The organism is Sphingopyxis yananensis, assembly GCF_020687785.1.
Classification (GTDB): Bacteria; Pseudomonadota; Alphaproteobacteria; order Sphingomonadales; family Sphingomonadaceae; genus Sphingopyxis; species Sphingopyxis yananensis.
Genome location: NZ_JAJEWI010000010.1, coordinates 576,717 through 630,954, shown reverse-complemented (window position 1 = coordinate 630,954; position 54,238 = coordinate 576,717). Strand labels below are relative to the sequence as shown.

Annotated in this window: 44 protein-coding genes, 2 tRNA genes, 1 pseudogene and 2 riboswitches (1 of these 49 running past the window's edge); of the genes and pseudogenes, 24 read left to right on the top strand and 23 right to left on the bottom strand. The window is 56.0% G+C overall.

Going from position 1 to position 54,238, the window contains the following annotated elements; translation table 11 throughout:
- Positions 1 to 86: 86 nt before the first annotated feature.
- The 6 genes from LKO31_RS14400 to LKO31_RS14375 form a co-directional block, all read right to left on the bottom strand.
- Positions 87 to 401 (bottom strand): antirestriction protein ArdA, encoded by a 315-nt coding sequence (locus LKO31_RS14400; RefSeq protein WP_227691230.1) that lies wholly within the window; start codon positions 399 to 401, stop codon positions 87 to 89.
- A gap of 192 nt (positions 402 to 593) precedes the next feature.
- Entirely contained in the window at positions 594 to 2,789 is a 2,196-nt protein-coding gene (locus LKO31_RS14395) for an ATP-binding protein (protein ID WP_227691229.1), read from the bottom strand.
- Positions 2,786 to 4,111: an SIR2 family protein gene (locus LKO31_RS14390; protein WP_227691228.1), complete on the bottom strand. Its 1,326-nt coding sequence runs from the start codon at positions 4,109 to 4,111 to the stop codon at positions 2,786 to 2,788. The genes LKO31_RS14395 and LKO31_RS14390 overlap by 4 nt, the downstream gene beginning before the upstream one ends.
- Positions 4,112 to 4,149: 38 nt before the next feature.
- Positions 4,150 to 6,156 carry an AAA family ATPase gene (locus LKO31_RS14385; RefSeq protein WP_227691227.1) on the bottom strand — a complete coding sequence of 669 codons (2,007 nt, stop codon included), beginning with the start codon at positions 6,154 to 6,156 and terminating at the stop codon, positions 4,150 to 4,152.
- Between the two features lie 741 nt (positions 6,157 to 6,897).
- Positions 6,898 to 7,221, bottom strand: coding sequence for a hypothetical protein (locus LKO31_RS14380; RefSeq protein WP_227691270.1), 324 nt, complete (start codon positions 7,219 to 7,221; stop codon positions 6,898 to 6,900).
- A gap of 521 nt (positions 7,222 to 7,742) precedes the next feature.
- Complete coding sequence (locus LKO31_RS14375) at positions 7,743 to 8,015, bottom strand: response regulator transcription factor (protein ID WP_227691226.1); 273 nt, start codon at positions 8,013 to 8,015, stop codon at positions 7,743 to 7,745.
- 474 nt (positions 8,016 to 8,489) lie between these two features.
- Between LKO31_RS14375 and LKO31_RS14370 the strand changes: the two genes are divergently transcribed.
- From LKO31_RS14370 to LKO31_RS14350, 5 genes are all read left to right on the top strand, one after another.
- Complete coding sequence (locus LKO31_RS14370; protein WP_227691225.1) at positions 8,490 to 9,008, top strand: hypothetical protein; 519 nt, start codon at positions 8,490 to 8,492, stop codon at positions 9,006 to 9,008.
- 164 nt (positions 9,009 to 9,172) lie between these two features.
- Complete coding sequence (locus LKO31_RS14365; protein WP_227691224.1) at positions 9,173 to 9,829, top strand: fimbrial biogenesis chaperone; 657 nt, start codon at positions 9,173 to 9,175, stop codon at positions 9,827 to 9,829.
- Positions 9,830 to 9,832: 3 nt separating this feature from the next.
- Positions 9,833 to 12,337 carry a hypothetical protein gene (locus LKO31_RS14360; protein WP_227691223.1) on the top strand — a complete coding sequence of 835 codons (2,505 nt, stop codon included), beginning with the start codon at positions 9,833 to 9,835 and terminating at the stop codon, positions 12,335 to 12,337.
- The gene (locus LKO31_RS14355; protein WP_227691222.1) at positions 12,312 to 13,223 is read left to right on the top strand and encodes a hypothetical protein; all 912 of its coding nucleotides are present in this window, start codon (positions 12,312 to 12,314) and stop codon (positions 13,221 to 13,223) included. The genes LKO31_RS14360 and LKO31_RS14355 overlap by 26 nt, the downstream gene beginning before the upstream one ends.
- Before the next feature lie 15 nt (positions 13,224 to 13,238).
- Positions 13,239 to 13,610 carry a hypothetical protein gene (locus LKO31_RS14350; RefSeq protein ID WP_227691221.1) on the top strand — a complete coding sequence of 124 codons (372 nt, stop codon included), beginning with the start codon at positions 13,239 to 13,241 and terminating at the stop codon, positions 13,608 to 13,610.
- A 48-nt stretch (positions 13,611 to 13,658) separates the two neighbouring features.
- Here LKO31_RS14350 and LKO31_RS14345 read toward each other — a convergent pair whose 3' ends face one another.
- From LKO31_RS14345 to LKO31_RS14330, 4 genes and pseudogenes are all read right to left on the bottom strand, one after another.
- The gene (locus LKO31_RS14345) at positions 13,659 to 15,095 is read right to left on the bottom strand and encodes an alkaline phosphatase D family protein (protein WP_227691220.1); all 1,437 of its coding nucleotides are present in this window, start codon (positions 15,093 to 15,095) and stop codon (positions 13,659 to 13,661) included.
- A 26-nt stretch (positions 15,096 to 15,121) separates the two neighbouring features.
- A pseudogene (locus LKO31_RS14340) lies at positions 15,122 to 17,377 on the bottom strand (TonB-dependent receptor); the annotation flags it as partial.
- A gap of 18 nt (positions 17,378 to 17,395) precedes the next feature.
- A complete protein-coding gene (locus tag LKO31_RS14335; RefSeq protein ID WP_227691218.1) occupies positions 17,396 to 17,653 on the bottom strand; it encodes a TonB-dependent receptor plug domain-containing protein in 258 nt (85 codons plus the stop codon).
- Between the two features lie 793 nt (positions 17,654 to 18,446).
- On the bottom strand, positions 18,447 to 19,319 hold the full coding sequence (locus LKO31_RS14330; protein WP_227691217.1) for a LysR family transcriptional regulator: 873 nt from the start codon (positions 19,317 to 19,319) through the stop codon (positions 18,447 to 18,449).
- 132 nt (positions 19,320 to 19,451) lie between these two features.
- Here LKO31_RS14330 and LKO31_RS14325 point away from each other — a divergent pair, with 132 nt between their 5' ends.
- From LKO31_RS14325 to LKO31_RS14315, 3 genes are all read left to right on the top strand, one after another.
- A complete protein-coding gene (locus tag LKO31_RS14325) occupies positions 19,452 to 20,534 on the top strand; it encodes a Rieske 2Fe-2S domain-containing protein (RefSeq protein WP_227691216.1) in 1,083 nt (360 codons plus the stop codon).
- Positions 20,531 to 21,241, top strand: coding sequence for a glutathione S-transferase family protein (locus LKO31_RS14320; RefSeq protein WP_227691215.1), 711 nt, complete (start codon positions 20,531 to 20,533; stop codon positions 21,239 to 21,241). The genes LKO31_RS14325 and LKO31_RS14320 overlap by 4 nt, the downstream gene beginning before the upstream one ends.
- Before the next feature lie 252 nt (positions 21,242 to 21,493).
- Positions 21,494 to 21,925 (top strand): YbaY family lipoprotein, encoded by a 432-nt coding sequence (locus LKO31_RS14315; RefSeq protein WP_227691214.1) that lies wholly within the window; start codon positions 21,494 to 21,496, stop codon positions 21,923 to 21,925.
- 485 nt (positions 21,926 to 22,410) lie between these two features.
- On the opposite strand, the gene LKO31_RS14310 is transcribed toward LKO31_RS14315, so the two are convergent.
- The 3 genes from LKO31_RS14310 to LKO31_RS14300 form a co-directional block, all read right to left on the bottom strand.
- Positions 22,411 to 23,550: an FUSC family protein gene (locus LKO31_RS14310; RefSeq protein ID WP_227691213.1), complete on the bottom strand. Its 1,140-nt coding sequence runs from the start codon at positions 23,548 to 23,550 to the stop codon at positions 22,411 to 22,413.
- The gene (locus tag LKO31_RS14305; protein WP_227691212.1) at positions 23,547 to 24,020 is read right to left on the bottom strand and encodes a MarR family winged helix-turn-helix transcriptional regulator; all 474 of its coding nucleotides are present in this window, start codon (positions 24,018 to 24,020) and stop codon (positions 23,547 to 23,549) included. The genes LKO31_RS14310 and LKO31_RS14305 overlap by 4 nt, the downstream gene beginning before the upstream one ends.
- Positions 24,021 to 24,688: 668 nt before the next feature.
- Positions 24,689 to 24,779: transfer RNA gene (locus LKO31_RS14300), tRNA-Ser, on the bottom strand.
- A 267-nt stretch (positions 24,780 to 25,046) separates the two neighbouring features.
- Between LKO31_RS14300 and LKO31_RS14295 the strand changes: the two genes are divergently transcribed.
- Together LKO31_RS14295 and LKO31_RS14290 are read left to right on the top strand one after the other, a co-directional pair.
- The gene (locus tag LKO31_RS14295) at positions 25,047 to 25,373 is read left to right on the top strand and encodes a DUF1905 domain-containing protein (protein WP_227691211.1); all 327 of its coding nucleotides are present in this window, start codon (positions 25,047 to 25,049) and stop codon (positions 25,371 to 25,373) included.
- Between the two features lie 222 nt (positions 25,374 to 25,595).
- Positions 25,596 to 25,670: transfer RNA gene (locus tag LKO31_RS14290), tRNA-Thr, on the top strand.
- Positions 25,671 to 25,862: 192 nt separating this feature from the next.
- Here LKO31_RS14290 and LKO31_RS14285 read toward each other — a convergent pair.
- Both LKO31_RS14285 and cydD read right to left on the bottom strand, forming a co-directional pair.
- Positions 25,863 to 27,509 carry an amino acid ABC transporter ATP-binding/permease protein gene (locus LKO31_RS14285; protein ID WP_227691210.1) on the bottom strand — a complete coding sequence of 549 codons (1,647 nt, stop codon included), beginning with the start codon at positions 27,507 to 27,509 and terminating at the stop codon, positions 25,863 to 25,865.
- An 11-nt stretch (positions 27,510 to 27,520) separates the two neighbouring features.
- Positions 27,521 to 29,119 carry a thiol reductant ABC exporter subunit CydD gene (gene cydD, locus LKO31_RS14280; protein WP_227691209.1) on the bottom strand — a complete coding sequence of 533 codons (1,599 nt, stop codon included), beginning with the start codon at positions 29,117 to 29,119 and terminating at the stop codon, positions 27,521 to 27,523.
- A gap of 89 nt (positions 29,120 to 29,208) precedes the next feature.
- Between cydD and LKO31_RS14275 the strand changes: the two genes are divergently transcribed.
- The 3 genes from LKO31_RS14275 to cydX are packed head-to-tail and all read left to right on the top strand — an operon-like array spanning position 29,209 to position 32,097.
- On the top strand, positions 29,209 to 30,813 hold the full coding sequence (locus tag LKO31_RS14275) for a cytochrome ubiquinol oxidase subunit I (protein ID WP_227691208.1): 1,605 nt from the start codon (positions 29,209 to 29,211) through the stop codon (positions 30,811 to 30,813).
- A gap of 11 nt (positions 30,814 to 30,824) precedes the next feature.
- A complete protein-coding gene (cydB, locus tag LKO31_RS14270; protein WP_227691207.1) occupies positions 30,825 to 31,973 on the top strand; it encodes a cytochrome d ubiquinol oxidase subunit II in 1,149 nt (382 codons plus the stop codon).
- 13 nt (positions 31,974 to 31,986) lie between these two features.
- A complete protein-coding gene (gene cydX, locus LKO31_RS14265; RefSeq protein ID WP_227691206.1) occupies positions 31,987 to 32,097 on the top strand; it encodes a cytochrome bd-I oxidase subunit CydX in 111 nt (36 codons plus the stop codon).
- A gap of 57 nt (positions 32,098 to 32,154) precedes the next feature.
- Here the strand turns inward: cydX and LKO31_RS14260 are convergent, their stop codons facing one another.
- The 6 genes from LKO31_RS14260 to LKO31_RS14235 form a co-directional block, all read right to left on the bottom strand.
- Positions 32,155 to 33,258, bottom strand: coding sequence for an NAD(P)-dependent alcohol dehydrogenase (locus tag LKO31_RS14260; RefSeq protein WP_227691205.1), 1,104 nt, complete (start codon positions 33,256 to 33,258; stop codon positions 32,155 to 32,157).
- 196 nt (positions 33,259 to 33,454) lie between these two features.
- Positions 33,455 to 34,246: a sulfite exporter TauE/SafE family protein gene (locus tag LKO31_RS14255; RefSeq protein ID WP_227691204.1), complete on the bottom strand. Its 792-nt coding sequence runs from the start codon at positions 34,244 to 34,246 to the stop codon at positions 33,455 to 33,457.
- Positions 34,243 to 35,817, bottom strand: a complete 1,575-nt coding sequence (locus tag LKO31_RS14250) for a bifunctional protein tyrosine phosphatase family protein/NAD(P)/FAD-dependent oxidoreductase (RefSeq protein ID WP_227691203.1) — start codon at positions 35,815 to 35,817, stop codon at positions 34,243 to 34,245. The genes LKO31_RS14255 and LKO31_RS14250 overlap by 4 nt, the downstream gene beginning before the upstream one ends.
- 7 nt (positions 35,818 to 35,824) lie before the next feature.
- Positions 35,825 to 36,250, bottom strand: a complete 426-nt coding sequence (locus LKO31_RS14245) for a YeeE/YedE family protein (RefSeq protein ID WP_227691202.1) — start codon at positions 36,248 to 36,250, stop codon at positions 35,825 to 35,827.
- Position 36,251: 1 nt separating this feature from the next.
- Positions 36,252 to 36,689 carry a YeeE/YedE family protein gene (locus tag LKO31_RS14240; protein ID WP_227691201.1) on the bottom strand — a complete coding sequence of 146 codons (438 nt, stop codon included), beginning with the start codon at positions 36,687 to 36,689 and terminating at the stop codon, positions 36,252 to 36,254.
- Positions 36,689 to 37,603, bottom strand: coding sequence for an MBL fold metallo-hydrolase (locus LKO31_RS14235; protein ID WP_227691200.1), 915 nt, complete (start codon positions 37,601 to 37,603; stop codon positions 36,689 to 36,691). Before LKO31_RS14235 ends, LKO31_RS14240 begins: the two co-directional genes overlap by 1 nt.
- 88 nt (positions 37,604 to 37,691) lie before the next feature.
- On the opposite strand from LKO31_RS14235, the gene LKO31_RS14230 reads away from it, so the two are divergent.
- Positions 37,692 to 38,312 carry a peroxiredoxin gene (locus LKO31_RS14230; RefSeq protein ID WP_227691199.1) on the top strand — a complete coding sequence of 207 codons (621 nt, stop codon included), beginning with the start codon at positions 37,692 to 37,694 and terminating at the stop codon, positions 38,310 to 38,312.
- Positions 38,309 to 38,716, top strand: coding sequence for an ArsR/SmtB family transcription factor (locus tag LKO31_RS14225; protein ID WP_227691198.1), 408 nt, complete (start codon positions 38,309 to 38,311; stop codon positions 38,714 to 38,716). The genes LKO31_RS14230 and LKO31_RS14225 overlap by 4 nt, the downstream gene beginning before the upstream one ends.
- 32 nt (positions 38,717 to 38,748) lie before the next feature.
- On the opposite strand, the gene LKO31_RS14220 is transcribed toward LKO31_RS14225, so the two are convergent.
- Positions 38,749 to 39,588 carry a TlpA disulfide reductase family protein gene (locus tag LKO31_RS14220; protein ID WP_227691197.1) on the bottom strand — a complete coding sequence of 280 codons (840 nt, stop codon included), beginning with the start codon at positions 39,586 to 39,588 and terminating at the stop codon, positions 38,749 to 38,751.
- A gap of 167 nt (positions 39,589 to 39,755) precedes the next feature.
- Positions 39,756 to 39,972, top strand: a riboswitch (cobalamin riboswitch).
- Between the two features lie 236 nt (positions 39,973 to 40,208).
- Here LKO31_RS14220 and LKO31_RS14215 point away from each other — a divergent pair.
- From LKO31_RS14215 to cobO, 8 genes are all read left to right on the top strand, one after another.
- Positions 40,209 to 42,134 carry a TonB-dependent receptor plug domain-containing protein gene (locus tag LKO31_RS14215; protein ID WP_227691196.1) on the top strand — a complete coding sequence of 642 codons (1,926 nt, stop codon included), beginning with the start codon at positions 40,209 to 40,211 and terminating at the stop codon, positions 42,132 to 42,134.
- A 76-nt stretch (positions 42,135 to 42,210) separates the two neighbouring features.
- Positions 42,211 to 42,780: a DUF7676 family protein gene (locus LKO31_RS14210; RefSeq protein WP_227691195.1), complete on the top strand. Its 570-nt coding sequence runs from the start codon at positions 42,211 to 42,213 to the stop codon at positions 42,778 to 42,780.
- Positions 42,781 to 42,863: 83 nt separating this feature from the next.
- On the top strand, positions 42,864 to 43,742 hold the full coding sequence (locus LKO31_RS14205) for an ABC transporter substrate-binding protein (protein ID WP_227691194.1): 879 nt from the start codon (positions 42,864 to 42,866) through the stop codon (positions 43,740 to 43,742).
- On the top strand, positions 43,739 to 44,770 hold the full coding sequence (locus tag LKO31_RS14200; RefSeq protein WP_227691193.1) for a FecCD family ABC transporter permease: 1,032 nt from the start codon (positions 43,739 to 43,741) through the stop codon (positions 44,768 to 44,770). Before LKO31_RS14205 ends, LKO31_RS14200 begins: the two co-directional genes overlap by 4 nt.
- Complete coding sequence (locus LKO31_RS14195; protein ID WP_227691192.1) at positions 44,767 to 45,540, top strand: ABC transporter ATP-binding protein; 774 nt, start codon at positions 44,767 to 44,769, stop codon at positions 45,538 to 45,540. The genes LKO31_RS14200 and LKO31_RS14195 overlap by 4 nt, the downstream gene beginning before the upstream one ends.
- A 46-nt stretch (positions 45,541 to 45,586) precedes the next feature.
- Entirely contained in the window at positions 45,587 to 46,639 is a 1,053-nt protein-coding gene (gene cobW / locus LKO31_RS14190) for a cobalamin biosynthesis protein CobW (protein WP_227691191.1), read from the top strand.
- Complete coding sequence (gene cobN / locus LKO31_RS14185; protein WP_227691190.1) at positions 46,639 to 50,403, top strand: cobaltochelatase subunit CobN; 3,765 nt, start codon at positions 46,639 to 46,641, stop codon at positions 50,401 to 50,403. Before cobW ends, cobN begins: the two co-directional genes overlap by 1 nt.
- Complete coding sequence (cobO, locus tag LKO31_RS14180) at positions 50,400 to 51,008, top strand: cob(I)yrinic acid a,c-diamide adenosyltransferase (RefSeq protein WP_227691189.1); 609 nt, start codon at positions 50,400 to 50,402, stop codon at positions 51,006 to 51,008. Before cobN ends, cobO begins: the two co-directional genes overlap by 4 nt.
- Before the next feature lie 123 nt (positions 51,009 to 51,131).
- Here cobO and LKO31_RS14175 read toward each other — a convergent pair whose 3' ends face one another.
- The gene (locus tag LKO31_RS14175; protein ID WP_320443504.1) at positions 51,132 to 52,073 is read right to left on the bottom strand and encodes an ABC transporter substrate-binding protein; all 942 of its coding nucleotides are present in this window, start codon (positions 52,071 to 52,073) and stop codon (positions 51,132 to 51,134) included.
- A 176-nt stretch (positions 52,074 to 52,249) separates the two neighbouring features.
- Positions 52,250 to 52,436, top strand: a riboswitch (cobalamin riboswitch).
- 148 nt (positions 52,437 to 52,584) lie between these two features.
- Here LKO31_RS14175 and LKO31_RS14170 point away from each other — a divergent pair.
- Positions 52,585 to 54,238 carry the 5' portion of a TonB-dependent receptor plug domain-containing protein gene (locus tag LKO31_RS14170; protein ID WP_227691188.1) on the top strand. The gene runs 335 nt beyond the window's last position, so 1,654 of the gene's 1,989 nt are visible here — the first part of the coding sequence; it begins with the start codon at positions 52,585 to 52,587; the stop codon falls past the right edge of the window.

Sequence of the window (54,238 nt, the reverse complement as noted above, 5' to 3'; positions counted from 1 at the left end):
CTCTTACACCGCTGATCGCTGAAATCTCGTTATCGTCAGGCATCGACCACCCCCTTCAAAGGGGCGCAATCAAGCCGGCAAAGCAGCTAGTCGCAAGGCGGCCTACAGGCCCCGCTTACCGCGCCTAGTGCGCCATGCTCTGCGATGAAAGCGCCCAAGCGCGCCAAGGTGTCGATGCCGGCATATTCGCTGATCGTTACGCCCTCGAAGCCCTCATAATCATGGATGGCATATTCCTCCGCGTGCTCGATGGGGGACCGTCCGAGCATGGCCGCAATCTCCTCCCTGATTTCGTCCGCGTTCTGATCCGCGTCGATCCAAGCCCCATACAGATAGCCGTTGTTGTAGGCGGCAAGGCAAGCAACATAGATGCGGGGATTGCTGCCGGATAAGTTGGTCATGTCTCTGATCCTCGGGTCTGAAGGTCAGCGAAGCGGAACGCCGCGCCTGACCTTCTGGCCGTCGCCGAGACCGGGTGTGCAAACGGAAGGAGGCTTCGCGGGGAACCGGCTGCACGGAGCGCGCCACGCGCGAAGGAAGCTGGGCGGAAGCCTTTTGAAGTGCGCGGAGGGCAGAGCCCTAAGTCTCAATCCTCAGAAAGGAATGTCGTCATCCAGATCGGGAGAACTGGAATTGTCCATGGGAACCGTACCCTCGCTAGATGCCGTTGACGGTTCCATGCTTTGAGCGTCACCTGCGATAGGGGCTGTCCAGTGCCGGGCGATCCGATGCCAATCAACTTCGCGCTTGTTGGCACCTGTCCAAACATCCCAAAAATCAGGGTCAGCGGATTGAGGCTGATGCTCCTTTGCCAACTCGTCGATCTCGACCAGTACGGGAATAGGCGTCGCCCATCCCAGCAGGATCGCCTGTTTTGATGGCAAGCTGGGCAGATCGCGCAGTAACCCTCCCACATTGTCTGGTACAAGACGCGCGACAAGGTTTTGGTCGGAATCGTTGACGATACGATGGAGAATGAAGGTGTTGCACTGAGCTAAAACGGTCGGCGAAAGCTCTGATGGTCGCTGCGACGACAGCACCAGACCTAAGCCGAATTTGCGCCCCTCGCGGGCAATGCGCTCGAAAATTTCTCGGCATAGCTGGTTGGGACTGGACGCCGGGCCTTCGTCGTCCTTACCGCGTCGAATGAAGGTGTGCGCTTCTTCCAGCACGAGGACTGTGGGCAGTGATAGTCCCTCTGCATGGAGCCGCCGATAGCGTTGCAGAGATTCAAAAATCACCCGCGCCAGCACGGCCACAACGACGTGAACGACTTCGGAGGGGACCAAGGAAAGGTCGACGACAGCTAGCGGGCCATTGCGTGCGCCGTCATCGCCGATGTAACTTTTTAGCCATTCCTCGAAGCTTGTTGGCGGTGCTTTTCCAATGACGCTTCCAAGCCGTTGATCCGCGAGCATGCTGCGAATACGAAGGCCAAGCGTGCTAATGAACGCCGCGAAATTTCCGCCTTGCTCGGCAGCCAGATGATCCAGATGTTCGGCAAGCAGTGTGACATCGAAGGGAACTGGAGCGTCTTCATTGATTGCGGCGGCCGCGCCGACAATATCCGGTAGGGCATCTGTGACAACAGTGATGGCGTCACGGGCCGATTCAAGATCGCCGACTAAGAAGTCGTTAAAATAGGTCGGTCCCGACCGCCGGGAGTCAACAATCTCAGTGATTGTTACAGAAAGCGTTTGCAGCAGCGTCGTCGCTGGGTCATCGACTGATGCTGCAAAATGAGCGGAATCCTCGCCGATGCCGCCCAGCAAGCGCGCGCAATCAAACCGGGGGCCGACCGCTCCGGCGAAGGCAGTGCTTCCCATATTGAGCATGGCGGTTATGCGGCCACTTGAAACAAGCAGATGCCGCTTAATGGTGGCTTCTCGCGGTACATCTTCATGATGGCCACTCTTCAGTTCTCGTATCCCGCGCAACAGAAGCGGACGTTGCGCACCCGGCTGGGCATGGGCAACGGCAGTCCATTCATGGCCGCTCCAAAGCCATGCCGGAACATCCAGCTCTCTTTCAGTTCCAACGACTGGTGGGACTCGGAACAGACGGAGTTGATCTCCGCGATCCGCAAAGGCTTTGGCATATTCGCCATTGGGATCTAGAACGATGAAGCGCGCGTTCGGATGACCTTTTCGGCCTGCGTCACTCATCGCTTTTGCTCCCGCGTCGAGCGACCAGCGGATCAGCCCAGCAACCGTACAGGACTTGCCACTGCCCGTGTTGCCGAGCACGGCGAGATGTCTGCCGAATAGCTTGTCGGGATCGACCTTGATCTCGGCGCTCGATGCAAGGGCGGAAGTCCCGATACGGACACGCCGATCCGACTCCTTCGCACCAACGATAGCCTCGACCTGTTCAGGCGTCGGCATAAGCACCTGATCGCCCACTGACGGAAACGCGGCGACGCCGCGCGACAGTTCATACACTGTCTGCTTCGATGCTCGGTCCCGCCGAGACGTGAGTGTGCCGACAGGCGAGACGCACATCTTTCGCAGTGGAAACGGGAGGTCGATCAGACCGAAATCTTTCAAGCCCGACCGTTTGGGATAGGGCGACCGTTCTATCCCGATCCATGATATGTAGGCGACCGTCGCGCCGGCCTCGTTAGGAATAAGGACATAGCCATTGAGCCGAGGAAATGCGGCGGGTGTTCCTGTGTTCAGCGCCGTTGCCTGCGGTGCATCCAATTCGAGCAGGATGCGGATTTCATCAGGCGAAACAGACTCAACCGCTCCGATAACCAAGCCAGCAATGGACTCTATAGGCGTGGTCATGCTGTTGTTCCGCCGCCTAACAATTCGTCGAACTCATCGGTGGCCGTAGCAGCAGCGTCTGGTGCGGGCGGATGCTCAGGCGGGCGGTGCTTCAAGAGTTCGGTCATGCGCCCGGTGATGTAATCAAGCGTTGGTTTCGGGAGGTAATTCTCAATCAACGTTGTAAGATCGCCGAAATGGGGGCCGATCAACAGCGATACCTGCGCCTCGCGAGTCCGTGAAAGAAAGCCTTTCAAGCGGTCATCCGCCGAGTAGGCGAACACCACGAGATGGGTTGACGGGATCGTCAGCATGTCGAGCAACACGCGGTTGATGTGATCGTCCCCAAAGCCATAGCCGTAAGTGACGACAACCGCGTTGGGCCTGCACGTTGCGGCGGCAAAATCACGAAATAGCTCGGCGTACGGATACTGTGTCGTTTCGACATCCTTCGCCGGGTTCGGATAGATCATCACCGTATCGACCGGATTTTTGGGCAGATCGGTGTGATTGGTGGGGGCACCAAAGGGTATTCCCTTCCGCAAAATCTTCCGATCTGTCGTGCTGAATAGCCAGTCGAGAGAACCATGAAGTTTTGTCAGGCGGATGACGCCTTCCATGAAGCGCGGTTCCCCGCGAATGCCCGGCGGGTTGTAATGCACATCAACCTCGACGCGGGCTGACCGGAAAACAGGCGTGAGCGCTCCAACAAAACGGTCGATAATACGAAGCCCGGCGAGGTCGCAACCGTGCTCAATCAACCTGTCGTAGTTCGTTGTGAAGACATGAAGCCTCTCGCGCGAAGCCGCGCGACTGGCGAAGCTGAGTAGGAACGACTGAACTGCCCCTTCTGCAATGACTCGCTTTGCCGGATCTCCGCTGATCAGGCCGGCTTCAGTTTTGAGAAGTGATTCAAGGAAATCACGGAGTTGTACATCCATCGCGGATTTAAGGGTGGCGGCTTTAGCCGTATCGATGACCTTCAACCCTTCATAAACCGAAAGGCCTGCCCGGAACTGATCCTCGATATTGGCCGCTCCACGCCCCATGCGTGCCGCCTCATTCGCAGCGAAGTCGTCGATCTGCTTGTCGAACTCGCTCCCGAATACAACCTTCCCCATGCCTGTAGCATTGGCTCCGGCCATATATCCCACGGCGGTCGTAAAGCCGCTACCTATCAAAAGATTCAAGTGTTCGGCTTGAAAAACAGCGGATAGCCAAGGCTCGATCCGCTTTCGCGCTGACGCGATGAACTTATCTAGCGTATCGTCATCCGCAGGTAGAGCGCTCCATGACTCGGAATGGCTCCCTACGCGATAAGCATGCTTATCATCAAGATTCATATTTCCCCCGAATACACCCTACACACCCTGAGGCTCGATCACCTTGAAAGGTGTTTTTCAAGGGCAGCATTAGTTGCCTTGAATAGGCGCTCGAACCGGCCTTCACTTGCGGCGGGCAAAACCAATGACGGGTCGCTGGCCATTTTTTGTAGGAAAAGCCGCGTTGGCCGTGTTTTGTGAAACGCAATAGTAAGTGCATCAAATGCCGCCTCGAAGCGGCGCGCTATGCGGGGAATGCGGGAATTCAATTCCAACGTTTTGCCCCTCAGTTCCTTGGCGTAGGCTTCGCGCACAAGTGCTTCGTAAACAGCCGGGTCCAATATATCTTCAATGTCGGCTTCGGTGGGTGGCGCTTCGAATGCTTCGCTTACGAAAACGACGTTATCCGACCGGATAAGCTTGCCTTTCACCAAATCATCGCGCGTTGCCTTGGCGTCTTTTTCGTCATCGAATAGGACAAGCACTTTCAGTTGTTCAGACGTTAACAGCGCTACCATGTAGTGGACTTTTTGCGCGCCGCCGGCTGGCGTTATGGTCAACCGGTCATCGAGGCCAACTTTGCCTTGCTCATTCAGATATGCCGAAACTGCAGAAAGAATCCAAAAGTCGGTGACGCCTTCAACCACCAGGTTGTTTGCCCCGATGAACAGGCTTTGGGCAACATCGTATCCAAGCGCGGCTTGCAACGGAAACAGGGTGCGGGCGTCACCGTTCGGGTCGTTGGAAACAGTCGTGCCTTCTTCTTCGGCAATATTGACCGTTCGCACCCAATCCAATTGGTGCGTTGGAACCATGAACGGTGAATGTGTAGTATAGACGATTTGGTTGGTGAAATCTTCTTCAAGGTGTCGAAGCAAATCACCTTGCGACCGCGCGTGGAGATAGAGACCCGGTTCGTCCAATAGTAAAATCGCGCCATCGGCTTCACCGTCTTCTGTATCCGCCGCGAATACGACATAGAACGCGAAAAACCATTGGAAGCCACGGCTTCTTTCATCAAGGTTCACTTCAACGTCATACGTGCTGTTAGGATCGGAAATCAGCGTGTCGAAATGGTGCGCGTCGAGGTTAAAGCGTACCTTCAGTTCGCGGTCCTTCCACCGCTTGCGAATAGCGGTCGTGACGACGGCACCAGCGCGGTTAGCCAATTGTCCACGTGTTTCTTGGTCATCGCTTTGCGACAGTTCGTTGAGCTTTTCAGGGCTAAGCCCGGCAACCTTACAAAGCTTTTCAAAATTTACGTCGGCGGCTGTCTGCTGCCCTTCATTTTTACGCTTGAGGAAGCGAGCAATATCTTGATGACCTTGTATTTCGGGATAGTCTTCAAGATACATGAACTTTGGCAAGCGTTCGATAATCCAACCGCGCGCCTTCGAGTGTGCTTCTTCGCTTCCCGGGATGGCTTCGGCCATCTCTTCCAACGACACAATTTTTTGGTCTTGGGCGTCTGTAAGTTCTATGTCCGCTGCTGCAAGCGCCTGCCGAAGAGCGGCAAGCGCCGAGGTCGCCGTTGCAGCCCATTTCGCGGCAGTCACTCCGGCACCGATGGCAACCACGAATGCGTCTGAAGCCCGCTCCAACTCGGCCTTTGCTTCGCCCGTCAACTTCGAGGCTTTTGCCTTGACCGCCGCGTCAATCTTGCGCGCTTCGGCTTTAATCGCAGCGAGGTCGAAAGGGGTTTCCGGGGCGTCGATGCCAACATACCGCTTGTCGCCATATCGACGGCCAACAGTGACCTCAGACACACCATCGGCGGCCGGCCAAATCTCAGCTAGGCGTCGCTGTTCGTACTCGCTCAATTGCCATGTGGAGTCTACAACCGGGGTGTGGTCGTTACATTCTGAAAGCTTCCGATGTCTCGGAAAATCCTTAATGGGATTGAGAGCCTTGAAGCCGTCTGCTGGGTTTAGACTATGAAGCGCCCGCAAGACGTTCGACTTGCCGCTCTCGTTTCGACCTAGTAACGCCGTGATACGCGAAACATCAACTTCACCGCTATCGTTGATGGATCGAAAATTCCTTACGCGAAAAGACTTGAGCTGCATTCGACACCCCCCCTTGAAGCACGAGGATAGGCGGTTCATGAGCCTCTCTCAATACAGTATGTGTCATCAAGACCAGCAACGAAGCTGCTGGAGCATGACCGCATCCCTCGGACTGGCGGTGGCATTGCGTCCGTGCACTAGAGGGCGTTGGGGCGTTCCTCAATTATCAGCTAAAAGCCACAAGTGATCCTCAAGTACAGTGACCAAAAGTGAAACGGGGTGAGCAAGGGGCGTGCGGAACACAATCAACCAAAGCCTCACGGGTCATTTGGGAGGGCTATAGCGTAGGTGTAGTTCTCCGTTTCGTCGGCTTCGGCCCGCCATTATTGCTTTTCATCTCTTCCAAAATATTCCAAAAATCTTTAATTTCTGCACCTTTGGCATTCAACCTCTCTCCTGAATTGGCCAGATCATACCAACCTCATCCATGAATTTTTATGGTATATTCTATGGTATCGGAGGGGTTGCCTTGCTGAACGATAGGAAAATCAGGGCAGCCAAGCCCCCTCAGGGGGTCGAATTTTATGATATTTTGAGAAATGGTGCTCCTATATCGGAACACGAATGAGAAGTGATTTCTCGAGACGGGCCTGAGGCGCTTCGCTTCCTGTTCGGCTTTCGTGGCGACGCTATTGAGTGCGTTGCCATTGAGTGCGTGGCCGCTGATTGGTCGTTGGTCCGGATAGTCCCAAGCGGTTTATGGCAGCACCGCGCGCCAGATGATGCAGCGTTTTGGCGACGTCAGGGCGTACCCATTCGGTGCCACGCATTGCGATATTCATCGCGCTCATAATCCTTGGGTTCCAGCCAATAACGTTGCTCACCGCCCTTATCACGGCACGCAATTTCACGGACATCGTTTAGGGACAGGACATAGCAGGTAGGCGAATCGGAATTAGCGTCGACAGTTATCACCCACCACTCGGAACGCAGTCCATCCAGCGTCAGGCCTAGACCAATAGCATTTCGTTTGCTCAGCGCCTTGGATTGAACACCGAAAAATACGGTCTCGTCATCATTGATCACGATCAGGTCTGAGCCGCGCGCATTACGGATGGTCGGCATCACATGCCAGCCTCTACGGGAGAGTTGCCACGCCGCATAATTCAGTCCAGAATTCCCAGTGATCTGACTTCGCAGCTTCGCGGGTTTCGATGCCAATTCTTGCTCCAATCTATCATGGTACAACGCGGCCTAAGCAGAGCGTTGGTGACCCTATATGTAGCACAAGTTGGGCCGTCGTGCAGCTGTGATGGGTGTCCAGTTTTCCGCTGTTTCCTTGGCGTAGTGGTACAATGCTACCTATTGGAGGCGCTATACCCCCGTCGCGCTGCGCCACCAACCAAACAGCTAAGATCTTCTTTCAAAATGAGATCGAGCCGGCGCTGGGCCGCACGGCCAAAGGTCAATCCAAAGGTCAATGATGGGACGGGCCAAAAGATTATACGCTAACCGAATAAAAGGGATGCGCGGCATATAAGCCGTTCATTAACGCAAGAATACGTACAACAAACCATAAATAACCAGCTGGGCATTTTTGGCACGTATCACCCGCTACTCAAGTGCGAATATCGGTCGATTTCGCCTCAAACGATATTCGGCGCGGTGCGATCGTCATTTGGCGATTGGCCCACGCTATGACAGGGATTTGGGATCAAACCATGTTCCAATGAAACAGCAACCAAATGGGCCCGATTTCTAGCGCCTGTTTTGAGTTTTAGATGATTAATATGCGCCTCGACCGTCCGAGCCGCAATTCTCAGTTGGCGCGCGATTTCTTTCGCAGAAGCCCCTGTCGCAATAAGCAATAAGATTTCTAACTCTCGCACCGTTAATGTGTGTCGGAATAAGTCCGCCATATGAATCCCCTTTTCACGGAGCAAGAAACTCTCGTTTTACAGCGAACCCATGTGCGAATTCTTTAATATATCACACTTTTTTCGAATCGATACCTATCGATCCATATAGAATAGTTAATCACATTTTCAGCAATTTCAATTTTTATCTAATCAATTCCTAAAAATTTATGAGATCGTAAAAATACCTACATCCAATTGCATAAACAAGAAAAATAATTGATCGAACCTTATATCGATGAATAATGCAAAAACCAGAATCGATAAACAAAGGAAAAACCTAGAACAGGTAAAATTTCATGTTTCAGGCCCCTCTAAAAAGCCGCCGACACTGAATATAAAATCACCTTTAAATCATTACTGGCAACCACAAATACACCAATCACTAAAAGTGTATTTAAACTTTATTCGAAAAACAACTCAAGACGGAGAGGATGATTATTTATGCGCCCTTTATACATATTCTCAACAGCTGCCATGGCCATTGGAGCGATCGCCGCTGTCCCTGCCTCCGCTGAAACCCTGACCGTGCAAGGCGTTGTGGCCCCATATTGCAACGTCAATCTCACCAATGTTTCCAGCGGAACCGCTTCCATCGCATTTACTGATACGCAGAAAGTAGCCAATCTGCGGCTGTCCTGTAATGCCGCCAGCGGCACCAAATTGGTCACCAACCCGCAAAATGGTGACCTGCTCAGTTCCGCTGGAAATCGCATTAACTATGCGATGAAAATCGTCTCCCCACAAAGTGCCGCCTTCACGATTAATGAAACGGACACGGCCCCTGGGGATGCCGAAGCTATTGGCCTATTCACACGACAACAAGCCGGATATTCGCAAGCTTTGGCCAATGGTATCCCGTTGGAATTGTGGATGAACGTGAATGTTCAAAATGAACCACAACCCGATTTTTCAACACCCAATCAATTCCCAGCCAACGCCGCTCCCGCTGGCACATATACCGAGGTGTTCACCTTCACTGCGTCCTCCATCTGACGCCAATATTCCCATAAGGGACCGCTCAACGCGCATGGCCCGAGCGGCCCCTTATGCTTTCTATGGGGAGAGGTATGATGCGCAAAATTCCCTGTTTAATGGCGAGTGCGATATTGTGCCTCACACCCTTTTCTGCGTGGGGACAAGGATATCAGATCCAACCAATGCTAACGACCATCGCGCCATCTGGTCCGCAATCGCGCATGACCTTGATGATCAAAAATACCGGTGAAGTCCCCATTACCCTTGAGCTCTCCCCTTTTGCGGCCAGCGTAGACCAACAAGGCAACCCCACCCGCACACCAGATGATAAGGATTTTCTGGTTTATCCTGCCCAAACCATCATCCCTTCGGGTAAAGAACAGTCGGTGCAGGTCCGCTATATTGGCGATGCCACATTGTCCGAAGCGCGCATGTATGGTGTATTGGTTGCCCAACTCCCCGTCGACTTTTTACAGGGCGAAACGGGCAGTGCTGATGGATCGTCAGCGGATGTCAAAGTCAGTTTCAACTTTCTGGCGCATATCATCGTTTCCCCGCCCGCCGCAAAAGCCGTGGTCGGTATCGAGGCTGGCACCAAAAATGCTGACGGAAGCCTGCCACTAAAGCTACGCAATGATGGCGCGGGCATTGCCGTGCTGAACAGCGCGCGCTGGACATTGCAAGACCCCCAAGGAAAAAGCGTCGAACTTTCGACAGAAGAAGTGCAAATCGGCGACTTTTCAGCCCTGCTGCCCCATCAAGATCGTGTAGCGACGGTTAAGGCGGAATATCTGACCGGATTGAACGGACCTATTACGCCGAAAATTGACATCCCGTGACTTATGGGGTGGCGCAGCCCCTCGTTGCTGGCGATTTTAATCGCCCCGCCAGCCTTCCCTATCGGGGCCGCCTATGCCGCGCCCACCGCCGCCCCGCTTCCTGAAATGGCTACCAATCCAACAGCTGCGTCAAGCGCAGAAACGATGGCCCAACACGCCATAGCGGCCCTTGCCGCACCTAGCGCGGCAAATCTTGTGCCTTTGGATGTCCCGTTGACGTTAAACGACAAATTCCTCGGCACCATATCCATCGCCGTTGATGCAAAAGGCGACGGGGAAATTGACGCCCGACGCCTTGTGGACTTGCTGTCCCCCATCGTTTCACCGAAAATTCTGACCAGCGTCAAAACCCATATTGCAGGTAAAGACCGAGTCAAATTTTCGGACCTTATAAGCGATAATTTCAACATTTTTTTCGACCCATTTCAACTGCAAGTGGCCGTCACCCTGCCCGCAGATGCCACCGCGCCCACCGATGTGCGTATCGTCGAACGTGATGCCGCGCCAAACCCAAGTGAATATGACCAACCGTACAACTTCTCAGCAGGCGTGAACCTGTCTGTTACCCAACGCTATGTGCATCAACATAATATCGGTTTTGAACCACTCAGCATCGATATGGACGCCCTGCTCAACATCGGCGGCTTCGATGGCGTCACCGTCTCGGGTGGCATGCGCTATGTTGGAACGAATGACGACAAGAAATGGGAACGGCAGGAAATTCGCGCCACGCGCGATTTCTTCAAAAGCGCCATCAGAGCAACCGCTGGCGAGTTTACACCTTCTAGTGTCGCCTTTCAGGGTTCCAGTCGCATATTGGGGTTGGGCCTAGAAAGGGCTTATTCCACCATTCGCCCCTTCCAAAATGTACGCCCCATTGGACGCAGAGATTTTATTATTGATCAAGAATCCAGCGTCGACGTTTATGTCAACGATATCCGAATACGCACCATTCGCCTTGCACCAGGGCGATATAATATTGGCGATTTTCCCTTTGCATCAGGCCCCAACAATGTGCGTCTGGTGGTCGAGAATGTCGGCGGCCGCCAAGAAATATTAGATTTCAGCATTTTCAGCGGTGCCGAGCTATTGTCACCGGGCATAACCGATTTTGGTGTCTCTGTCGGACTGCGCGAAGGCGACAATCGCCTACGCTACCACTCCCCTGCTGCGACCGCCTATGCCTATCATGGCTTGTCCGACACCATAACCTTGGGGTTGAATGGCCAAGCAACGGATCGCGGGCTGCAAATTGGCGGGTCCGTCATGTGGGGCTCGCCCCTCGGTTTCCTTCAGGTCGAAGCATCAGGCAGCCGAAGCTTTGATGGCTATGGGTCAGGTCTCGCCATTTCTGCGGACTATCGCGGTGAGTTTTCCTTGCTCACCCCGCGCGACCTTCGCCTCAACATCACATCATTATATCGCAGCCGGAACTTCCAAGATGCCTTTTCCAGCGACGTTCGCAACATCCAAGCACTGCAAAGCGCGGCATTGCTACAATGGCGTGCGCCCTATGGCATCAGCCTAGGCTTGGGATATAGCTATACCGATATGCGGGAAAACCGGCGTGATATTCATCGCATCGACGCCAATTTGGGGCGGACCTTTGGTCGCTTCAGCATCAATTCGACGGCATCCCGCATTTCCAACGAATTTGGTGTCGACTGGCGTGTGTCACTGGGTGTTTCTATCCGATTGGGCAAAGGCTGGTACAGCGACTATCGCTTTGACAGCGGCACCAATCGCCATGAGGTAGAGATCAGCCGAACATCCGAAGGAAAGCTAGGCGAAGTCAGTGGCAATCTGCGCCTAACCACGGAACGGGACAGCCGAGCGGTGGCGGGACGCGTCGCCTATATAAACAATCGCTTTGATTTGGTGGTCAACCATAACCGCATCGAAGCTAGGACTGATACAGGGCGGGACTCCGTCGTCTCCGACTGGAATATCCGCAGCTTTATTGGCTATGCTGATGGGTCCTTTGGCATCGGCCGTACCATCAATGACGGCTTCATTCTAGCGCCCGCTCATCGCAGCTTGAAAGACAGCCAAATCATGCTGAAATCCGGCGACCGCATTGTCGCCAAATCGGGCTTTTTTGGTCCGGCGCTTGTGCCAATCAATCGGGCCTATGGCATTAACCGTTACGAAGTGCTGGTCGACCCATTACCCGTTGGTTATGATATTGGGTCTGGCGTCATCAACAGCTTCCCCGGCTATGGTTCCGGCTATCATATGATGATCGGCAGCGACGCATCGCATATCGCGTCAGGCTATTTAATCGGGCCGACAGGCCCCTTGTCGCTGATCACGGGTACGGTCGTCGCGGTGGACAATGATGCGCAGCCCGACCGGCCATTTTTTACCAATCGCAGCGGCCGCTTCGTGGCAGATCGTCTGTCGCCCGGACGATATCAACTCAAAGTGCATGACAGCATTATCGGAGAATTTTTCATCGCAAAGGATACAGAAGGATTGGTCGATGTTGGGACGATTACCACCCATTAAAATCTTCTGCGCGCTGATCGTCGCGGCGATAGCCGTGCATGCGCCGCGCGCCTTTGCCTGTGATGCTGTCATTTCGGAAACACCATCAACCTTGCGCTTTGAATATGACCCTTTTGAACCGGCGAAAAACATCGCCACATCAACATTTTCTATTGAAAATATGTCGGATGACCCATGCCCAATTGATATCGCGATTGTCAGCACCGGCACCGTGCCACTCGATGAAACAGAGGTCGCGACCAGCGGTGTTCATATTCGCTTTCAAGCCGGTTCTGGGGACTTGTCATTAGCCACATCGGCACCCCCCGGCATATGGACGGCGTCCCTTGAACCCCGAAAGCGATATCGTATCGCCATAGACGCACGCATTATTCGGGACGCCATGGCGGCCGCCGGTGTGCACCGTGAGACCCTCTCGCTCGAACTGCGAAGCCGTGGATCGCTTGCTCCGCTTCACGCCCCATCCAAGCTGACCGCCGAATTGGTGTCCAAACCCCGAGCCCAGATGAATATTGCCGGCACATCGGGCAGCTTTGGCCAAGGCCCCTCGATCAGCATTGTCGATTTTGGGGAGCTGCGCAGTCATGATGAGCGACGGCTTTTCTTGCAAGTTCGCGCCAATACGGCCGCGCGTTTGACCATCGAATCCCAAAACAAAGGCCGATTGGTCGCGGAGAAAATTCCGTCTGATCAGGGCGGAATTCCCTATCAAGCCTTTCTCAGCGATAAAGAGGTCGATCTTCTGCAAATATCCCAGATCGTGCTGAGCATCCCCCCGTCACTGGCAGGAACCTCCCTGCCCTTTGATCTGAAAATCGGCGAGGTCGGGGCGCATCCAGCAGGGACCTATTCCGACCATTTATCCATCAACATCAGTCCACTTTGACGAAAGGCACCGATCGTGGGCAATATCATCGAAATCATCGAGAAAATAGAGAACACCAGCAAAGATGATCTGGATCTGCGCTGCGAAATCGCAACAAAATTGGGCTGGACATGTGAATTGGTCGGGCGTTCCTTTGGCTGGCATCCGCCCCATGTGAGCGATCATGTCCTAGCGCTGCCGCCACGATGGCTAACCTCTCTCGATGCCGCTATGTCGCTGGTCCCGAGCGGATGGTATGTTGAGAAACTGACAGAATGTGACGATCATGGTCAGTGCAGCGTAAAACTGAAGCACGCCTTTGATCACCATAACGAAAGCAATGGATGCGGCTTTGATGTCGCTCACGCATTATGCGCCGCAGCCCTTCGCGCCCAAGGCTTAAGCTAATTCGTCACTCGCACTCCCCCTCTATGACAAATCTGCATGAGCCGTGCATCACACGCTATAATAAGCGTTCCCATTTTCCCGATTTTTTTGCCGCTTGCGGGACAATGGGTCCATTGCGTCGCGCCAGCTTTCCACCCCATTGCGGAGCTGTGATGCGCGGATAATGAAATCATCCCACGCCAATTCCCCGCGATAATTGACGATATTGAACCGCAATGTCGGATCGGATGCCGTCAGGTCAAAATCAATAATGCCGAAATTCGGCCCGCTGAAATGAACCTGACGGATGCGTACCTCTGGTGTTCTTTCCAGCCACGATGTCCCACCTGCCTGCGCCAATGGTGACGCCACCAGATCATAAAAATCATAACCTTGTCGTTCTGACCATGGAATGCTGTTCAGTTCGCCCACATGCGTATCGCCGGACATCAGCACAACGCCTTCAATCCCCTCATCGCGAATGAAGTCAAACAGGGCATTCCGTTCTGATGTAAAGGCAGACCATGCATCACCGCCGGGGCCACGCGCTTGGCTCCATCCGCCACCTGCGATCAACATCTTGAACGGCGCGCGACTGGCCTTTAATTCATCCTTCAACCATGCCAACTGCTTGCGACCCAGCATGGTTTTTCCTGCCACATCTGGATCGCTGTTGGGGTCGCGATAATAGCGGCCATCAAGAAAGAAAAAATCGACGCCGCCATAATTATGACGAAAAAACACCCCTGGTGTGCCATTCAATCCAGCGGACGGATTGGCCCAATAATCGTTGAAGGCAGCGAGGGTCTGCGATTTAATCGGATTATGCCTGTCGCCATCATTGGCGCTGAAATCATGATCATCCCATGTGGCCAACTGAGGGATGCGGCGCAGCAGCGGTTGCAGCAAGGTGACATCACGTTGTCGGCGATATTCCTCGCGAAATACCGTGGGATGCATGCTGTCCGCATAGATATTATCGCCCAACCAAGCGAACATATCGGGACGATGATCGTCGATCACACGCCAAATATCTTGCACCGGATCCAGCGCATATTTGGCGCAAGAACCAAAGGCCAAGCGGAAAGCATGCGGAGTACCAGCGGCTGGCTGCGTGATAAAGCTTTGTGTCGCCGGATCAATATCGACCAGATAGCGGTCCGGCGCGCCGTCAAGCGTGATGCGATAATAATAGCGGGTGGCCGGAGCCAGCCCAGTTAGCAACAACACCGCTGTAAAGTCACGCTCAGCAGCCGTCACCACGACGTCGGAACGCTTGGACCGTTCGAATCTTGGATTGTCGGCATATTCACAACAGGCTTGGAACGGCGCGCCGCAGCGTATCCAGAGCCTCGCCTGATCCGATGTCACCGCGCCGAGCATTGGCCCCTGTAATAGGCGCTTTTTTTCAACAATAGCCGCCCGAACGGAAAGCGGCATGGCTGCCGCCCCGGTCAGTAACCCCAACGCATGACGGCGCGTTGTCGGCAATATTTTGTCTAACATCAGATATGTCCCAATTCCGTCAGGCGTCAGAAGCTGGCGCTGAAACCGATGAAATATTTGGGTCCCGTGCGATCATAATCGGTGATCTGATTAATCTTGCCGCTATAGCTATAAGACCGCTCATCCAAGATATTCAGAGCTTCGGCGCGGATGCTGAGCCATGGCGTCAGCTGCAAATTCGCCGAAATATCCAACTGGCCAAAATCGTCCACGAACACAGGCGTTCCGCCCGCACCCAAGGCGGTCAACACATAGCCCTGACGATAATTATAGCTGGTGCGAATGCCAAAGGGGCCTTTTTCATAATAAAGCGTGGCGTTGAAGCTGTTGCGCGACAAGCCTTCAAGCGGCAGCTTTTCGGCGCTCATCGACGGCGAAAATTCGGTCTGACTTTTCGAATGGGTATAGGTCAGCGCTGTGCCCAAACCATTAAAGGGCGCGGGCAAAAAGGTGAAGGGTTGTTGATAGGTCAGCTCGAACCCATAAACACGGCCCCCTTCCCCGTTCACGATGCGCGAAAAGAGATAATCTTCACCGCGAAACGGCTCGACTGTCTCGCTGGTCGCGGTGAAGGATTTGATATTCTTGTAGAAAAATGCCGCAGAGAGCAGGGCTTCGCGTCCGAGATAAAATTCGACGCTCAGGTCCGCCTGATCGGCCACAAAGGGGTTGAGATAGACATTGCCTTCCTCAACACGTTGCTGGCCGCTAAAAATTTCGCGGCGCGGAGAAATGTCGCTCAGCGCGGGACGGGTCATCACACGGGCCAAACCTAGGCGAACGCGCAGCTTGTCCATCGGATCAAAACGCAGGTTCAGGCTGGGCAAAGCATTGGTATAATTGCGTTTGATTGTAACTGGCGAAATGACGTCATCATCGTCAACAAAGCCCGACGAACTTTGTTCGGTGCGCACCACGCGCACACCCACGTCACCAACCGCATCGCTGCCAAACAGGTCGAATTGGAAATTGGCGCGGGCATAACCAGCATAGCTACGCTCGGATACCCCAAAACTGTCGAGCGGGTTGAGCGTGGCAGGCGCCACAGCGGGGTAAAAGCGTTTGTGCACTTCGTCCATATCGGGCAGCGCCACCCAGCCACGGAAATTGTCGCCGCCCTGACCTGCGAAGAAATCGTCAACCGGAAACGGCACCATCATATCGGTCAGCAGCGTGCCCTTGCCAACGGTGGACGTGTCACGTGTTGCCTCGCGATGCTTGGTGCGGTCGCGCAATTTGACGCCGAATTTCACGGACGAGAATAATCCGCTGTCGAAACGGCGTTCGGCATCGGCCTGAACCGCAAATTCTTCATCCAAATTCACATAGGAATCAAAGGCCAACTGATTAAATGTCATGCCCGCGCCAGTGCGCGGATCATGGCCACCAATAATGTCAGGAAAGCGATAATCACCGGTAATATCATAGCCTATGGTGCCGCGTGATTCAAAGCGAACCACGGCACCATCCGGCATTTCGGCTTTGGCACGGCCATAATTTGCGGCACCGGACAGGGTCCATGCGCCGCTATCCACATGTCCCTTCAGATTGACCATCAACAAATTATTGTCGACCGTTTCGGTGCGCACCGTCGTGCGGTTGCGAACATTGTTGAACATCGCCTTGACGGCGGTGCCATCCTCTTCGGTCATCGATGTCATGACCCCGCCATCGGCAAAGGCATAGCTATGGTTGGTGCGAAAACGATCGACGGTGAAATTGCTATAGGTCGCATCAAGGCTGATTTCAGCACTGTCGGATGGACGAAATTGCACCTTTCCAGTAGCCCCGATCCGGCGGCGATCTTCCAAATATAGCTGGGTGCGCAGGGTGCGCGGCGCATAGACATTCACATAATCGGGATTTTTATTGCCGTCCAAATCCGGCGAAAACAAGCTCCAGCCATTGCCCGATGAATTATCCTGACGCAGCGAGCGATCCGAATAGGACACGCCTAACATTACGCCCAAACGATCATCGGCAAATTTGTGGCTGACCATCGCCGATCCGCGCATATCCACCTTGTCAGCCAGTTCCCCATAGGACGCCTGACCATTCATCCGGATGGTGCTGGCGGGCATATCCAGCGGATTGGGCGTGCTGAGGTTGATGGTGCCCGCGACACCGCCTTCATCCCGATCCGCCGCGCTGCTTTTGATCACCTGAACCGATGAAAAAAGATCGGCCGAAAACATATCAAAGCTAAATTCGCGGCCCGTCTGACCCGTCACGGCGGTCGCACCATTCACCTGAACCAGCACCAGCGAAGGGGGCAAGCCGCGAACCGATGCGGTCGTGCGTTAGCCTTGGTCGCGGGAAATCGCTACGCCGGGAATACGTTGCAGCGCTTCAGCAACATTTTCCGCCGGAAAACGCGCAATATCGTCGGCGGCGACAACATCGATCACGCCGTCTGCTGCCCGCTTTTGCCTAAGGCTGGTTGCCAGACCCGCGCGCACACCCGTCACAATAATGTCGTTCGACTCGCTAGAAATGCCGACCACTGTATCGGTCACTTCGGCTGACACAGGTGAACTGACAATGATCAATGCGGTCATTGCGGTGCTAGTTAAAAGAAAGCGGTTCATAATTCCCTTTGCGTGCCTCAGCACATTTCCCCACGAGACCATAGGAAGGCAACAAGCCAGGGCGGCTAGACGGAAAAAATGACAAATCGGAGACAATAAGACTATGTTACTCAATGCCATGGGTTCGATTAGCTGGTCATATATCTGTCAGGGTGCGGGTCCACACGCAGCTAAATAAAAGGGCCGATCCTCCAGCCCGTCGAGACAGCTTCCAACATAAGGGGCACAGCAAGGGCCGAAGGACCTGGGCGCGAAACCCAAACACCCTAGGGTCTTAGGCGCTGGTCGGGAGGAATGCTCACCAGCCTTTCTCTTTCTTCTCGGATGCACTATAGTTCAAGCAAGCTTTCGCATCGCCGAAACCGGTTCTCGATAACACAATCTAGGGATATGCTGTTTCCCATAGAGAAATGAGAGTAGCGTAGGCTGCACGATTGGCTGACTGGCGACCCGTTTCTACGGCCAGAACGGCAAAGCATGGATTGCAGGCCAGATTTTGAACCGCCGCCACCTAATGACAGTTTCGACCCGTAGCAATCCACGATCCCTTATTGGAATGACTTAGACTAGCCAAGACAGCCTCACGGCTTTCCTCGGCCACCGAGAGGTCACATCCAGCCACACCGGCATGATCGGCCCACACTCATAATAAGGTCCACCAACGGCGCAGGAGCTTCATCCACAGCGCGTTGCAAATTCGCGTAAATAGCAAATTATAAGTAAGAAAATGATGGCGTCGGAAAGATCGGATAAGAATTCTCACTCAATTTCCCATCCGTAGTGAAAGCTCTTTCACCATATCTTTCATAAACTGCCGCGTCGCATGATCCATCGGAACATCGTCTCGAACGACTAGAAAGAGACCAATCCCTAACGCTTCATCAAGCGGTGTCACGCGGATCAGGTCGGGCTCCGCATCTGCAAAAAAGGTCCAAAGAAAAGCTGCTCCTACGCCCTGCTCAACCGAACTTCGCAATGCCGCCCAACTGTCGACATAGGCCGATACCGAGACTGTGGGACAAAAAATTTCATCCCAAAGCTTCATCGCTTTCACCTGAGACGAATGCGCGCAACGCACCCAGTCATAGCTCTGCGGAGCTAGAGCATATCCTTTGTGATCCAAATAGGTTTCCGACGCATAGCCTGCCTGCCTAAGCGTCGCTATCCGAGCTCCACGTAAATGCTTTGGAATAGCGTCCACTAGGCACAAGGCGACTTCACATTTTCGCGCGATCACATCCCTGTCGGGTTCGTGGGATGTCGTAATGCGCAACCGAATATGCGGATGGCGCCGCGAAAATCCTGCCAAGTCTTTCAGCAATTCGGAACCAAGCTCAGCCGCTACGGCCACACGAAGTTCCACCTGCTCGGAACCCTTCTCCGACGCCAACAATGTCTCAAGTTCCGTTACCAAAGCTTCAATTTTATCCGCGATTGCCAAAGTATGACGCCCAGCAAATGTCGGCTGATAACCGACGTCTCCTTGCTCGAACAATGATGTGCCAGCTTGATGCTCTAATCGCTCCAGACGACGCCCAACGGTTGTGCGGTCGACACGCAAACGTTTGGCTGCGGCGGTATAATTGCCTGCACGTACCGCCGTAAGAAAAAATCGCAAATTATCCCAGTCAATCATGCATGCATATTTGCACATATTTAAATGGCAGTCGCGTGCAAATATGCACGCCAAGAGGTGCGGCCTGCGATCTTGCCCCGCCAGTCCTCCGGTCACAATAACCCAGAGAAATCAGACAAGATAGAGGACAAAATGGCATCTTCAGCGGACTATAAACTCGGCGAATTTGATTATCCACGCGGCTGGTTCATGATCGGAGACGCCACGCAATTGGGGCCCAAGCCCCAAACGTTGCACTTCTTTGGCAAAGACCTCGTTTTTTATCGTGGTAAAAGCGGCACGCCTTATCTGGTCGACGCATATTGTCCGCATATGGGTGCGCATTTGGGGAAAAATGACACATCCTATATTGTTCGGGATGACGAGCAGGTTGAGGGAGAATCTATTCGTTGTCCATTCCATGGATGGCGCTTCGGGCCAGACGGCCAGTGCAACGCTATTCCATACTCACCCGATTTTACACCGAAAGCGGCACGCCTCAAAACCTATCCGGTTATCGAGCGCGCTGGTATTATCTGGATGTGGCACGATCCCCAAGGTCAGGAACCGGATCAAGATTTGCCAGCCTTCGCGACATGGGACAAAGAAGATGAAGGATGGGTGCGTTGGATTATCGACGATTTCGGAACACTGTCACTGCATCCGATTGAAATTGTTGATAATATGGCTGACTTTGGTCACATGGGTCCTATTCATGGCAGCGTGGATAATCAATATTTTGACAATATCTTTGATGGCCACACACTTATCCAACGCTTTGATGCTGGTCATCGTACACTGACGACCGAAACCAACGAAACTCTCTCTCTTGATACGTGGTACGAAGGTCCAGCGATCCTGCAAGCCAACATGCTTGGCACTTATCCTTCACACATGCTGATCGCGCATACACCTGTAGATGATGGTGTAGTGCAGGTTTGGCACGCTCTCATGGTCAAAATACCGCCCTCCACGGCCACAGAAGATCCTATTCTTGTGGCCCGCCAATATCAGCAGGCCAGTTGCGATGCGTTTGCGCAAGACGTAGAGATTTGGGCGAATAAACAGGCCTGCTTCAATCCAATGCAGATTCCTGCCGACGGCCCCTATGGCAAGGTGCGGATCTGGTATAGCCAATTCTACAACCCACGCTCCAAAGCCGACGCAATACAAAAGCGCGTAAATGGCCAAGTCGTCACATTTGGTGAGAAAAGATTGTGGGAAGCTTCGCTATGAAAAAAATGCACCAGATTAAGCTGTACGGAATGGCTAGCCCGAATGTCCGCAAAATAACAATCATGCTCGCGGAGCTAGCGCAGCCCTATGATTTCCACCATGTCAATGTTTTCCGAGGTGAGCAATTCACCTCGGAGTTCAGTCAGCTCAACCCAAATAATAAAGTACCCATACTAGAATATGACGCCGAGGGGAGCCGGTCGAAAGTCGTTATATTCGAGTCCGCTGCTATTCTCATCCACCTAGCTGAACAATTTGGTCAGTTTCTGCCAACAGCAGAGCCACAGCGATCAAATGTCCTACAATGGTTGATGATACAAGCCTGCAACATGGGACCGATGATGGGCCAACTCAACCATTTCTCATTCGCAGCAAGGCAGGATAACGACTATGCTTTCGCCCGCTATCAACGGGAAGCCAATCGCCTCTATCAACTGCTTGATGCACAATTAGCCCATGCTCCTTATCTAGCCGGAGAAGAAATCTCTATCGCGGACATCGCGACTTATCCTTGGAGTCTCTATCTGGAACGTCATGGATTTGAACGAGATCAATTCCAACATCTGTGCGAATGGCAACAACGAATGTCGCACCGTCCAGCGGTCGTGAAGGGCATGCAGGCTGTTGAGCAAACTGAAGCAATCGACGCCACCGCCTTTGCATCAGCGTCACCACATGATCGGGATAGATTTTTTGGGCTGACCTAAGGCTCGAAAATACGACTACGGGCGGATATGTAGTGGCAAAAATGCACTAAAAAATATCGCGTTGGACAGCAGGTCAACGAGGGCCCTCCACCCCCATCCCGAACAGCTTCACACATCTTCCCATGATGAAAATCGGGACGGTAACAAGGCAAACCGTGAAGCAATCCAAAACTTGCCAAATGGAACCTTATGCCATCACGCGATGTTCCCTAAAATTCGGATGAACCATAATCCGCTTAAATAGGATGAGACATGATGCGTTCCTTGATGCTGCTGCCTGCTCTGGCCATTTTGTCGGCTTGCCAATCCACGGACGGGTCGGCGCAGCCCGATAGGGGAGAAGTGCCAGCAGCGCGCGCCACCCTCACTGGTACAGCGACCTATCGCCAGCGCATCGCCTTGCCCGATGATGCCGTATTAAACGTCAAAATTTCTGATGTCAGCTTGGCCGACGCCCCGTCTGTTACGATCGCAGAGACTGAGATCAACACGGCAGGGCGGCAAGTGCCCATTGCTTTCTCGCTCGACTATGATCCGACAAAGATCATCCCACGTCGGATCTATGCGGTATCAGCGCGCATCACGGACAGCTCTGGCAAGCTATTGTGGATCACCGACACACGGGTTAATCTGCCTCCTCAAGGAAGCCCTGCCCACTTAACTCTTGTGCAGGTGCAGCGATAATATTGCTATAAGCCACACATTTAGCCCATCAAATACTTCTCGACCGCGCCCAAAAAATCGGCGCGGTCTTTTTCTGTGAGGCCCGGCAATTCACGCTGAGGAGAGTGGACCGCGTTGACCGACATGCAAATTCGCGGGACCGCGCATCTTCGGCGGTGTGGCAATCGTCAAAAATGCCAGAGAATTGAGGATTGGCGTGTGCCATACGCGGAGCGACTATCGAGCTCAACACGCTGGCGGATGCTGGAAGTCAGGCGACTGGCGGGTTTTGGAGAATGTCCAAGTATAGCGGCCTTTGGCGTGCTCCGACATAAGGCCAACTATTCCTGACCACCATATGCCACGCAGAAGCAGCGGCGCAACCATCCACTTATTCCAAAACCTGCCCCGTTCGGCTAGCACAAACCTCTGAACCAGCAATATGTCCACTATAACGTCCCGCGGACCGATCGACCAAATTGTGGGTTCGCCGAATGCACATGATGTCAGGATGACGAGCGGCGCTGCGCGACATAGCGGGCAAGGCGGTGGCGGTCCTCGAGTGACGACCACGCAACCGCAATGACAATGCCGATGGCCGCACCCAACAAAGTGTCCGTTACCCGTTCGGACACCATTGCACGTCCTTCCATATGCGGCGCAGCAAGGTGGGTCATCAAAAGCGCCATCGGCGTTACCAATATCTGTCCCAGAGCATAATTGCTGCCGATGATCAGTTCCGTCGCATATTGCAGGATCACGAGAAGCCCGAACACTGTCCAGATCGACGGATTTTGATCAAGAATGAACCAGACCAGCAGCGCGCCCACAACCGTGCCCGCCATGCGCTGAATCGCTCGGTTCATACTGAGATGAAGATGCGCCCCTTGCATCACCGCTAATGCGCCCATCGCAGCCCAGACAGGATAGTCCGCGCCGAGCGCATGAGCAGCAAAGATCGCAACAGCCGCTGCGAACGCACTACGCGCAGACGCGATCAACAACGGCCTCAGAGAAGGGGAACGTTCCGCGGGCAAAGCCAGATCCGGCGCTGGATGGTGGCGAAAAGTCTCGCTCGCCGCGCAAATGGCCCAAGCCAGCAACGCCACGCTGGCGGTGGCGGCGCTGCGCTCTAGCACTTGCTGAAAGGTAGCGGCGTGGGACATACCCGCACCGGCGGCAAAAATAAAGATCAGCGGTCCCGGCGGACCGAAGCTTCCCGCCGCCGCAATGAAAAAAAAGACGCCGCAGGCAAGCGCCAATATGATGAACATGGCAAGCAGAGGCATGCCGAGCCACCCTGCCGCGGACATAATGAATACCGCAAATGTCTGAACCACCACGCACAAAAACAAGATGCTGTTACGGCTACGCTCGGGTGCGAAACGGCCAAACAGCGCGACAAGCGCGCCCAGTGCAGCATAGCCGATCAGGTGCGACCAAGGCGACAAATAAACAAGAGGTAGAGCAATCGCTGCGGCAAGCGCTGACTGCATACCAGCCAATGATGCATTTCGCCAAAAGGGTTGGCGGGTCAACCTCAAGCTGTCGCGCATCTGCCGCGGATGCAGTAGATGACGAACGGCATCGACACGGCGCACCGGCCATGTACTGCGGCCACGTGCGCGATTGCTGCGATCACTCATCGGCCATTACTCGGTCGATCGGGTTGAGCAAGGTCACCCAAGCGGCGATCAATGCGGGCGAAACAATCGAGCATCACCTCAATCTCGGCATCAGAAAGGTCCGCCAACATTTCTGCTTCGCCTTCGCCAAGTTCATTGCGTATTTCCGCCACCCGCCGCCGACCTTCATCGGTCAGATGAAGCAATCGCGCTCGGCCATCGCGCGCATCGCGCCGCCGTTCAATGAGCCCGTCTCTCTCTAGAATATCCAGTACGCGCACCAGACTGGAGCCATCAACGCCAACCAGCAAAGCCAAGTCCTTCTGGCTGATGCCCCCGCCAGTTTCTTCCAGATGAACAAGTGGCACCCAGCTTGTACCGGTGAGGCCGGCGTCGGCTAGGCGTGTATCGAGTGACCGGCGCCAACGGCGGGCGAGCAAAGCAAAGCGTATTCCAAAATGGGCGCGCGGAGAGGATCGGATTGGTGACATATAACCGTATATAATTTGAATTGACATTCAATCTATATACGAATGAACTGCTAAATTCAAGATCATGTGAAATACGCCCCGAACTCCGGCGTAGCCCCGACGAACCCGTAAAGATCCAACCTTCATGCCCCCAATCCATTCCCCTCCTCGCCTTCGCGCTTATGACGTCTATTTTCGGGCGCGTGCGATGCGTTGTCCCATGCGCTGGGCGCAGTGTTGAAATGATAACAGTGGCGTGGCCCTTCCTGCTGCCTCGTCCCGGCCGGAATGGGCCACTGCGGTTCAGGCCCGTTGACGCCCTCAAGCTTGCTCCACGCCGGATGGTGAATTTCAATTGCTCAGAGAGATGTAAGCGCGAACAAACTGTGGGCTAACTCACTTGTCGTCCTGCAATGCTGATCATCAGAATCACAAGGCAATGAGCAGCCAGCATTGTCTTAAACGTGCCAGCGGCAGTATTGCGGGGAGCAAGCCCCACTGCATGATGGATTAAGCAACGACAACCACATGGATCCAAATTCGAATACCATGGAAAATACTATAGAAAATATCATGGAAATGGGCGAATATCCATGAACTGACGCTAACGCCAATTGCAACTTTCCGCACCCAAAATGGCGGGTAAGCATGCCTCCGCGAACGGATGCGAACTGTTAGGGAAGATATAATGGCGGAGCGGGAGGGATTCGAACCCTCGATACGCTTTTGACGTATACTCACTTTCCAGGCGAGCGCCTTCGACCACTCGGCCACCGCTCCGCATGCACTGGATGTTGCGGGGCACTAGACGGTCATCTGGCGTTACGCAAGCCACTTGCTTGCATCATGCGAACTTTCCATGAAAAAACATGCTCATCCAATAAAACTTCGCCGAATTTTCGGCGGTATTGCGGCTTATAAAATGCGAAGCCCCAAATTCATCTCTACCGGTCCAGTTCCTAAAAGGACCGAAAACAGGCCGTGTTAGCATTGAATTTTCGTAAAAATATCAGATTGTCCGAATCATCACCCATATAGGGAGTCGGCATGTCAGAAATATTTGAAACAAACGCCCTGCTCGTTCGCTGGGCAAAAGATGATCAAAGCGGCGCATGGCATTTTTTGACGATTGACGGAGAAATCGCAGACGCCATTCGAATTGCGGCCATTAGCGGCCCTTGGCTGATACGGCGCGCAGGTTTCGGCTCCGTCAAGGTAGAGGCAAGGATCGGAGCGACACGATGGGCAACCTCCCTCTTCCCCCATAAAAGCAGCGGCGGCTGGCTTCTGCCAGTCAAGCTTGCCGTACGCCGCGCCGAAACATTGACCGCGGGCGACGTTGTCGCCGTTAAGCTTCGTCTTTTGGAAGCATAGCCGCTTTATTTTCACGGGCTTGGGCTTTTCGTTTGCGCAAATTTTCACGCAAAGCCTCGTTCAGGCGGCGGGCACGCTCCTCAGCGGCAGGGTTTTTGATATTGGTCACACGTAGTGCATTCAACAATATTGTCTTTTTCGTCAAGACTGTGTTGACAGGTCGAATTCAGATCGCCATAGGGCCTTCACCGCAGCGAACAACGCATCGCTGACGGCACGGTTGCTGCTGTAGCTCAGTGGTAGAGCGCGTCATTGGTAATGACGAGGTCGGGAGTTCAATCCTCCCCAGCAGCACCAGAACTTCCCTAAAATCATATAAATAATGACAACGAGCAAGACTTTGACTCGTTACGAATTTAAGGCGTTAACATCAGTTTCTCTGCGTCCACCGAACATTATTGAAACAGCAAAAGCATCGCCGCCCGTCCCCTATCGGACAAATGCAGCCCCAGTCCCTGACGCGCGTAAATTTGGCAGCATTTGCGCCGCTCAATACGGGTCGCTTGCCTCGCCCACGATCATCTGCCCGCTATCATTCACCGTGAAATGACGGCCTCCCAACCCCAGCAGCGCCGGACGATGACTGACCACCACCAAACCCGTTCCGCTGTGCGTCAACCAATTGTCCAACTGTGCGACCAAGCGACGCTCGGTCTCACTATCCAACCCCTCGCTGGGTTCATCTAACAACAACCATGGGCGGCCAGCCAACACAGACCGTGCAATCGACAATCGCTTTCGCTGTCCACCCGACAAGCGCGATCCGCCGTCGCCCACCCACTGATGTAGTCCATGCGGCATCGCGCGCACATCGTCATCCAAACAGGCGATACGCAGCGCCTCCCACAATTGATCATCCCGCAACCCTGGGCGCGCTAGGCGCAAATTGTCACAGATGGTACCCGACAGCATTTGGGCATCCTGCGGCGACCAAGCAAAAACCGCCCGCACGGCCGCCAAGGGAAAGTTCGCAACATTTTGACCGTCCAGATAAAATCCATCGCCCGCCGTCACAGGCCGAACACCCGCCAACCGCTCCAGAAAATGGGTCTTTCCGCTGCCCGATGCGCCAAAAATAGCGGCACGCTCCCCCACCATCAGGGTGATACGATCGCCTCCGGTGTCCCATCCAATACAGGGGCCAGCCTTACCGTCCTCAGTCCCCATAAATTGGGGTTTGTCTTCGCCGCTATCCGCTGCGTGCTGATGCGTCATCGCAGCCAGTCTTGCTCGTGCTTCCGCGACCACCGCGCCGCGCGCAATGGCACGCACATAACCGCCCAGCGCCTCCACCGCGCCCGCTGCGGCCAGCACCGCCAACACGGTCAATGGCAATGTTGCGGTCGATAGTGTCAGCATCAACGCCATAGCCGCACCGCCGCCCAGCAGCAACCCAGCGTCCACCACGGCTTCACCGCGCGCCAAACGCCGGCGGGCGCTGTCCGTCATGGCGGCTTGCGTTTCCAAATTGCGGGTCATCACCCCCGCCAAACCATAAGCCAAAATTTCCGGCGCAGCGGCCGCGTGGTCCAGCATCATCGCTTTTAACCGCGCCTGACCGTCGGCCAAATCCGCCGCAGGAGCCGCCAAAAAGCGCGGCGTGGCCCAACGCGCCCACAAAATCACGACCCCCAGCAACAGCAGCAACGTCAGGCTTGCGGCAGGGGCAACAAGCCATGCCAAGCCCACTCCCACCGCGCCGCCCATCATCGCAGCAGCACGTGCGGGCCGCCGCACCAAATCATCCTCCAGCGCACCAATATCTTGTACCAAGCGCGTCACCGCATCGCCTGCCGACACCGCACGCACATCCTTGATGGTCAATATATGGTCGAATAATCGCGCCCGCAGGCGCGCCAAGGTCCGCAGCGCCGCTCCATGACCATAAAGTCGCTCGCCATAACGCGACGCAGTACGCATTATCGCCAGCAAGCGGATGCCAGCGCTAGGCAACAGATAATTGAACGTCTGTACCATTAGCACCCCGCCCAGTCCAGCCAGCGCGGCGCCGGTGATAAACCAGCCTGACACACCCAGCAGCAACACCGCCGTCATGGCCACTGTGCCCGCCAACAGACCGGCGACCGCAAAATCGCGCTGCTCAGGTGCGGCCACTTCAGCCAATAACTGCTCCAAATCCGGTTGCCTCATGTCAACACCACCTGCTGATCAGCGATTTGGGCCAAATCATCACTATGGGTCACCATTAACAAAGTGCGCCCCACAGCCGCGCTCCGCAAAATCTGGGCGATCTGGGCAGCCGACACGGCATCCAAATCTGCCGTGGGTTCATCCACCAACCACAATGGCGCATCTTTCAACAAAGCCCGCGCAATACCCACCCGTCGCCGCTCTCCGCCCGACAGGCCCGACCCGCGATGATCCAGCCAAAGGTCCGGCCCTTCGGCGCGGCTCGCGATCAACATGCCCAGCCCCGCACGCTGCGCGGCTTGCATGACTTGATCGTCATCGGCATCGGGGCGGCTTAACCGGATATTGTCGGCCAAACTTGCTGCGACCAGCGCCACCGATTGGCCAACCCACCCAATTTGGCCGGACAGCAGCATCCCATGGGCATCTTGGTCATTCACCAAAATTCGGCCGGATTGTAGCGGCGCTAGCCCCACCAAGGCGTGAAGCAAGCTAGATTTACCCACCCCCGTCGCACCGCGCAGCACCACATGGCTGCCCGCTGGAACCTCCAGCGAAAATGGCCCAATTTTTGTCTCGCCATAATCCACCACCACCTGATCAAATCTCAGCATGGGTGCGGCGACCATGGGGGGCGTGATGCAAGGCGCAGAGGACGGCGCAATCTGCTCCAACCGCTCGATCGCGGCTTCCCCCACTTGCTTGTCATGATAAGCGGCGGCCAAGCGCCGCATCGGCAGATAAAATTCAGGGGCCAGCACCAGCACAAACAGCGCCTCACCCAAGCTTAGGGTTTCGGGTGCTGGAAATGGCAACAAACCCAGCAAGTTAAACCCGCAATATAGCGCCACCAGCGCCACCGACAGCGCCGCAAAAAATTCAATGACCGCGCTGGACAAAAACGCCACCTTCAACACGGCCAAGGTTCGCGTCGCCACATCTTGGGTGCTATCGGCCAGATGACGGCTGACGCGGTCCTCGGCCCCAAAGGATGTGATGACAGGCAAGGCCCGTATGCGGTCGACAAAGACGCCCGACAACCGGCTCAAGGCTTCCATCTGCCGCGCAGAAGCTCGCGCCGCAGCCGTTCCGGCCAGCGCCATTCCCATAGCAAAGGGGATCAAGGTCGCCAACATGATCGCCCCTGCGACCCAGCTTCCCACACAAGCCGCCGCTGCGACCAAAAGGGGAGCCACGACCGCCGCCCGCCGCAGGGGCAGGAAACGCGCATGATATCCGCCCAAATCTTCTATTCGGTCAACCGCATCGGCCACCGTTTCGCCCAGCATCCATTGCTGCGCTGGCGCAGATGTCAAAATATGCGGAAATATGCGGCTGCGCCACACCGATTTCGCGCGCTTTGCTGCCACTTCACCGGTGTCGGCGCTGGCGATCAGTAAAAGCGCCCGCAGCATGGCGGCAATACCGATACCCGCGATCGCCAGCCATATCTCCGGCCACTGGGCCCTATCCAAGGAACCGCGGCCAGACACAGCCGACACCCCAAATGCCAGTGCAGCAGCCAATAAAATGGCTGCTAAACTGTCCGCAATCCAAAATATGGCGACATGTTTCAAATGAAATCGGTTGTTCATATACTCAGTTACGTGTAGTGGGTAATTGTTGCCTTTACAACCGACTCATGCATTGCTGCATGGCCGAACGGAACGCGAGGAATCATGCCATGGACATGGCCGTCATTGAACTGTCTCGGTTACAGTTTGCGCTAACTGCATTATATCACTTCCTATTTGTCCCCTTGACCCTTGGTCTGTCTTTCATGCTCGTGATCATGGAAAGCATTTATGTGATGACAGGCCGCGAAATATGGCGGACGATCACCCGCTTTTGGGGCAAATTATTCGGCATTAACTTTGTGCTGGGCGTCGCCACCGGAATTACAATGGAATTCCAATTTGGCACCAACTGGTCCTATTTCTCCCATTATGTCGGTGACATATTCGGTGCGCCGCTGGCCATCGAAGGGCTGATGGCCTTTTTCCTTGAGGCGACATTTGTCGGCTTGATGTTTTTTGGCTGGGACAAATTGTCCAAGCTAGGCCATTTGTTGACCACTATATTGGTCGCCGTTGGGTCCAACCTGTCCGCTTTGTGGATTTTGATCGCCAATGGCTGGATGCAAAACCCCGTCGGCGCGCATTTCAATCCCGATACCATGCGGATGGAAGTGAACGACTTCATGGCCGTCCTGTTCAACCCCGTTGCACAGGCCAAATTCGTCCACACCGTCAGTGCGGGCTATGTTTGCGCCTCGGTGTTCGTGCTGGGTGTTTCGGCTTGGTATTTGCTGCGCGGCAAATGGACCGCCGTCGCCAAGCGCAGTTTTACGGTTGCAGCGGCCTTTGGCCTTGCATCGTCGCTGTCCGTCGTCGTGCTGGGCGATGAAAGCGGCTATGCCCTGACCGACAACCAAAAAATGAAACTCGCCTCGCTCGAGGCCATGTGGCACACCGAACCCGCTCCGGCTGGCTTTGCTTTGTTCGGCCTGCCCAGCGTCGACGATAAAACAACCTATTATGAAGTGAAAATTCCTTATGCGCTGGGGCTGATTGCTACGCGCAGCCTCAGCGGCGAAGTCACTGGCATCAGCCAGCTTGTCATCAAAGCCGAGGAACGGATTGAAAATGGCGTCCGCGCCTATTCCGCCTTGGAACAACTCAAGGTCGATCGCACCAACCTTGCCGCCCGCGAAGAATTTGAACGCAACAAGCAGGATCTTGGCTATGCCATGCTGCTCAAGCGCTTTGTGGCGGACCCACGTCAGGCCAGCAGCGACGATATTCTTCAAGCCGCATGGAGCACGGTCCCCAATGTCCCTGTGATGTTCTGGGTATTCCGCGTCATGGCGGGGCTCGGCTTCTTCTTCATCGCTTTCTTTGCAGCGGCATTTTATATTGCCTCAACGCGCCGTTTCCATTGCGAACAGGGCCCTTGCCGCTTGTTTATGCGAACCGCCGTCTGGGTCATTCCCTTGCCGTGGATTGCCATCGAATTTGGGTGGATTTTGGCCGAAGTGGGCCGCCAACCTTGGGCTATCGAAGGCGTACTGCCGACATTCCTTGCGGCATCCTCTTTGACCATAGCCCAGCTTTGGACAACCATCATCGGCTTTACGCTGCTCTATGGCGCGCTGGCGGTTATCGAAGTTCGGCTGATGCTGGCGACCATTCGCAAGGGTCCGTTCGACCATCATGGCACCGCCCAAGACGGTCCTGACCATCCAGACGATCAACATGCCAGCGGCTATCGCCCGCTGCCCGCCGAATAAGGAGAAGGGACATGGATATCCCCCTCGATTATGACAGCCTAAGGCTCATTTGGTGGGCCTTGATGGGCATATTGCTAATCGGTTTTGCCTTGACCGACGGCTTCGACTTGGGCGCGGCCACCTTGCTGCCCTTTGTCGCGAAAACCGATGCGGAACGCCGCTTGGTCATCAACTCGGTCGGCGCAACATGGGAAGGCAATCAGGTTTGGTTCATTCTGGGCGGCGGGGCGATTTTCGCCGCATGGCCGCTGGTCTATGCCGTCAGCTTTTCGGGCTTTTACTTGGCGATGTTTGTGGTTCTTTCCGCGCTGATTTTGCGGCCAGTGGGCTTTAAATATCGCTCGAAAAAGGCGGACCCGAAATGGCGCAGCCGGTGGGATTGGGCCTTGTTCATCGGTGGCTTTGTCCCCGCGCTGGTCTTTGGTGTCGCGGTCGGCAACGTCCTTAGCGGCGTCCCCTTCCGCCTCGACAGCGATCTTCGCTCTTTTTACGAAGGCGGGCTGATCGACCTGTTCCACCCCTTTGCGCTGCTGGCTGGGCTTTTGTCTGTCGCCATGATGGTGCTGCACGGCGCGGCATGGCTGGCGATTAAAATCGAACGCGGCCCCGTGCATAACCGCGCGACCCGTATCGGTGCCATCGCGGCGATATTATCTGTCATCCTGTTTTTGGCTGGCGGCCTTTTCATCGCACAAGGCAGCATGGGCTTCCAAATCGACGGCGTTATCGCGCCCTCCGGCCCATCCAACCCGCATCTGGCTGGCGCCGTGGCGGCATCGGGCGCATGGCTGAACAATTTCAGCCTCTACCCATGGATGCTGATCGCGCCGCTGCTGGGCATTGTCGGCCCACTTGTCGCGCTATTTGGTATCTTGCGCCAACGCGAAGCATTGGCTTTTGGCGGATCGTCGCTGGGCAGCTTTGGCATTATCGCCACGGTTGGCTTGTCGATGTTCCCGTTCATCCTGCCCAGCTCTATTGACCCAGCCTCCAGCCTGACGGTGTGGAACGCATCATCCAGTCATGTCACGCTGTTCATCATGCTGATCGTGACGCTGATCTTCTTGCCGCTGGTCCTGCTTTATACGGCATGGGTTTATAAAGTCCTCTTTGGCCGCGTCACGTCCGCTGACGTCGGCTCCAACCCCGATCTTTACTGAAGGGAACGCATCCATGTGGTATTTCAGTTGGATACTTGGCGTAACCTTGGCCGTTGGCTTTGGTATCCTCAACGGTATGTGGCACGAATTTCACTCCGACCCCGATGATGATCTGATCGCCTAACCCATATATTATTGGCCTGCATCACCCCCAATGGATGATGCAGGCCAATGTCCTTCATTAAGGGATCAGCACCGCCTTAATGGCTTCCCCGCGTGCCTGCGCCGCAATGGCTTCATTAATTTGGCTCAGCGGAAAAACCTTCACCAATTTATCAAATGGAAATCGGCCTTGCCGATACAGGTCGACCAGTTGCGGAATAAATCCGTCCAAATCGCTATCGCCTTCGATAATCCCCTGAATACGATAACCAAGGCTGATAAATTGCGCCAAATTGATGGACAGGCTGTCATCGGGGCGCGGCGGAACACCCACCAACCCCAGCAAGCCATGGCTGGTTAAACAAGTCATCGCGGCCTGAACCACCACCACCTGTCCACTGGTTTCAAAGGCAAATTCGACGCCTTGCGGAACAATCGCCCTGATTTGCGCTGCCACATCGCCAGCATTGGGATCAATGACATGCGTTGCTCCCAACTCCAGCGCCATGTCGCGCCGTGCAGATATGGGCTCCACCAAAATAATCGTCGAACATTGTTGCACTACGGCGCCCATCACGGCGGCCAGCCCAACCGGCCCGCCACCAAAGATCGCCAAACTCGACCCCGCCGGACAAACCATCGACCGCATAATGCCGCCCGCACCTGTTTGCAGGCCGCAACCCAATGGGCCCATAATTTCCAGCGGCAAATCCGCCGCATCAATTTTCACAACATTGCGCTGATTGGCCATGGCGTGGGATGCAAAAGAACTTTGACCAAAGAAATGCGCCGAAACCCGTGCGCCCTTTTGGCTCGCCGCCGAGCTTCCATCAGGCCGCGCACCGGCATAGTTTAATATCGGAAAGCTTTGACAATAGGACGGCAGATCCTCGTCGCATCGGGCGCAATGCCCACAACTCGCAAAACCCAAAATGACCGCATCACCAACCGCAACTTTGCTCACGCCCTCGCCAACCGCTTCGACAATTCCTGCGCCTTCATGGCCCAATATCGCTGGCAGTGGCACCGGAATAAATTGGTCCCGCGCGATCAGGTCGGTGTGACACAGGCCGACCCCTGCTATGCGCACCAACACCTCGCCAGCACGGGGTGCTTCCAACTCGGCACCTTCCACCGAAAATGCGCCGCCCGCCGTACGAACAATGGCTGCCTGAATTTCCATATCACTCCCCATATTCTTTTTATCTTTTGCCGCCCCCATCGTCGGTGATGGCATGGTGCAAATGGTTCAACATTGCCGACGCCTGTTCAACCATATTTTTCCGTTATCCATCACAAATAACAGCGGCGCGGGAACCCACTTATTCCCGCGCCGCTGTCATTTTTTCGAATATGATAATGCCGCCATATTCGCCGCCCTAGGCCGCGAACATGGCCCCGCCACTTTGCCACAACATATAAGCCGCCACACAAAAGATCAGGCCGGCAAATACCGTGGTTAACATCCCCTGCTTGCTGCCCAATTTCGCGGCCAGCCTTGTTCCTGCAAATGTCCCTACCACACCGCCAACAATGAACAGAGCGGCCAACGACCAATCAACATAGCCCGAAAAGGCATAGCTAGCCGCCGTCGTTAAGCCAAAGGCCGTGACGGCAACCAAAGACGTACCAACCGCCAATAAAATGGGCATACCCGTGGATGCCACCAAACCCGGCACAATCAAAAAGCCACCGCCAATGCCGAAAAAGCCGGAAAATATACCAGACCCGAAACCATAGCCCAACACCTTGGGGGCTTTTTCGCGGTTGCATTCCGCGCCCGGATTGCCCGGATTACCGCGCCCTTTCAGCATCAACACGCCCACCAACAGCATCACCAAGGCAAATAGGAATAATAGTTTTTCACCGTCCACCATCTTGCCAAATATCGACCCAGCCAGCGCACCAACCATACCCGCAGCAGCATATATGCCACCGCAACGCCATTTCACATTATGCGCCCATGCATGATTGGCTAAGCCAGCGGCGGCATTGGCCGCCACCGCCAGCGCGCTGGTGCCAATGGCGACATGCGGGTTCGACACGCCAACCAAATAGACCATCAGCGGCACCGCAAGGATGGACCCGCCGCCGCCAACCAGCCCCAACGTCGCCCCCACCAGCCCGCCGGACAGCAGGCCCAACGCATATTGCATGGGCTCTAATATCATGACCCTAGATCCGCTTTCTGGGGCTTGGCCAGCCACTCACGGCCTTTCAACATGCCGTGCCAATAAATGGGCGGCAACAGTCGGTCTTTCAGAAACCATGCGCGCCGCGTCGCCCTTTGTCCGTCCAGCAAGAATTTCGGAAAACTGGGCAGCAATTTCCCGCCATAGCCAAATTCCGCCAACACAATTTTCCCACGCTCGACGGTCAGCGGGCAACTACCATATCCGTCATAATGCGCCACCGGAGCGTGCCCCGCCAGCATCGCCAGCACATTTTCGGCAACCACCGGCACTTGTTTGCGCACGGCGGCGGCTGTTTTGGCATTGCTGGTCGCAGCGACATCGCCCAACGCAAAAATATCGCCCCACATTGGGTGGGCCAATGTTGCGGGGTCCACCGCAACAAAGCCGGACGCATCCGCCAACACGCTCTGCGCGATAAATTCGGGCGCGACTTGCGGCGGCACCGCATGCAGCATGTCAAACTTCCGCTCAACATGCTGGACATCATCCCCACGCGTCTGGGCAAAAACAGCCGTTTTCGCAGGCCCATCCACCGCCACCAATTTCGACGTAAATTGCACGTCAATGCCGTAACGCCGAATATATTGCTCTAGGGCGGGAACATAATCCGCGACGCCGAATAACACAGCGCCGGCATTGTGAAATTCGACGGAAATATTCCCCAAACGGCCTTCTTCTTCCCAATGATGGCAGCTCAGATACATGGCTTTTTGCGGGGCGCCTGCGCATTTAATCGGCATGGGCGGCTGGCTGAACAGCGCCGTCCCCTGCTTCAATCCGCGCGCCAATTGGCGGGTATAAGGTGCCAAATCAAACCGATAGTTGCTGGTCACGCCATGGTCACCCAGCGCCGCGTTCAATCCATCGACCGCATCCCAATCCAGCTTGATACCCGCCGCGACAACCAAGGCGCGATATTGAATGCGGGTACCATCTTCCAAGGACACGCTTTTCTGGTCAGGGTCAAAAGCGCGCACATGCTGCTGTATCCAGTCGGCCCCATTGGGGATCAAATCTTGCGTGCGCCGCCTTGTATGTTCCGGCGTAAACACCCCTGCCCCCACCAAGGTCCAACCCGGCTGGTAAAAATGATCATCCGATGGTTCGATGATCGCAATCGAAATATCGCGCCGCCGTTTCAACAGGCTGGCGGCACAGCTAATTCCGCCGCTACCCCCGCCAACAATCACAATATCATATTGCTTGTGCCCGCCCATATTCTGCGCCGCATCATATAAAGCTTTGGACCGTGCGCCGCTGCGGCAATAGGCGGCAATGGGCTGCGGGCATCGGGCCAATGCCGCCGCCATGGCATGGGCATCGGCTGGGCTGATATCGGGGCTGGCAATCGGAATATGGACAAAGGTCATGCCCGCCGCCCGCGCGGCTTGCGCCACCCTATCCGCGCTCGGCTGATCCGCATCTTCGCCGTCATAGCGGTTGCAAATCAGGCTTTGATATCCTGCGCTCGCCAATGCGGCCACATCCTCAAGGCTGGGCTGGGGCAAAACCGCATATTGCGGCGTTAATTTCATCATCTGAACCATAAACCTCTCACGATATATTCTGGCTTCGGCGCGCCCACAGATGGTGAACCGCCATTCCGGCGATCATCGCCAGCACAAAGGGCAGGATGGCCAGCGGATTGATGCCCAAATTGGCGACCGCTGGGCCCGGACAAATGCCAGTCAGCCCCCAACCCGCACCAAATATAATGGCGCCGATGGCCAAGGGCGCATCCAACTCGCGCTTTTCTGGCAGGGAAAATCTGTCCTCCACCAAGGGCCGAGACATGGAACGCTGGACGAACCACGCCAGCGTCATCGGGACAATCGCCCCCATCATAACAAAGGCCAAGGTCGGGTCCCACCGACCAAAAACATCCAAAAACCCCGTCACGCGGGCGGGGTTCGCCATGCCGGAATAAAGTAAACCGGCCCCGAACAAGGCACCGGAAAATAAAGCAAGGATCAGCCGCATATCAAAAGGGTCCCGCCGCGCGCAGCATGGCCACGGTCACAAAAGCCGCGCCCATGAACAACCCGGTCGCGACAAAGGAGCGCGCCGACAAGCGCGACAAACCACAGACGCCGTGACCGCTGGTGCAGCCGCTGCCCAATCTTGTGCCAAAACCGACCAACAAACCGCCAGCCACCATCATGGCTGGCGTTGCGCTCATCTCTAGGGCGACGGGCGCGCCCAGCGCCATCAAGGCCGCGCCCACGGGCAAGCCGATGATAAACATCGCCGCCACATGGCGCGCACGCGGCGTACCGCTCATGCCCAACAATTGGGCCATCAACCCGCTAATTCCGGCAATCCGGCCCAGCCCCAACAGCATGATCGCGGCGGCCGTTCCAATCATCAGGCCGCCAACCAATCCTTCGATCGGCGCGGCATGCGGAAAATTAGCCAACATTACAGGGCGTCCAGCGGTATTTTCAGATAACGAACGCCATTATCCTCGGGTTCTGGCAGGTGCCCCGCGCGCATATTCACTTGGATGCTCGGCAGGATGAGGCGCGGCATCGACAATGTGGCATCACGCGCTTCGCGCATCGCCACAAATTCATCCGCGCTTATGCCGTCATGCACATGCACATTTTCAGCGCGTTGCTGGGCCACACTGCTTTCCCAGCGATAATCATCGCGTCCGGGGGCCTTATAATCATGGCACAAAAATAAACGTGTTTGCGCGGGCAAACGCAGCAGGCGCCGAATAGAATGAAACAGCGTCCGCGCATCACCACCGGGGAAATCCGCCCGCGCCGTGCCATAATCTGGCATGAATAACGTATCCCCAATAAAGGCCGCATCACCAATCACATAGGCCAAATCTGCGGGTGTATGCCCCGGCACATGCAGCACCGAGATGCTCAGCTCGCCCAGCGGCAAACTGTCGCCATCGTCCAGCAGCCTATCAAATTGCGATCCATCGCGGGAAAATTCACTGCCCTCGTTAAACAGCGTCCCGAAAATATGCTGCACATCCAAAATGGCGCGGCCAATGGCCAGCTTTCCGCCCAACTTCTGCTGCAAATATGGCGCGGCGGACAAATGGTCGGCATGGACATGGGTTTCCAACAGCCACGCGACCGACAGATCATGCTTGGTCACATATTCCACAATCGCATCGGCTGATGCAAAACCAGTGCGCCCTGACGGCGCATCATAATCCAACACACTATCAACCACCGCCGACACCCGTGTCGCTGGATCATAGACGATATAGCTGACGGTGTTGGTGGGCTCATCAAAAAAGGAATGTACGCATGCAGAATCTCGGCCTGCTGCAGAGATTTTCTGCGCAATATTTTCTATCACCGGATCCATATTTACACACTTTCATTATCTTGAATTTGAATTTATGTAATTATGAATATGTCTTGCGTCAAGGCGCAGAGAATGAAACAGATATTTTATGATTAACGAAACTATGATGAATGATGTTCCACCGGCCCTGCGCATGGGTGACACCGCCCCAAATTTTGAGGCGCGGACCACCATGGGCCCTGTCCGCCTGTCGGATTATCGCGGGCGCTGGCTGTTGTTCTTTTCCCATCCAGCCGATTTCACGCCGGTCTGCACCAGCGAATTTGTTGCGCTTGCCCGCGCAGCCGATGAATTTGCACAGCGCGATTGCGCGCTGCTGGGCTTGTCGGTGGACAGCCTATGGTCGCATCTGGCGTGGACCAAGGCCATTGACGATCTGTTCGATGTCAAAATCCCCTTCCCCGTCATCGAAGACCCATCCATGAATGTCGCCAAGGCTTATGGCATGATTGCACCAGACGCGCGCGACAGCGCCGCCGTCCGCGCAACCTATATCATCGACCCCGCAGGCGTCATTCAAGCGATCCTACAATATCCTATGGCCGTTGGCCGCTCGGTGGACGAGCTACTGCGAACGCTCTCGGCCTTGCAAGCGGCTGCGTCGGGCGAATTTTACACCCCAGCCAATTGGCAAATTGGCGACCCCTTATTGCTGCCGCCATCTGACGACATCAGCGCCGATGACTGGTTTTGCAGGACAGCATCATGAACGCGCTGTGGACCGACAAACAAGCCGCGCAACAAGCGGCCGAAAAGCTAAAAATCTTCGCGCAACCACAGCGGCTGATGATCCTATCCGCTTTGCTGGCCCATCGGGAATTGTCCGTATCGGCGATTGATGAAGCAACCGGCATTGGCCAACCCGCGCTCAGCCAACAATTGGCGGAGCTGCGCAAGGCATCGCTGGTGGAAACCCGCCGCGAAGCCAAGCAAATTCACTACCGCTTGGCCGATGACCTCACGGAAATATGCGCCCACAGCATCGAAATGGTCTTTGGCCATCCCACCATGGCCCAGCCCCAGAAAAACAGCAGCTCTTATGCGGTGCCCGCTCCATCAGCTGTGTCATCACCCTATGGCACGGCGGCGGCCTTTGCGCGGATTATCGACTAACAGCGCCCCCGCTCTTGTCAGGGGCGCTGACATCATCTGGCATCAACGGCCATATTGCGCCCATCCGCTTGATGCGTTGCGGCTTTTTCCATCCCCTGCATCAACGCCGCACGGGATATTTCACCAATATGCTGCGATATAATCTGCCCGTCGGGCGACACAAATAAGGTGGTGGGCAGGGCCTGTGTCCCAAGCACCGCCCCCAATTGCGAAAATGGGTCCAGCAACATATGATGATCGCCCATATTCTCGGCCCGCAAATAGGCTGCAACACGGCCTACATCTTCGCCTTGATTGACAAATAAGATCGGCACCGATGATTTGGACGCAACATCTTTCATCATCGGCATTTCGCGGCGGCACGGCCCGCACCAACTGGCCCATAAATTCACGACAAACGCCTGCCCCCGCATCCGCTCTATCGGGACGGGCTGTCCCGCCATATCCATGAAAATCAGCGTATTGGGAAAATCGCGCGGTGGCGGTGCCACCAAATTATGCACCACATATTGCCCAAAGCTCAGCGCGCCAAGCAACAGCAACAACGGCCCTACGATGGCGCGGCGACGACCAATAAAAATCACCGCCGCAGCGGCGACCGCCACGCCCCAGCCAACGGAAAAACCGCCTTGCCAGACAGCGAAGATTGTCCATGGCTGTGCCCCAAAAGCCGCGCTATTTTGCGCCACATAGCCCAGCCGCGCCGCGACAATGCCGACGCCCAGCGCCCACCATGCGGCAGCCTCCATTCCTTGCCTTTCAGCGCCGCGCCCCCAGCGCGCCGCCAGCGCCAAAAACAACCAAATGAATAGGACCGCCAACAAGCGATCATATGCCAATGTCAACGGGCCCACTTCAATGGCTTGGTTCATAAACACTATTTCTCTGTCTCTATTGGCGTGACGAAAATCCTTCAAACCAACATCTAACCACTTATGCAACCGCCATAAATCACAAGCCCGCGCCCAATTGGCGCCCAAAAATCACCCCACAGCCTTGCCAAATCAAACCCCTCCGCTATGAGTGCGCCCGTGAGATAACCTCACATGATCGCGCTGGTACCCCAATTGGGGTTTAAAATGGGAACACGGTAATCAGCAAACTGCTGTGAAACCGAGGCTGTCCCTGCAACTGTGAGCGGTGAGTGAGATGCACAGTTTCGCCTGTCGAAACAGCCACTGGAGCCTAGCTCTGGGAAGGCGTGCATCAAGCGATGACCCGCAAGCCAGGAGACCTGCCAGCGTGGGTCGCTCTTTGCCATGGCCCAGGGGTTGGTCAAGGCACGGTGTCTCTTCCGTCTGAGCGACGAATCTGTTGCGGCTGGGGCCGCATGGATCAAGGCTCGGCGGGTGAATTACGCCCATCTGCCGTGCATTGATCGACCGTTCGTTGGCTCATTTCGTTGGTCCGGCTTTGGCCTGTCCACGCTATGATCTTGCATCTGGTTGCCCCGCTAGCCGCTGTCACGCTCGGCGTTTGGGGCATTGCTACCATGGAATATCACAGTTTATCGTCACCACTCGCGCTTGCACTGGCCTGCGCCTTCATTCCGTCAACCAGCTTTGCGGCCAGCCTTGATGCGACCGCCGACAATAGCATCTACGCCGACGCCGCCAAGGCTCATACAGACAGTCAAATCGTCGTCACCGCATCGCGCGTGACCACCCAAGCCCGCGAAATCGGCAGTTCTGTTTCGGTCATCACTAGTGATGATCTGGTGAAAAACCAAATCATGTTCGTCAAAGACGCCCTCCTGACTTTGCCGGGGGTGCAAGTAACCAGCGACCGCCCGGGCGACTATACGGGTGTCAGCATTCGCGGATCGAACAATGACGAAGTCTTGTGGATGATCGACGGCATCAAATTGGGCGATCCCAGTTCTACCAGCACCGAATTTCGTCCTGATCACCTCACCTCCCGCGACATCGCCCGCATCGAGGTTCTGCGCGGCAACCAAAGCTCGCTCTATGGGGCCGACGCTATCGGCGGCGTGGTCAACATCATCACCCACCGCGCCACGCAGGATGGTATTGGTATCAACGCCGACGCCGAAGCCGGAAGCCATGGCACATTATCCGGCTCATCATCACTGATTGGTAAGAAAGGCGATGTCGATTTTCGCCTGACCGCCACGGGATATCGTCACACGGGTCCCTCGCTCGCCGATCCGCGTACCGCGCCCGCTGGTGCCATCACCGAAGAGGATGAATATTGGCGCTATGGCGTCAGCGGCCGTATCGGCGTTGCCGCCAGCGAATATCTCTCGCTCCAAGCCATTGGCCTTTGGCAGGATAGTTTTTCCGACTTGGACAATGCACCGTCTTCGGACAGCCTTAATACGGTTCGCAAAAAAGAATATGCCTATGCCGCCAGCGCCAATTTCCGCTCCAGCGACCATCAGTTCAAGGCTGATTTAACCGCCAGCCGCTATGTCACCCGCCGTCTTTACTTTGGCACCTACAACCGCCCCGATGGCGACATGTATAAAGGCTTTAAGGATCAAATCGGCCTTGCCCTAAATTATGGTGCAGACAATCCTGTCAGCCTTGCCGCTGGTGCCAATTGGGAACGTGAAAAAACCGATCAACTCACGGCCTATACCGGCAATTTCCTCCAGCATATCTCAACCAAATCTGTCTATGCCGAAGCCGCGCTGCGCCCCATCGACAATTTGACCATCACTGGTGCTGTCCGCCTCGATGACAACAGCCGCTTTGGCAGCTTTGATACTTATCGTGGGACGATGGCTTATGGGGTCGGCCCGATCAAATTCCGCGCCAGCTATGGCACGGGTGCCAAGGCACCGGGCCTCTATCAACTGTTCGATCCCACTTATGGCAATCCAAACCTCAAGGTGGAAACCAGTTCAGGCGGCGATATCGGCTTTGATCTCCAATTGGACCAAGGTCTGATTGTGCAAATGAGCTATTTCTTCAATCACAAAAAGAATGAAATTAACTGGGATGCCAGCCGTCCACCATCGGGCGGATATAATCAATTTGGTCGCTCCCGTGCCCAAGGCGTCGAATTGGGCGTCACCGCACAGCCTTTCTCATGGCTTAATCTGAACCAAAGCTTCAGCATTTTGGAACATCAGGTGGACAACAGCCTTGGCGGCGATGGCGAATATCTGGACAGTGGTCGTCCCGAATATTTCGGTTCAACGGCGCTGACGCTGACGCCCGTTGATCGCACCAGCCTGACCATGCGCATGCGTTATGCGGACGGAAACCGATCTGGCTATGGCGGTGCAACACAGGCCTATGTCGTGGCGGACCTGCTGGGCAGCGTCGCGGTCACGGACAGCATTGAAATATATGCCCGCGTCGTGAACCTGTTCGATCGCTGGTATCAAACCAGCTACGGCACCCAAAGCTTGGGCCGCAGCGCCTATGGCGGCCTCCGCCTCAGCTTCTAATCGCTCAGTCCCAATATTTACGGCGGGGCGGCTGAACTAAGCCGCCCCGCGCCTTCCCAACATTGGAAAAGCGCCCATGTCTAAAATCGTCTCTAAAATCGAAAAACAACAGAAATTCCATGATGATGCAACGCTGCAAGCCGAAATTTGGGCGCTGCCATTGGACGATCAATTCCTTGAGGAGATGCTACGGGATTTGTTCGAAAATCATTGGCAACACCTAACCTTTGGTCCGATGATAGCGGGCGGTGCTTATGAACTGCGCTGCCCCGCTGCGCCCAAATCCATTCATTATGGCGGCGGCTATTTCACGGTCCATTGGGGCCGTTATGGCCATTTCCATCTGTGCCTTGGCGACAGCAACGCTTCCCCGGAATTGGTCGCCCACCGCCGCCCATCCAAGGCCGAATTGACGCGCGGTTTCGACAAATTTGGACATCCCGTCACATGGTCTTTGCAAATGGCCAATGGCCATGGCGAATCCACTTTGGCTATTTATTTTCCCAACCCCTTTTTGACCGATGACGATCAAATCGCGGACAATCCCGACTTCACCCGCCTCGCTCTATGGTATTATGTCATGGACCGTTATGCTGGCCATCACCCCGACGGACAGGATGAATTGGGTCAGGGGTTTCGGCGCTAATGCGTCGCCGCCATCACATCAATTTTGGCTCATGCCGCCCCTGTCGCTTCGCGCTCGCTATCGGCATGGCCTTATTGTCCCCGATGGCATGGGCGCCCGCGGCGGCGGCCCCAGCAAAAGGCGCGGCATCCGCACACCGGCCCAAGGCCGCCTCCTTTGGGCTATGCGCCGATCAAATGTTGATGATGCTGGCGGACCCCTCGCAAATTGCGTCGCTGTCACCAACCGCGCGCGGTCCGCTGTCGGCCTATGCCCAGCGCGCCAAGGCGTTTCCCATCAATCGCGGCAGCGCCGAAGAAGTCATCGCGTCCGGCGCGAAATTATTGCTGCAAAGCGACGCCGTCAGCCCGACCAGCGCCGCCGCGCTTCGGCAATTTGGCATCAAAACCATATCCATCCCAATGGCCAATAGCTGGCCCGAAATTGACGCCATGGTCCGCCAAATCGCCCATGAACTGGGCCAAAGCGCACGCGGCGAAGCGGTCATCAAAAATATGCATCAGCGCCTAGCCCAGCTTCATCCAACCAGCCCCACCAATCAATGGCCCAGCATCATCTATTATCGCCCCGACGGCGGCGGCGCAGGGGCCGGAACCTTTGTCGACATCAGCCTGAAAGCCGCGGGATTTCGCAATTTACAATCCCTTTGGGGCCCACCGCAATGGGGCGGCATTCCGGCCGAACGGGTGCTTCGCCAACCGCCCGATGCTTTTGCTGTCAGCTATTTTGACACCAGCAACAATGGCACGTCCATTTTGCGCCGAAACCCCTTGCTATGGGGGCAAGCCCGCACACGTCCAATCATCCATGTTCCGGGCAAATATTGGAACTGCGGCAGCCCATTATTGGTCGATGCTGTCGAACTTTTGGTCGCCGAACGGCGCAAGCTCATTGCCTCGCCAACCTATCGCGCTTCTTCATCCCGCGCATCCCTATCCCGCAGCCAAAGGCCATCGCCATGACCCATCCGTCCCATCCAGCGGCTGGTCTTATCCGCCCTGTTCGGCAGTCCAGCCTGTGCGTCGGCCTATTGTTGCTCCTCGGCGCGCTCATGTTGGCATCGCTCAATTTTGGCTATGTCGATATTGACCAATCGGACCTTATTCGCGCCGCCTTTGGCCTGTCTGATCCATCCACCAATATGATCGTCCAACAATTGCGTATGCCGCGTATGCTGTTGGCTGTCATGGTCGGCATGTCGCTGGGCGCATCGGGCGCGGTGCTGCAAGGCTTGCTCCACAACCCGCTGGCCGAACCGGGCACATTGGGCATAACCGGCGCGGCCAGCCTTGGCGCTGTCATCGCCATTTATTTCGGCTTTGCGGCCACCACCCCGCTCAGCCTGCCGCTGTTCGCCATGACCAGCGCCGGTATCGCCACTTTGTTGTTGCTATTCGTCGCGCGGGACAATGGACGCACCCTCACCCTTATTCTGCTGGGTGTCGGCATCAGCGGCGTTTCCGTTGCGCTAACGTCGCTTGCCATGAACCTGTCCCCCAACCCATGGGCGGTCAGCGAAATTGCCATGTGGCTGCTGGGTTCGGTACGCGACCGCACGTTCCAAGAAGTCAATCTGGCCGCGCCCTTCATTCTCATCGGCCTGATCATGCTGATGGCCTGCGCCCCATCGTTGGACATTTTGTCGTTGGGCGAAGACAGCGCCCGCAGCCTTGGCCTGCGTGTCGGGCGCTTGCGCATATTGGCCATTGGTGGAACCAGTCTGGCTGTCGGCGCCGGCGTCGCCGTGTCGGGTTCGGTGGGCTTTGTCGGCCTGATGATGCCGCACCTCATTCGCCCCTTGGTCGGTCATATCCCCAGCCGTTTGATTTTGCCCAGCGCAATCGGTGGCGGCGCGCTGGTGCTGGCGGCGGACATTGTCGTTCGCCTGATTGCGGTTGGCCCTGAACTGCAATTGGGCGTTCTCACATCGCTGATCGGCACGCCCTTTTTCATCTATCTCGTCATCAGCCTCAGAAAGCGCATGGCATGACCTGCTTAACCCTGACCAATGTGCATGTCCCGATTGGATCACGCACTGTTTTGCGGGACATTAGCTTTCGCGCATCGGGCGGCGAATTCATTGGTCTGGTCGGTCCCAATGGTGCGGGAAAATCCACGTTGGCCAAAGCCTTAGCCAGCCTGCTCCCCACATCATCGGGGTCAATCAACATCAACGGCCAATGTTTGACGCAATTTTCGCCAAAAGACAGCGCGAAAAACATCGCCTATCTGGCACAGGGCGATATCGTCCATTGGCCTTTGTCGGCGCGCAGCATCGTCGCTTTGGGGCGCAGACCCCATATCGACGCTTTTGGCTCGCCCAGCCGCGCGGACCAAGCCGCTGTCGACCGCGCAATGCAGCGCGCTTTTGTTGGCGAATTTACGGACCGCGATGTCACGCAATTGTCGGGCGGCGAACGCGCCCGCGTTTTGCTGGCCCGCGCCTTGGCTGTCGAAGCTCCGATTTTCATCGCTGACGAACCTGTTGGCGCGCTCGACCCCCGTCACGGCCTGAACATCATGGCGTTGCTGCGCGAAGAAGCCAATCGCGGCGTGTTGGTCATTACCGTCATCCATGATCTGGCGTTGGCCACCCGCTATTGCGACAGATTAATCGCGCTGCGCGATGGCGAATTGGCGGATGACGGCCCACCCCATCAAGTCCTCTCGCCGCGCGGCATGGCCGCCCATTATGCAGTCGAGGGCCATCATGCCGCACATGACGGGCAGGCTTTTGTCCTTCCATGGCGTCCCCTTTGATTTGCAATCACCCCATGGCTTCCCCTTTCACCACAGGAATATCACGATGAGCAAAACCCCCGTTACCATCATCACCGGCTTTTTGGGCGCTGGTAAAACCACCCTCATCCGCCATATTCTGGCCCATGCGGGCGATCGCAAATTGGCGCTGATTATCAATGAATTTGGCGATGTCGGTATTGACGGCGAGTTGGTGCAAGGTTGCAATGACGCGGCCTGTCCAGCCGATAATATTGTCGAACTGGCCAATGGCTGTATCTGTTGCACGGTCGCTGATGATTTCCTGCCGACCATCGAAGCATTGTTGGACCGTCCCGAACGGCCCGACCATATCATCATCGAAACATCGGGCCTCGCGCTGCCCAAACCCTTGGTCAAGGCATTTCAATGGCCCAGCGTCCGCACCCGCGCTACCGTCGACGCCGTGGTCGCATTAATCGACGCGGACGCCGTTCTGGCGGGCCGCTTCGCACCCGACGAAGCCGCCTTGGCTGCGGCCCGCGCTGCCGACCCGACCTTGGACCACGAAACCCCGCTCGAGGAATTGTTCGAAGAACAATTGGGCTGCGCCGATATGGTCATCCTCAACAAATGCGACCTATTGTCAGACGCCGAGGTCGCAGCGGTCAAAGCGATCGCGGCCAAAGATATGCGCGCTGGCACGTCCATCGTCCACGCATCACGCGGCGCGGTGGACCCTGTCCTATTATTCGGTCATGCCGCTGGGGCCGAAGATGATCTGGACAGCCGCCCGTCCCACCATGATGGCGCCGCTGACGATCATGATCATGACGACTTCGACAGCTTTATCGTTCAAGGCGGCGATATCGCCGACCCTGCGGCTTTTTCAGCGGCGCTTCTCTCTATCATCGCCCAGCATGATATTTTGCGCGTCAAAGGCTTTGCCTCCGTCACCGCAAAATCCGCCCGTTTGGTGGTTCAAGCGGTCGGCCCGCGTATCGAGCATTTCTTTGACCGCCCATGGGCCAGCGGCGCAATTCGCCAAACATCCTTGGTGGTGATCGGGGAAAAGGGGCTTGATCAAGACGCAATCACCGCCGCGATCCAAAACGCGGTCACCGGCGCCGAGCTTGGCTGATGCACCTGCTTTCCACTGCGCCGGGCAGCATCACCGACGGCGAAGAAGCCGTCGATCTGGACCAGTCCCCCGGCGATTTGGTAATTCTGACCGTGGCAGACAGCGAACTTGCCTGTCTTGCCAAGGCCGCAGCCCAATTGGACGATGACGGACCCACGGTCCGTCTCGCCAATTTGCTGGCCCTAAAACATCCTTATTCGGTCGATCTTTATGTCGACAAAATCATCCAACATGCGCGTTTCATCTGTGTCATTCTGCTGGGCGGGAAAAGCTATTGGCCCTATGGCGTGGACGAAATCGCCGCCGCCGGCCGCCGTCAGGGCATCCCCTTTGCCGCCATTTCGGGCAGCGGCGATGCCGACCCCGCATTGGAAATATGCTCGACCCTGCCCGCCGCCGATTGCGCGCGCCTCAACGCCTATATTCGCGAAGGGGGCGTCACCAATGCCCTCAGCTTCTTACAATCCGCCGCACAATATGCGGGCCTGCCATCCGCCGAACCCGCGCCCCTAGTGCACCTGCCCGACTGCGGCCATTATGCCCCGTCCGCCATGGGCGAAACCCACGTCGGGCCATCCACGTCCCCCGATCATCGCCCAACCGCTTTGTTCACTTTTTACCGCGCCCTTCATGCCGCTGGGACCACCGATGCCGTCGACGCCATGATCGACGGCCTGTCAGCCGCTGGCTTTCGCGTTCTCCCCGTCTTTATCCGCTCGCTTCGTGACCCAAGCAGCATCGCCTTGCTGTCCGATATCATCACCGCCCACACCCCATCGGTCATCCTAAACGCCACCAGCTTTGCGGCATCATCCACCACCCAGCCGCGCCAAGCAGCGGTGTTGGAACGCGCCAACTGCCCCATCTTACAAGTCGCCTTTGCCGCCGAACAAGAACAAGATTGGCAATCCTCGGCGCGTGGGCTCGGCACCCGCGATCTGGCCATGAATGTCGCTATGCCCGAAGTGGATGGCCGCATTTTCACCCGCGCTGTTGCTTTCAAAGCCAGTGCCGCTTTTGATGAACGCACCCAATGCGCGATCATCGCCCCCCGCCCCCTTGCGGACCGCGTGACCTTTGTGTGCAATCTTGCCATGCATTGGGCCAAATTGCGCGAAACCCCTGTCCCGCAGCGCCGCGCTGCTCTGGTTCTGTCCAACTATCCGCATCAAAATGGCCGCATCGGCAACGGCGTCGGCCTCGACACGCCTGCCAGCACCATGACCATCCTGCATGCCATGCAGGCCGCTGGATATGATATTCGCGGCCTTCCTGCCGATGCGGCGGCCCTGATGACCCAAATCACCAGCGGCGTCACCAACCATCAAAGCAGCCGAACGGCGGCTAGCGCCGCGACATTATCCTTGGCAGACTATCAACGCTATTTCGCGCACATATCCGACGATGCAGCCGCCCAAATGACCCAGCGTTGGGGCACGCCGGAAAAGGACCCCTTCTTCCGCAACGGTCATTTCCATCTGCCCATTCATATTTTTGGACATGTCGCCGTCGCGGTCCAACCTGCACGCGGTTATCATATCGACCCAAAAAGCAGCTATCATGACCCCGCTCTGCCGCCGCCGCATGGCTATTTGGCCTTTCATTTGTGGCTGGAACATCATTTTGGCGCGCAGGCCTTGGTCCATGTCGGCAAGCATGGCAATTTGGAATGGCTGCCGGGCAAAGCGGTCTCCTTATCCAACGCCTGTTTCCCCGAAATATGCGCCGGAACCTTGCCGCAAATCTACCCCTTCATCGTCAATGATCCGGGCGAAGGAACGCAGGCCAAGCGCCGCATTTCGGCCACCATCATCGACCATCTCACCCCGCCGCTAACCCGCGCCGAAAGCTATGGCCCGCTCAAGCAACTCGAAGCCTTGGTCGACGAATATTATCTGGCCGCTGGCATGGACCCGCGCCGCATCGATAAACTGAAATCCGACATTCTCGCCCTCGCGGCGCTCAGCGGGATGGACCGCGACCTTGGCCTACCCACATCCGCCGCCAGCACGGATCAAAATGACGATGATATTCTGGCCGCCATCGACAATTATCTGTGCGAACTCAAGGAACTTCAAATACGCGACGGCCTGCATATCTTTGGCCGCAGCCCCACCGACCAACTGCGCCGTGACCTGCTGATCGCCCTTGCCCGCACCCCGCGCGGGCGCGGCAAGGATGGCGATGCCTCTTTGCTGCGGGCGATGGCCGACGATCTCTTGCTGGGCTTCGACCCCTTGGACTGCGACTTTGCCCAAGCGTGGACGGGCCCACGCCCAGCGTGCCTTGCCGACATTTCCACCGACCCATGGCGCAGCACGGGCGACACGGTTGAACGGCTGGAATATCTGGCGATGGCCTTGGTCGTCCCCACGCCGCCGACGCCGCCATCGCCGCCGCCATTGGGCCCCGCCACCCATGCCGTTTTGACCAGCATGACACAGGATCTCGGCCCACGAATCGACGCTTGCGGCGCGGCAGAAATCTCGGCGCTGTTGGCGGCCCTCAATGGCGACTTCATTCCGCCGGGGCCATCGGGCGCCCCGACAAGGGGCCGCCCTGATGTTCTGCCAACAGGCCGGAATTTTTACTCCGTGGACCCGCGCGCTATCCCCACCCCCACCGCATGGGATTTGGGCTTTCGCTCGGCGCAATTGCTGGTGGATGATTATTTGCAGCGCAGCGGCGATTATCCCACCGCCATCGCCATGTCCGCATGGGGCACCGCCAATATGCGCACCGGCGGCGATGACATTGCCCAAGCACTGGCGCTGATGGGCGCGCGGCCCCTATGGGATTATGGATCAGGCCGTGTCACAGGGTTTGAAATTCTGAAACTCGCGCATCTGGGCCGCCCGCGCGTCGATGTCACCTTCCGCACATCGGGCTTTTTCCGCGACGCCTTCCCCGACCAGATCAACCTGCTCGACAGCGCCGCCCGCGCCATCATGCAATTGGACGAAGACGTCGCCGACAATCCCGCCGCTGACCGTTACCGACGCGAACAGGCCCAGCTTGTCACCGATGGCCATAGCGCAGACGCCGCATCGCATTTTGCTGGTGCCCGTGTCTTTGGCTCTGCACCGGGCAGCTATGGCGCTGGACTGCAAGCGTTAATCGACGAAAAATGCTGGACGGACCGCAGCGACTTGGCGGAAAATTATCTGCGTTGGGGCGGTTTCATCTATGGGAATGGCGCATCGGGCGATGCGGGCCAAGACCATCTGAAACGCCGCCTAAAATCCATCGACGCTATTGTCCAAAACCAAGACAATCGCGAACATGATCTGCTCGACAGCGATGATTATTATCAATTTGAAGGCGGTTTATCAGCGGCGGTGGAATGGGTACAAGGCCATGCCCCCTTGGCCTATCATAATGATCACAGCCGCCCCGAACGCCCACGCATTCGCACGCTTCAGGACGAAATATCGCTGATCGTGCGGGGCCGATTGACCAACCCCAAATGGATCGCGGGCGTCATGCGTCACGGCTATAAGGGGGCGTTCGAAATTGCCGCCAGCATCGACTATCTCTTTGCCTTTCGCGCCGCCACCAATGCGGTGCAGGACCATCATTTCGACGCCGTCTATGCGGCCTTTATCGACGACCCTATGCTTCTCGATTTTCTGAAAAACGCCAACCCCCATGCCTTATCAGAAATCGCCGCTCGCCTTTCCGAAGCCATCGAACGCGGCCTGTGGAAACCCCGCTCCAACAGCGCCGCCATCACCCTTTTGGACCTAGCAGGACAGAAAATATGACCGAAAAAACACCCCAAGACCATGAACGCAAAATGCAAAAGCGTCAGGCCGCTCACCATAAAAAGCTGGACAGCAAAACGGTCGAAAAGGGCCTGTTGATCGTCCACACGGGCACCGGCAAAGGTAAAACTTCGGCCGCGCTCGGCATGGTGGTACGGGCCATTGGGCATGGCATGAAAATCGGCGTGGTGCAATTTGTCAAAGGCGCGATGACCACGGGCGAACAAGCGGTGTTCAACCATTTCCCCGATCAGGTGGAATTTAAACCGATGGGTGAAGGCTTCACATGGGACACCCAAGACCGCAGCCGCGACATCGCCGTCGCCCGCCAAGCCTTTGAAGAAGTCAAACGCATGATCGCCGACCCCAGCTATGACATGGTGCTGGCCGACGAACTCAACATCGTTTTGCGCTATGACTATCTTCCGGTTGACGAGGTGTTGGCCGCCGTGGCTCAGCGCCAAGCCATGAAGCATGTCATCATCACCGGCCGCAATGCCCCCGCTGAATTAATCGAGGCGGCCGATTTGGTCACCGAAATGACCTTGATCAAACACCCTTTTCGCGAACAAAATGTCAAAGCGCAAAAGGGCATTGAATTTTAAGTCGCGATTGCCGGTTATTTTTTCCATGGTGGGCTTGGCCGACATGCCAGCCCACCTATTCCCATATCGGCCCCAGCAACCCAGTGCACGGCTCATGCGGGGCTAGCGCAGGACGTCGTCCTTCTATCCGCCAGCTCGTCCCGCATCATGACGTGCAATTTGCTGGGCCAAGGATTGCGCCGCCTGCACATAGGCTGGCCCCCCACAAACGGTCCACGCCTCACGCAGATATAAGCGCGGAATGCCGCGCAGCGCCGGATGGTGCAGCATCTCACTGCCCTGATCGCTGATGGTCGCGGTCGAACTTTCCATGATGATGAAGTCGGGCTGGGCATGCACCATTTCTTCCAGACTAATCTGGGCCAAACTCGGCTTGCCAATCTGCGCGGCCAAATTGACCAACCCAGCACGGCCCATCAAATCATCCACCAATGTTCCGGTGCCCGTCATAAACCCGCGCCGCTGATAATAAGCCGCCACGCGCCCCTTACCAACATTCGGAACGTCGGACAGCGCGCTTTTCATGCCATCGACCAATATCGCGCCGCGATCCATATGGCCAACCGCCTTGGCCGTGGCCGCTATGCCTTTATAAATATCATCCACGCTGCGCGCCGTTTTCAAATCCAATGACGGATAATCACGGCCTTTCAGCGCCCCCAGCGCGGCGCTGCGCCGCGTCGGCATTCCGATGACCAGATCGGGGTTAATCTCCAGCACCTCCTCGGCAGCATTGCCCAATATCCGCAAACCCGCGACCTCACCCGCGACCGCAGACATTTCAGGGTCCGCCGCATTGCGCGTCAAACCCGCAATTTGCGTGCGATCCGCCAAACTCACCAGCAATTGATCGGCACAAAGGTTCAGCGATACGATCCGCTGCGGCCTTGGCGATGCGCCGTCATGCGCCGCTGTGTCAGGGGCCGTGCTGCCGCAGGCCGCCATACCAAATGCCACCACACCGCCCAGCATCACTCTGGCTATCGCCGCATGATATCGGTGCATATTGGTCAGGGGCAATATCTTCAGGGGCTTCATATTGATCATCACTGGTCGCCATTTCATTCCCCCTCCTACCCCATGATCAGGCGCAGGCAAGGGCCCTCATTCGGCTCATCAACAAAATCCCGCACCCGCTCCTATGGGCGATCGCATCATCGGCTTAGGCACTAAGCAGATGAATTTTCATCAAATCCCTTTCCTTCCACAGCAAATATTGACCTTCGCCCATTGTCTGCCTATTCACGCCCCACGCACAAGGTTCCTCAATGATCTGAGGATGAAAAGGGAACGGGAAAACCCCGGCTGCCCCTGCAACTGTACGCGGAGAGCCATTGATCACAGGCCATTGGGACCATCATCCCGAGAAGGCGATCAAACCGGCACAGACCCGCAAGCCAGGAGACCTGCCTCGTGCCGTCGTCTTTCGCGCGGACAGGGTGTGCCGAGCGGACGGGGGTGAACCCGAGCGACGACAAAGGTGACCGCGATTGTTCGCGGGGCATCGGTCGTGCGCGCTTTCCCGCCATGGCTGATTTCCTGCGTGCAATTTCGGTCTCGTCGATGGGACTGAAAGTTGAAAAAGCATAACCTAACCGCCACATCATTCCACACAGCCTTGCCATGCCTTGCGCTGGTTCTGGCCCTTTGCAGCGCCGCGCCAGCCCTAGCTGCCGATGCAGATGCTGATGCTGCCGAACATTATGACAGCGACACCTCTATCTTGGTCACCGCCACCCGTCATATCGTGGCCGCCGACACCATCAGCGCCAGCCTGACCGTCCTTGACAAAGCCGCGCTTGATCGTGCCCAAGACATGGGTGTGACCGAATTGCTGCTGCGCACTCCGTCCATCAGCATCCACCGCAATGGCGGCTATGGCACCTCCACATCGCTCCGTATTCGCGGCGCGGAAAGCGATCACACTGTTGTCGTCATCGACGGCGTCAAACTCAATGACCCTGCGGCAACGGGTGGCGGCTATAATATGGCGCATCTGATGCTGGGCGACGCCGCCCAAATCGAGGTACTGCGCGGCCCCCAATCCATTTTATGGGGCAGCCAAGCGATCGGCGGGGTCATCAACATCACCACCGCTTCGCCAACCGCGCCGCTTGAAGGCAGCTTCGATATCGAGGCTGGATCACGCAACACGGTCAACAGCAGGCTGGCCGTTGGCGGCAAGCAGGGCCGGTTTAGTTGGCGGATCGGGGGCCAAAGCTTCACCACCGATGGCATTTCAGCTATTTCGCCCAAATTTGGCGGCGTGGAAAAAGATGGCTACCGCAACCGCAGCCTGCGTGGACGCGCCGCGATTGATATCAGCGATACAATATCCTTCGATTTTGGCGGCTACTATGGCTCCGGCCGCGTGCATATTGACGCCACCACCGGCGACAGCCCTGAATATGCCATCAACGACGAATATTTGGCCCATGCGGGTCTGAAACTCGCCTTATTTGGCGGGCGTCTGCAAAACCGCTTCACCGTCCAATATACCGACACCAGCCGCGAAAACCTCAACCCCCTGCGCGCCCGTCCGCTCAGTTGGGAATCCAATGGCACCAATAAACGCGCCGAATATCAGGGCGAATGGCATTTGAATGCCAATTATTCGCTCATCTTTGGCGCGGACTATGAAAAATCCGAATTTCGCAGCCGCTCTCCTGCGGCATCGCTGGCCACGCCTTTGCCCGCCTTTGCGCGCGGACAATCGGAAATCTTAGGATTTTACACCCAATTTTTGGCCCAGCCTGTCACCAATTTGCACCTTCATGCGGGTGTGCGTCACGACGATCATGAAAGCTTTGGCGGAAACACCCTTTTCTCGGGGGGTGGCCGCTGGAATCTTGGCAGCGGCACCACGCTGCGCGCCAGCTATGGCGAAGGGTTTAAGGCTCCATCGCTCTATCAACTCTACAGCGAAAATGGCAATGACGCCCTGTCGCCAGAGCATTCCAAGGGATGGGAAGCTGGCATCGACCAAAGCCTCTTTGCCAATAGGCTCACGGCATCCGCCCTCTATTTCGAACGCTCCTCGACCGATCAAATTGTCTATAATATATGCTCATCGGGCACCACCGACCCGCTCTGCTATGTGCCGTCAGGCAGCACCAATTTCCGCTATGGCTATTATAGCAATATCGCCCGCAGCGAGGCGCGTGGCATTGAAACCGCCGCTAACCTTCGTCTCGGCGCCATCAGTCTTGGTGCCAACTATAGCTGGATTT

What these genes read in the sequence shown, in the direction of transcription:
- cobW (WP_227691191.1), top strand. Translation starts at nt 45,587, where the DNA reads ATGAGCAAAACCCCCGTTACCATCATCACCGGCTTTTTGGGCGCTGGT.
- LKO31_RS14225 (WP_227691198.1), top strand. Translation starts at nt 38,309, where the DNA reads ATGAACGCGCTGTGGACCGACAAACAAGCCGCGCAACAAGCGGCCGAA.
- LKO31_RS14320 (WP_227691215.1), top strand. Translation starts at nt 20,531, where the DNA reads ATGAAAAAAATGCACCAGATTAAGCTGTACGGAATGGCTAGCCCGAAT.
- LKO31_RS14325 (WP_227691216.1), top strand. Translation starts at nt 19,452, where the DNA reads ATGGCATCTTCAGCGGACTATAAACTCGGCGAATTTGATTATCCACGC.
- LKO31_RS14215 (WP_227691196.1), top strand. Translation starts at nt 40,209, where the DNA reads ATGGAATATCACAGTTTATCGTCACCACTCGCGCTTGCACTGGCCTGC.
- LKO31_RS14220 (WP_227691197.1), bottom strand. Translation starts at nt 39,588, where the DNA reads ATGAACCAAGCCATTGAAGTGGGCCCGTTGACATTGGCATATGATCGC.
- LKO31_RS14400 (WP_227691230.1), bottom strand. Translation starts at nt 401, where the DNA reads ATGACCAACTTATCCGGCAGCAATCCCCGCATCTATGTTGCTTGCCTT.
- LKO31_RS14205 (WP_227691194.1), top strand. Translation starts at nt 42,864, where the DNA reads ATGGCATGGGCGCCCGCGGCGGCGGCCCCAGCAAAAGGCGCGGCATCC.
- cobO (WP_227691189.1), top strand. Translation starts at nt 50,400, where the DNA reads ATGACCGAAAAAACACCCCAAGACCATGAACGCAAAATGCAAAAGCGT.
- LKO31_RS14335 (WP_227691218.1), bottom strand. Translation starts at nt 17,653, where the DNA reads ATGACCGCATTGATCATTGTCAGTTCACCTGTGTCAGCCGAAGTGACC.
- LKO31_RS14210 (WP_227691195.1), top strand. Translation starts at nt 42,211, where the DNA reads ATGTCTAAAATCGTCTCTAAAATCGAAAAACAACAGAAATTCCATGAT.
- LKO31_RS14200 (WP_227691193.1), top strand. Translation starts at nt 43,739, where the DNA reads ATGACCCATCCGTCCCATCCAGCGGCTGGTCTTATCCGCCCTGTTCGG.
- cobN (WP_227691190.1), top strand. Translation starts at nt 46,639, where the DNA reads ATGCACCTGCTTTCCACTGCGCCGGGCAGCATCACCGACGGCGAAGAA.
- LKO31_RS14395 (WP_227691229.1), bottom strand. Translation starts at nt 2,789, where the DNA reads ATGACCACGCCTATAGAGTCCATTGCTGGCTTGGTTATCGGAGCGGTT.
- LKO31_RS14245 (WP_227691202.1), bottom strand. Translation starts at nt 36,250, where the DNA reads ATGCGGCTGATCCTTGCTTTATTTTCCGGTGCCTTGTTCGGGGCCGGT.
- LKO31_RS14240 (WP_227691201.1), bottom strand. Translation starts at nt 36,689, where the DNA reads ATGTTGGCTAATTTTCCGCATGCCGCGCCGATCGAAGGATTGGTTGGC.
- LKO31_RS14390 (WP_227691228.1), bottom strand. Translation starts at nt 4,111, where the DNA reads ATGAATCTTGATGATAAGCATGCTTATCGCGTAGGGAGCCATTCCGAG.
- LKO31_RS14195 (WP_227691192.1), top strand. Translation starts at nt 44,767, where the DNA reads ATGACCTGCTTAACCCTGACCAATGTGCATGTCCCGATTGGATCACGC.
- LKO31_RS14250 (WP_227691203.1), bottom strand. Translation starts at nt 35,817, where the DNA reads ATGGTTCAGATGATGAAATTAACGCCGCAATATGCGGTTTTGCCCCAG.
- LKO31_RS14260 (WP_227691205.1), bottom strand. Translation starts at nt 33,258, where the DNA reads ATGGAAATTCAGGCAGCCATTGTTCGTACGGCGGGCGGCGCATTTTCG.
- LKO31_RS14295 (WP_227691211.1), top strand. Translation starts at nt 25,047, where the DNA reads ATGTCAGAAATATTTGAAACAAACGCCCTGCTCGTTCGCTGGGCAAAA.
- LKO31_RS14330 (WP_227691217.1), bottom strand. Translation starts at nt 19,319, where the DNA reads ATGATTGACTGGGATAATTTGCGATTTTTTCTTACGGCGGTACGTGCA.
- LKO31_RS14235 (WP_227691200.1), bottom strand. Translation starts at nt 37,603, where the DNA reads ATGGATCCGGTGATAGAAAATATTGCGCAGAAAATCTCTGCAGCAGGC.
- LKO31_RS14375 (WP_227691226.1), bottom strand. Translation starts at nt 8,015, where the DNA reads ATGGCGGACTTATTCCGACACACATTAACGGTGCGAGAGTTAGAAATC.
- LKO31_RS14230 (WP_227691199.1), top strand. Translation starts at nt 37,692, where the DNA reads ATGATTAACGAAACTATGATGAATGATGTTCCACCGGCCCTGCGCATG.
- LKO31_RS14360 (WP_227691223.1), top strand. Translation starts at nt 9,833, where the DNA reads ATGGGGTGGCGCAGCCCCTCGTTGCTGGCGATTTTAATCGCCCCGCCA.
- LKO31_RS14255 (WP_227691204.1), bottom strand. Translation starts at nt 34,246, where the DNA reads ATGATATTAGAGCCCATGCAATATGCGTTGGGCCTGCTGTCCGGCGGG.
- LKO31_RS14175 (WP_320443504.1), bottom strand. Translation starts at nt 52,073, where the DNA reads ATGAAATGGCGACCAGTGATGATCAATATGAAGCCCCTGAAGATATTG.
- LKO31_RS14305 (WP_227691212.1), bottom strand. Translation starts at nt 24,020, where the DNA reads ATGTCACCAATCCGATCCTCTCCGCGCGCCCATTTTGGAATACGCTTT.
- LKO31_RS14315 (WP_227691214.1), top strand. Translation starts at nt 21,494, where the DNA reads ATGATGCGTTCCTTGATGCTGCTGCCTGCTCTGGCCATTTTGTCGGCT.
- LKO31_RS14310 (WP_227691213.1), bottom strand. Translation starts at nt 23,550, where the DNA reads ATGAGTGATCGCAGCAATCGCGCACGTGGCCGCAGTACATGGCCGGTG.
- LKO31_RS14370 (WP_227691225.1), top strand. Translation starts at nt 8,490, where the DNA reads ATGGCCATTGGAGCGATCGCCGCTGTCCCTGCCTCCGCTGAAACCCTG.
- LKO31_RS14275 (WP_227691208.1), top strand. Translation starts at nt 29,209, where the DNA reads ATGGACATGGCCGTCATTGAACTGTCTCGGTTACAGTTTGCGCTAACT.
- LKO31_RS14355 (WP_227691222.1), top strand. Translation starts at nt 12,312, where the DNA reads ATGTTGGGACGATTACCACCCATTAAAATCTTCTGCGCGCTGATCGTC.
- LKO31_RS14345 (WP_227691220.1), bottom strand. Translation starts at nt 15,095, where the DNA reads ATGTTAGACAAAATATTGCCGACAACGCGCCGTCATGCGTTGGGGTTA.
- LKO31_RS14365 (WP_227691224.1), top strand. Translation starts at nt 9,173, where the DNA reads ATGCTAACGACCATCGCGCCATCTGGTCCGCAATCGCGCATGACCTTG.
- cydX (WP_227691206.1), top strand. Translation starts at nt 31,987, where the DNA reads ATGTGGTATTTCAGTTGGATACTTGGCGTAACCTTGGCCGTTGGCTTT.
- cydD (WP_227691209.1), bottom strand. Translation starts at nt 29,119, where the DNA reads ATGAACAACCGATTTCATTTGAAACATGTCGCCATATTTTGGATTGCG.
- LKO31_RS14385 (WP_227691227.1), bottom strand. Translation starts at nt 6,156, where the DNA reads ATGCAGCTCAAGTCTTTTCGCGTAAGGAATTTTCGATCCATCAACGAT.
- LKO31_RS14380 (WP_227691270.1), bottom strand. Translation starts at nt 7,221, where the DNA reads ATGCCGACCATCCGTAATGCGCGCGGCTCAGACCTGATCGTGATCAAT.
- cydB (WP_227691207.1), top strand. Translation starts at nt 30,825, where the DNA reads ATGGATATCCCCCTCGATTATGACAGCCTAAGGCTCATTTGGTGGGCC.